This is a genomic window from Shewanella sp. SR43-8 (assembly GCF_014163775.1).
Lineage (GTDB): Bacteria > Pseudomonadota > Gammaproteobacteria > Enterobacterales > Shewanellaceae > Shewanella > Shewanella vesiculosa.
The window spans coordinates 230,686-288,356 of the sequence record NZ_JACJDX010000005.1; the positions used below are offsets into that span (position 1 = coordinate 230,686).

General features: G+C 41.7%; 51 protein-coding genes, 1 pseudogene and 1 riboswitch (1 of these 53 running past the window's edge). Of the genes and pseudogenes, 27 read left to right on the forward strand and 25 right to left on the reverse strand.

Features of this window, described 5'->3' with window-relative positions:
• Both hemG and H5114_RS08395 read left to right on the forward strand, forming a co-directional pair.
• Nucleotides 1-52: the 3' end of a menaquinone-dependent protoporphyrinogen IX dehydrogenase gene (hemG, locus tag H5114_RS08390; RefSeq protein ID WP_182722681.1), read on the forward strand. The gene continues 470 nt to the left of window position 1, outside the view; 52 of the gene's 522 nt are visible here — the last part of the coding sequence; its start codon lies beyond the left edge, outside the window; it ends in the stop codon at nucleotides 50-52.
• Between the two features lie 3 nt (nucleotides 53-55).
• Complete coding sequence (locus H5114_RS08395) at nucleotides 56-586, forward strand: cytochrome b/b6 domain-containing protein (RefSeq protein WP_182722682.1); 531 nt, start codon at nucleotides 56-58, stop codon at nucleotides 584-586.
• A 124-nt stretch (nucleotides 587-710) separates the two neighbouring features.
• On the opposite strand, the gene H5114_RS08400 is transcribed toward H5114_RS08395, so the two are convergent.
• Both H5114_RS08400 and H5114_RS08405 read right to left on the reverse strand, forming a co-directional pair.
• Nucleotides 711-1,367, reverse strand: a complete 657-nt coding sequence (locus H5114_RS08400) for a thiol:disulfide interchange protein DsbA/DsbL (RefSeq protein WP_182697499.1) — start codon at nucleotides 1,365-1,367, stop codon at nucleotides 711-713.
• 435 nt (nucleotides 1,368-1,802) lie between these two features.
• Nucleotides 1,803-2,468 (reverse strand): DNA-J related domain-containing protein, encoded by a 666-nt coding sequence (locus H5114_RS08405; protein WP_124015553.1) that lies wholly within the window; start codon nucleotides 2,466-2,468, stop codon nucleotides 1,803-1,805.
• A gap of 369 nt (nucleotides 2,469-2,837) precedes the next feature.
• Here H5114_RS08405 and H5114_RS08410 point away from each other — a divergent pair, with 369 nt between their 5' ends.
• The 6 genes from H5114_RS08410 (at nucleotide 2,838) to H5114_RS08435 (ending at nucleotide 10,399) form a co-directional block, all read left to right on the forward strand.
• Nucleotides 2,838-3,404 carry a phosphoribosyltransferase gene (locus H5114_RS08410; RefSeq protein ID WP_101085918.1) on the forward strand — a complete coding sequence of 189 codons (567 nt, stop codon included), beginning with the start codon at nucleotides 2,838-2,840 and terminating at the stop codon, nucleotides 3,402-3,404.
• 176 nt (nucleotides 3,405-3,580) lie between these two features.
• Nucleotides 3,581-5,494, forward strand: a complete 1,914-nt coding sequence (locus tag H5114_RS08415) for a U32 family peptidase (protein WP_124015554.1) — start codon at nucleotides 3,581-3,583, stop codon at nucleotides 5,492-5,494.
• A gap of 195 nt (nucleotides 5,495-5,689) precedes the next feature.
• Nucleotides 5,690-6,013 carry a DUF3622 domain-containing protein gene (locus H5114_RS08420; RefSeq protein ID WP_182722683.1) on the forward strand — a complete coding sequence of 108 codons (324 nt, stop codon included), beginning with the start codon at nucleotides 5,690-5,692 and terminating at the stop codon, nucleotides 6,011-6,013.
• Nucleotides 6,014-6,138: 125 nt separating this feature from the next.
• Nucleotides 6,139-6,804 carry a hypothetical protein gene (locus H5114_RS08425; RefSeq protein WP_182697497.1) on the forward strand — a complete coding sequence of 222 codons (666 nt, stop codon included), beginning with the start codon at nucleotides 6,139-6,141 and terminating at the stop codon, nucleotides 6,802-6,804.
• 374 nt (nucleotides 6,805-7,178) lie between these two features.
• Nucleotides 7,179-7,397, forward strand: a riboswitch (cobalamin riboswitch).
• A gap of 139 nt (nucleotides 7,398-7,536) precedes the next feature.
• Nucleotides 7,537-9,516 (forward strand): TonB-dependent receptor, encoded by a 1,980-nt coding sequence (locus H5114_RS08430; RefSeq protein WP_182722684.1) that lies wholly within the window; start codon nucleotides 7,537-7,539, stop codon nucleotides 9,514-9,516.
• A gap of 142 nt (nucleotides 9,517-9,658) precedes the next feature.
• Nucleotides 9,659-10,399, forward strand: coding sequence for an HDOD domain-containing protein (locus H5114_RS08435; RefSeq protein ID WP_182697495.1), 741 nt, complete (start codon nucleotides 9,659-9,661; stop codon nucleotides 10,397-10,399).
• On the opposite strand, the gene H5114_RS08440 is transcribed toward H5114_RS08435, so the two are convergent.
• Complete coding sequence (locus H5114_RS08440; protein WP_182722685.1) at nucleotides 10,382-11,284, reverse strand: LysR family transcriptional regulator; 903 nt, start codon at nucleotides 11,282-11,284, stop codon at nucleotides 10,382-10,384. The genes H5114_RS08435 and H5114_RS08440 overlap by 18 nt on opposite strands.
• 155 nt (nucleotides 11,285-11,439) lie before the next feature.
• Between H5114_RS08440 and metE the strand changes: the two genes are divergently transcribed.
• Both metE and H5114_RS08450 read left to right on the forward strand, forming a co-directional pair.
• Entirely contained in the window at nucleotides 11,440-13,731 is a 2,292-nt protein-coding gene (metE, locus tag H5114_RS08445) for a 5-methyltetrahydropteroyltriglutamate--homocysteine S-methyltransferase (protein WP_182722686.1), read from the forward strand.
• A gap of 211 nt (nucleotides 13,732-13,942) precedes the next feature.
• Nucleotides 13,943-14,155, forward strand: a complete 213-nt coding sequence (locus tag H5114_RS08450; protein ID WP_124015561.1) for a dodecin — start codon at nucleotides 13,943-13,945, stop codon at nucleotides 14,153-14,155.
• A gap of 14 nt (nucleotides 14,156-14,169) precedes the next feature.
• On the opposite strand, the gene queG is transcribed toward H5114_RS08450, so the two are convergent.
• Complete coding sequence (gene queG, locus H5114_RS08455) at nucleotides 14,170-15,399, reverse strand: tRNA epoxyqueuosine(34) reductase QueG (RefSeq protein WP_182697492.1); 1,230 nt, start codon at nucleotides 15,397-15,399, stop codon at nucleotides 14,170-14,172.
• A gap of 40 nt (nucleotides 15,400-15,439) precedes the next feature.
• Nucleotides 15,440-17,326, reverse strand: a complete 1,887-nt coding sequence (locus H5114_RS08460; protein WP_182722687.1) for a GGDEF domain-containing protein — start codon at nucleotides 17,324-17,326, stop codon at nucleotides 15,440-15,442.
• A gap of 234 nt (nucleotides 17,327-17,560) precedes the next feature.
• Here H5114_RS08460 and H5114_RS08465 point away from each other — a divergent pair, with 234 nt between their 5' ends.
• Together H5114_RS08465 and H5114_RS08470 are read left to right on the forward strand one after the other, a co-directional pair.
• Nucleotides 17,561-18,097, forward strand: a complete 537-nt coding sequence (locus tag H5114_RS08465; protein ID WP_124015564.1) for a phosphatase PAP2 family protein — start codon at nucleotides 17,561-17,563, stop codon at nucleotides 18,095-18,097.
• A gap of 10 nt (nucleotides 18,098-18,107) precedes the next feature.
• Nucleotides 18,108-18,542 (forward strand): DUF3069 domain-containing protein, encoded by a 435-nt coding sequence (locus H5114_RS08470; RefSeq protein ID WP_124015565.1) that lies wholly within the window; start codon nucleotides 18,108-18,110, stop codon nucleotides 18,540-18,542.
• 145 nt (nucleotides 18,543-18,687) lie between these two features.
• Here the strand turns inward: H5114_RS08470 and H5114_RS08475 are convergent, their stop codons facing one another.
• From H5114_RS08475 to H5114_RS08495, 5 genes are all read right to left on the reverse strand, one after another.
• On the reverse strand, nucleotides 18,688-20,376 hold the full coding sequence (locus tag H5114_RS08475) for an NAD-dependent malic enzyme (RefSeq protein WP_182697490.1): 1,689 nt from the start codon (nucleotides 20,374-20,376) through the stop codon (nucleotides 18,688-18,690).
• 239 nt (nucleotides 20,377-20,615) lie between these two features.
• A complete protein-coding gene (locus H5114_RS08480) occupies nucleotides 20,616-21,080 on the reverse strand; it encodes a DUF1456 family protein (protein WP_124015567.1) in 465 nt (154 codons plus the stop codon).
• 84 nt (nucleotides 21,081-21,164) lie between these two features.
• On the reverse strand, nucleotides 21,165-22,229 hold the full coding sequence (locus H5114_RS08485; protein ID WP_182722688.1) for a serine hydrolase: 1,065 nt from the start codon (nucleotides 22,227-22,229) through the stop codon (nucleotides 21,165-21,167).
• Complete coding sequence (locus H5114_RS08490; protein ID WP_182722689.1) at nucleotides 22,226-23,491, reverse strand: Nramp family divalent metal transporter; 1,266 nt, start codon at nucleotides 23,489-23,491, stop codon at nucleotides 22,226-22,228. The genes H5114_RS08485 and H5114_RS08490 overlap by 4 nt, the downstream gene beginning before the upstream one ends.
• A 10-nt stretch (nucleotides 23,492-23,501) precedes the next feature.
• Nucleotides 23,502-24,041, reverse strand: coding sequence for a PH domain-containing protein (locus H5114_RS08495; protein ID WP_182722690.1), 540 nt, complete (start codon nucleotides 24,039-24,041; stop codon nucleotides 23,502-23,504).
• Between the two features lie 215 nt (nucleotides 24,042-24,256).
• Here H5114_RS08495 and H5114_RS08500 point away from each other — a divergent pair, with 215 nt between their 5' ends.
• Nucleotides 24,257-26,824: a TonB-dependent receptor gene (locus H5114_RS08500; protein ID WP_124015571.1), complete on the forward strand. Its 2,568-nt coding sequence runs from the start codon at nucleotides 24,257-24,259 to the stop codon at nucleotides 26,822-26,824.
• A 90-nt stretch (nucleotides 26,825-26,914) separates the two neighbouring features.
• Complete coding sequence (locus H5114_RS08505; RefSeq protein ID WP_182722691.1) at nucleotides 26,915-27,547, forward strand: glutathione S-transferase family protein; 633 nt, start codon at nucleotides 26,915-26,917, stop codon at nucleotides 27,545-27,547.
• 61 nt (nucleotides 27,548-27,608) lie between these two features.
• Here the strand turns inward: H5114_RS08505 and H5114_RS08510 are convergent, their stop codons facing one another.
• The 4 genes from H5114_RS08510 to H5114_RS08525 form a co-directional block, all read right to left on the reverse strand.
• The gene (locus H5114_RS08510) at nucleotides 27,609-28,109 is read right to left on the reverse strand and encodes a DUF4447 family protein (RefSeq protein ID WP_124015573.1); all 501 of its coding nucleotides are present in this window, start codon (nucleotides 28,107-28,109) and stop codon (nucleotides 27,609-27,611) included.
• Between the two features lie 80 nt (nucleotides 28,110-28,189).
• Nucleotides 28,190-28,591, reverse strand: a complete 402-nt coding sequence (locus H5114_RS08515; protein ID WP_124015574.1) for an SMI1/KNR4 family protein — start codon at nucleotides 28,589-28,591, stop codon at nucleotides 28,190-28,192.
• Nucleotides 28,592-28,766: 175 nt separating this feature from the next.
• A complete protein-coding gene (locus tag H5114_RS08520) occupies nucleotides 28,767-29,546 on the reverse strand; it encodes a RelA/SpoT domain-containing protein (protein WP_182722692.1) in 780 nt (259 codons plus the stop codon).
• A 150-nt stretch (nucleotides 29,547-29,696) separates the two neighbouring features.
• Entirely contained in the window at nucleotides 29,697-31,784 is a 2,088-nt protein-coding gene (locus H5114_RS08525) for a M13 family metallopeptidase (protein WP_182722693.1), read from the reverse strand.
• 292 nt (nucleotides 31,785-32,076) lie between these two features.
• On the opposite strand from H5114_RS08525, the gene rsuA reads away from it, so the two are divergent.
• A complete protein-coding gene (rsuA, locus tag H5114_RS08530; RefSeq protein ID WP_273059301.1) occupies nucleotides 32,077-32,766 on the forward strand; it encodes a 16S rRNA pseudouridine(516) synthase RsuA in 690 nt (229 codons plus the stop codon).
• 162 nt (nucleotides 32,767-32,928) lie between these two features.
• On the opposite strand, the gene H5114_RS08535 is transcribed toward rsuA, so the two are convergent.
• Genes H5114_RS08535 through H5114_RS08545 form a run of 3 tightly spaced genes read right to left on the reverse strand, consistent with a single transcriptional unit; the run spans nucleotide 32,929 to nucleotide 35,047 of the window.
• A complete protein-coding gene (locus H5114_RS08535) occupies nucleotides 32,929-33,867 on the reverse strand; it encodes a DUF4097 family beta strand repeat-containing protein (protein WP_182722694.1) in 939 nt (312 codons plus the stop codon).
• The gene (locus tag H5114_RS08540; protein ID WP_182722695.1) at nucleotides 33,864-34,487 is read right to left on the reverse strand and encodes a hypothetical protein; all 624 of its coding nucleotides are present in this window, start codon (nucleotides 34,485-34,487) and stop codon (nucleotides 33,864-33,866) included. The genes H5114_RS08535 and H5114_RS08540 overlap by 4 nt, the downstream gene beginning before the upstream one ends.
• Nucleotides 34,484-35,047, reverse strand: coding sequence for an RNA polymerase sigma factor (locus tag H5114_RS08545; protein ID WP_124015580.1), 564 nt, complete (start codon nucleotides 35,045-35,047; stop codon nucleotides 34,484-34,486). Before H5114_RS08545 ends, H5114_RS08540 begins: the two co-directional genes overlap by 4 nt.
• 394 nt (nucleotides 35,048-35,441) lie before the next feature.
• Here H5114_RS08545 and H5114_RS08550 point away from each other — a divergent pair, with 394 nt between their 5' ends.
• Nucleotides 35,442-37,304 (forward strand): methyl-accepting chemotaxis protein, encoded by a 1,863-nt coding sequence (locus H5114_RS08550; RefSeq protein WP_182722696.1) that lies wholly within the window; start codon nucleotides 35,442-35,444, stop codon nucleotides 37,302-37,304.
• Between the two features lie 120 nt (nucleotides 37,305-37,424).
• On the opposite strand, the gene rpiA is transcribed toward H5114_RS08550, so the two are convergent.
• From rpiA to H5114_RS08565, 3 genes are all read right to left on the reverse strand, one after another.
• Nucleotides 37,425-38,084 (reverse strand): ribose-5-phosphate isomerase RpiA, encoded by a 660-nt coding sequence (rpiA, locus tag H5114_RS08555; protein ID WP_182722697.1) that lies wholly within the window; start codon nucleotides 38,082-38,084, stop codon nucleotides 37,425-37,427.
• Nucleotides 38,085-38,149: 65 nt separating this feature from the next.
• On the reverse strand, nucleotides 38,150-38,962 hold the full coding sequence (locus H5114_RS08560) for a mechanosensitive ion channel family protein (protein WP_182722698.1): 813 nt from the start codon (nucleotides 38,960-38,962) through the stop codon (nucleotides 38,150-38,152).
• A gap of 10 nt (nucleotides 38,963-38,972) precedes the next feature.
• Complete coding sequence (locus tag H5114_RS08565) at nucleotides 38,973-40,271, reverse strand: ATP-binding protein (protein ID WP_182722699.1); 1,299 nt, start codon at nucleotides 40,269-40,271, stop codon at nucleotides 38,973-38,975.
• A gap of 323 nt (nucleotides 40,272-40,594) precedes the next feature.
• Between H5114_RS08565 and pbpG the strand changes: the two genes are divergently transcribed.
• From pbpG to H5114_RS08595, 6 genes are all read left to right on the forward strand, one after another.
• Complete coding sequence (gene pbpG, locus H5114_RS08570; RefSeq protein WP_182722700.1) at nucleotides 40,595-41,506, forward strand: D-alanyl-D-alanine endopeptidase; 912 nt, start codon at nucleotides 40,595-40,597, stop codon at nucleotides 41,504-41,506.
• Between the two features lie 228 nt (nucleotides 41,507-41,734).
• Nucleotides 41,735-42,379, forward strand: a complete 645-nt coding sequence (locus H5114_RS08575; RefSeq protein ID WP_124015586.1) for a cupin domain-containing protein — start codon at nucleotides 41,735-41,737, stop codon at nucleotides 42,377-42,379.
• Nucleotides 42,380-42,466: 87 nt separating this feature from the next.
• Nucleotides 42,467-43,084, forward strand: coding sequence for an FMN-binding negative transcriptional regulator (locus H5114_RS08580; protein WP_182722701.1), 618 nt, complete (start codon nucleotides 42,467-42,469; stop codon nucleotides 43,082-43,084).
• Nucleotides 43,085-43,182: 98 nt separating this feature from the next.
• Nucleotides 43,183-44,481 carry an MFS transporter gene (locus tag H5114_RS08585; protein ID WP_182722702.1) on the forward strand — a complete coding sequence of 433 codons (1,299 nt, stop codon included), beginning with the start codon at nucleotides 43,183-43,185 and terminating at the stop codon, nucleotides 44,479-44,481.
• A gap of 132 nt (nucleotides 44,482-44,613) precedes the next feature.
• On the forward strand, nucleotides 44,614-44,967 hold the full coding sequence (locus H5114_RS08590) for a HopJ type III effector protein (protein ID WP_182697475.1): 354 nt from the start codon (nucleotides 44,614-44,616) through the stop codon (nucleotides 44,965-44,967).
• Nucleotides 44,968-45,132: 165 nt separating this feature from the next.
• A complete protein-coding gene (locus H5114_RS08595; RefSeq protein WP_182722703.1) occupies nucleotides 45,133-45,618 on the forward strand; it encodes a hypothetical protein in 486 nt (161 codons plus the stop codon).
• A 186-nt stretch (nucleotides 45,619-45,804) separates the two neighbouring features.
• Here H5114_RS08595 and H5114_RS08600 read toward each other — a convergent pair whose 3' ends face one another.
• The 3 genes from H5114_RS08600 to H5114_RS08610 are packed head-to-tail and all read right to left on the reverse strand — an operon-like array spanning nucleotide 45,805 to nucleotide 50,482.
• Nucleotides 45,805-47,079, reverse strand: a complete 1,275-nt coding sequence (locus H5114_RS08600) for a cytochrome c (protein WP_182722704.1) — start codon at nucleotides 47,077-47,079, stop codon at nucleotides 45,805-45,807.
• Nucleotides 47,076-47,612 carry a (2Fe-2S)-binding protein gene (locus tag H5114_RS08605; protein ID WP_124015592.1) on the reverse strand — a complete coding sequence of 179 codons (537 nt, stop codon included), beginning with the start codon at nucleotides 47,610-47,612 and terminating at the stop codon, nucleotides 47,076-47,078. Before H5114_RS08605 ends, H5114_RS08600 begins: the two co-directional genes overlap by 4 nt.
• Nucleotides 47,609-50,482: a xanthine dehydrogenase family protein molybdopterin-binding subunit gene (locus tag H5114_RS08610; RefSeq protein WP_182722705.1), complete on the reverse strand. Its 2,874-nt coding sequence runs from the start codon at nucleotides 50,480-50,482 to the stop codon at nucleotides 47,609-47,611. Before H5114_RS08610 ends, H5114_RS08605 begins: the two co-directional genes overlap by 4 nt.
• Nucleotides 50,483-51,108: 626 nt before the next feature.
• Between H5114_RS08610 and H5114_RS08615 the strand changes: the two genes are divergently transcribed.
• Complete coding sequence (locus H5114_RS08615; protein ID WP_182722706.1) at nucleotides 51,109-52,269, forward strand: diguanylate cyclase; 1,161 nt, start codon at nucleotides 51,109-51,111, stop codon at nucleotides 52,267-52,269.
• A gap of 204 nt (nucleotides 52,270-52,473) precedes the next feature.
• Here H5114_RS08615 and H5114_RS20715 read toward each other — a convergent pair whose 3' ends face one another.
• Both H5114_RS20715 and H5114_RS20720 read right to left on the reverse strand, forming a co-directional pair.
• Entirely contained in the window at nucleotides 52,474-52,917 is a 444-nt protein-coding gene (locus tag H5114_RS20715; RefSeq protein WP_404948346.1) for a methyl-accepting chemotaxis protein, read from the reverse strand.
• Between the two features lie 96 nt (nucleotides 52,918-53,013).
• Nucleotides 53,014-53,796 (reverse strand): annotated as a pseudogene (locus H5114_RS20720) (PAS domain-containing protein); the annotation flags it as partial.
• Nucleotides 53,797-54,354: 558 nt separating this feature from the next.
• Here H5114_RS20720 and H5114_RS08625 point away from each other — a divergent pair.
• The 4 genes from H5114_RS08625 to H5114_RS08640 all read left to right on the forward strand — a co-directional run bounded on the left by H5114_RS08625 (nucleotide 54,355) and on the right by H5114_RS08640 (nucleotide 57,603).
• Nucleotides 54,355-55,641, forward strand: a complete 1,287-nt coding sequence (locus tag H5114_RS08625; RefSeq protein WP_182722707.1) for an acetyl-CoA hydrolase/transferase family protein — start codon at nucleotides 54,355-54,357, stop codon at nucleotides 55,639-55,641.
• A 281-nt stretch (nucleotides 55,642-55,922) separates the two neighbouring features.
• Nucleotides 55,923-56,462 (forward strand): type II secretion system protein, encoded by a 540-nt coding sequence (locus H5114_RS08630; protein ID WP_182697468.1) that lies wholly within the window; start codon nucleotides 55,923-55,925, stop codon nucleotides 56,460-56,462.
• 177 nt (nucleotides 56,463-56,639) lie between these two features.
• The gene (gene trxC / locus H5114_RS08635) at nucleotides 56,640-57,062 is read left to right on the forward strand and encodes a thioredoxin TrxC (RefSeq protein WP_182722708.1); all 423 of its coding nucleotides are present in this window, start codon (nucleotides 56,640-56,642) and stop codon (nucleotides 57,060-57,062) included.
• 94 nt (nucleotides 57,063-57,156) lie between these two features.
• Nucleotides 57,157-57,603 (forward strand): DUF3465 domain-containing protein, encoded by a 447-nt coding sequence (locus H5114_RS08640; RefSeq protein ID WP_182722709.1) that lies wholly within the window; start codon nucleotides 57,157-57,159, stop codon nucleotides 57,601-57,603.
• Nucleotides 57,604-57,671 lie beyond the last annotated feature (68 nt).

The following is a 57,671-nucleotide window of genomic DNA, read 5'->3' on the forward strand; positions in this document are numbered from 1 at the left end:
TACTGATTGGCAAAAAGTGGATCAATTCGCGCAGCAGATCATTAAGGAATAATGGATGAAGCGAGCGACAAGGCTATCGCAATTATTCGATTCTATCGCGACTAAACTGCATGTGATAACCGGCGGATTAAGCGTATTACTTATTGCTACTAGTCCTTGGATATTAATCGGGCGTCGTTTAGCCCCTAATAGCAGCGGGTGGAATCACTGGCATGTTTATGGCGGCCTGTGTTGTGCTTTATTAGCGGTGGCGCTGAGCTTTCATGTTTGTCGTCAGGGTCAATGGCGGCAGTTTTTTCCTTGGCTTGTTGGCGAATGGCGTCAGTGCTGGCAAGACATAAGCGGTTTGGCTCAAGGCCAGTTGCCTCATTCTGGTGGCAAAGGCTTATTGAGCGTGATTGCTGGCATAGGTTTATTATTATTGTTGTTGGTGTCTGTGACAGGTGTTGGCTGGTGGTTGACCCAAGGTGGTGAGTACGCCCTGAGTTTACGTTATTATCACAGTTTGTTTGCCGACTTCTTTGTGGCGGTATTACTGCTGCATGCATTACTTGGACTACTGCATTTACGTGACTTTTTTGATTAGGTTTTCAGTCTGAGTTTGGCACTGTGAGTTTAGTGAGTAAATAAAATGGCTATCAATTGATAGCCATTTTTATTGCAAGTGTTAGGTCTAATCTGTATTTCGACTAAGGATTAGCAGTAAGTTTTTATTTCGATAGAGCTAAAAAATTCATTAATTCAATTAGTTGGTCTAAGCTATTCATCTCATTCATATTAATGGCGTATTTATCATTAACGATAAAGGTGGGGACGCTATTCACTTTATATAGTGCTTGTTGCTGGCGCCACAAGGCTAATTGTTTCTCGGTATTACTGCTGTCGGCGATGTTGTCATAGGTTGCGGCATCGATGCCAAATTGGCTGAAGACTTTTCGAATGTCTTCACGGCTATTGATTTGTGATTGATGCTGGTGACCTTGAGCATTGTGATCATGGCCATTAGCACCTGCATCGCCTTGAATAGCGCTAAACATTGCATGGTTAAGTTTGTCTGCTTGACCAACCTGATGAATAACAGCCAGTGAACGCATTACTTCAGTGCCTAAGTCACTGTTCATAAAGTCTACATGCTTAGTGTCAAAGCTGATCTGTTTATCTAATCCCGCTTTAATTTCAGGAAGATACTGAGTTTCCATGTTGAAGCAGTTATGGCAGTAAAATGAAAAAAACTCAGTAATTTTAGGTGAACTTGTCACCATGTTATTCGATATTTGAGTGTAATGTTTACCGGCAATAAACGGTGTGGCGAGTGTGCTAAATGAGGCTGTTATTAGCATCAGTGTAATGGCAAAATATTTAATCATGTAAACCTCAAATCAATGTGTATGGCAAGTCATCGCGAGCAATAGACTTATCTGCTTTAGTTAAATAGGGTAAGTTTTTAAGCTGAATTATGACTTAAATCATCACTTAAAAAGGCGCTAATTTCGTGACCGATGCGTGCTTTATGAGGTTAACTGCGGATATTGAAGTGAGCCAATTGAATCATGTGGCGAGATGATGTGATGAAGTGCCAATAAAAGATGTGTTTCTGCTGCCGTGATCATTCCGCTCTGTTGATGTTATTGAGTGCTGTAAGCGTTGGCGATTAACAGTCAATGCGCCGCTCAACATGTTAATGTGGACTCGTTATACACAGTACTATGAGTGATAGGGACAAATACTGTCGACGTTGTCGTTATGCTAATGGTTTATACAAAGGTGCAGTTAAGCCATTAGCTGGTAATTATGTTTGCAGACTAGAGTGACTCTTTTAGAGTTTGCCATGCTTCGCACACTTCACGGAAACGTTCAGCATTGCCTTGATCGCGGTCTGGATGCCATTTAAGCGCCAGCTTACGCCATTGTTTACGGATGTCTCTATCGGTAGCAGTTTCATCCAGTTCAAACACTTTTAAGGCTTGGCCCACATGCATTAACTTGATATTAACGCCAATATACTCTTTATAAGTTGACCAGAACGACTCGAGCATTTCTCGCACTACGTTAACGCTGGCATCGTAATTAGCCCAGTCGAGATAGTAATCGCGTAATGCACCATCGCGAATATGTTGGACATCTGCACTGGCCGGAATAATCCTAAATATTTGGATTTCCATTGCCTTAACTTGTAACCACTGTTTGGGCATTAATATATCTTGTAATTCATACAAGGCATTCATCAATAAAAAGTTACGTTTAAAAAGATCTTTCTCCGGTAACGGATCAAGGTTATGCATTAGCCCTTTGGCTTGCAACTCGCTGGCTAAATGATGCACTTTCCAACTTTGATTAGTTGACTGCAATAAACTCAGCACAGGCCATATAAGCGGATTATCACTTTTATTTGCATTGATTTGATTGCTTTTATTTGTATCGTCCCATTCAGGAGCATGGGCCGAGTGTAAGGTTTTATTGAGTAACATGGTGGTGTATTCATCCTGAATTGGCGATAAATTCTACTTATCATGAAACCACACTATGCCATAGCCGTTGTTAATCACAAGTAGATTTATACTCGCAGAGATGTCGATTTGAGCCTGCATAAGCAGCTTTATTTGGCGATCTGGACCTCGACCTGAATGTAATGCTTAAGGGCTTGGTAATCTGGCGCCGAGCAAATGATTCAATCAAGCGAGGATGGACAGCATCAGCTGGCTGATTACAGGGGATTGCGATTTCATGAAGCGGTTAAATTTTTTATTTACCTTGATCAATTAATTACTATTCTTACAGGCAAGAAAGCTTTATTTGGTATAAAATTCCCCGCAATAAAATAATCGGGGGCTTAACCAATGACAGATAAACACTTTATTAGTGCGCAACAACTACTGGAAGATTCATTTAGACTCGCTGCACAAGTGTATGACAGTGGCTTTCGACCACAGTTTATTGTGGGTATTTGGCGCGGCGGTGCTCCAATCGGTATTGCAGTACAAGAATATTTCGATTTTAAGAAAGTTGAAACTGACCACATCGCGGTGAGAACCTCTTCTTATTATGGCATTGGAACCGATAAGCAAGATAAAAATATTAAAGTACATGGTCTGCATTATATTATTGAAAACGCTAACGCCAGTGATGGTTTGTTGATTGTTGATGACGTCTTTGACTCAGGGCGCAGCATTGATGCGCTTATTGGTAAGTTAAGAAAGTTTATGCGCTTGAACATGCCAACGGATATCCGTATTGCCTGCCCTTACTACAAACCGAAAAATACCAAAGTGGACCTAAAACCAGAATATTTCATTCATTCATCTGAAGATTGGTTAGTGTTCCCACATGAAGTGTCTGGTTTAAACCCACAAGAAATTGCTGAAGGCAAAGCTGACTTTAAGAACATCCAAGAGTTGTTTTTATAAGCTTAATGCTTCACAGCTTATCGCGGTTATTAGCAACGAATTTACTTAGAACTTTGGGTAAAGTTTGCTAAAATACAAGCACTATGCGAGTGCGCCAACATACTTATGTCAATGCGATAATATTAGTATGTTGGCGCACTTTTTTATCCGAATTGATGCGAAATTTAGTTAACATTATGGTTTCTGTAGAATTGTTCACCCCAGAGGCTCCTGTAAAGCGCCAGTTAGAACTCTTAGCCCCCGCTAAAAATGCCGATTATGGCATTGAAGCTATTCGTCATGGTGCTGATGCGGTTTATATTGGTGGCCCAGCGTTTGGTGCCCGTCACAATGCTGGCAACAGTATTGAAGACATTGCTCGCTTAGCAGAATTTGCTCATCGTTATCATGCCCAAGTGTTTGTGGCCTTAAACACTATTTTAATGGATGACGAACTTGATAAAGCCCAAAAGCTAATTTGGCAGCTTTATGAAGCGGGTGTCGATGCCTTGATTGTGCAAGACATGGGGGTGTTACAATTTGATCTTCCGCCTATTGCGTTACATGCCAGCACCCAAACCGATAACCGCAGCCCAGAAAAAACGGTATTTTTTGAGCAAGTTGGTTTTTCTCAGGTGGTGTTAGCCCGCGAGCTGAATATTCCCCAAATTCGTGATATCGCAGCCAGCACAAAAATGAAGTTAGAGTTCTTTATTCATGGCGCTCTGTGCGTCAGCTACAGTGGTTTATGTAATTTAAGTCACGCTTACTCTAATCGCAGTGCTAATCGCGGTGAATGTTCACAAATGTGTCGATTACCCTGTAATTTGACCACGCGTGAAGGCGAGGTCTTAGCCGAAAATAAGCACTTATTGTCATTAAAAGATAATAATCAAACGGATAATTTAGAGGCATTAATTGATGCGGGTATTAGCTCGTTTAAAATTGAAGGCCGTTTAAAAGACATTACTTACCTTAAGAATGTTACCGCACATTATCGCCAGCAGCTTGATGCGATTATTGCCAAGCGTGCCGATCTAGAATCTATCTCTCATGGTCGTTGCGAATTTAATTTTACTCCCGATCCTGATAAAAGCTTTAACCGCGGTAAAACCGATTATTTTGTTAATGAACGGACCGAGGCGATTGAGCATTTTAGTTCGCCTAAGTTTATTGGTGAAAAAGTGGGCCGAATTACTCATGTCGGTAAAGACTTTATTAAAATCGATACCAGTGAAAGTGGTAAAGACATTCACTTTAACAATGGTGATGGTCTGTGTTTCTTTGTTGAGCATTATGAAACTCAGCGTTTGTCTGACGATAAACTCTCTGGTGTACGCATCAACCGCGCTGAGGGCAACACTTTATATTTAACTGAAGTGCCCAAAGATCTTAAAATTGGGGTGATGATGTTCCGAAACTTTGATCATAAGTTCGAAGCTATCCTCAACAAAGATTCAGCTAGCCGTAAAATTGCTGTCGATATGCAATTCTTTGATACTGATGACGGCGTAGGCTTAACGATTACCGATGTGCATAATATTAGTGCCACCGTCACCTTAGTGTGCGATAAAGCTCCTGCTAATGATCAAGCTAAAACCGCTGAAAATTTGAAAAAACAACTTAGTAAACTTGGCAGTAGCGACTTTGTGCTGAATAAGATTAATTTGCTGACACAAACCATGTGGTTTTTACCTGCCTCTGTGGTTAATGAGTTACGCCGCGATGCCGTAAGTGCATTAATGGCGGCAAGGGTTGCCAGTTACCAACGACCTGAGCGTTGGGTGCATGATAAAACGGCGCGTTTTCCACAAAAAGCATTGAGCTTTTTATCCAATGTGGCCAACGAAAAAGCCAAATCGTTTTATCATCAACATGGGGTGATTCAAATTGAAGACACCTATGAAAAAAATAATGTGTTACATGATGCACCGTTAATGGTGACCAAACATTGTCTCCGCTACAGCTTTAATCTATGCCCGAAAGAAGTTGAAGGTATTAAAGCTGATCCGATGTTTTTAGATGTTGGCAAAGATAAATTGAAGTTAGTATTCGACTGCCATAAATGCGAAATGATGATTGTTGGCTCCAACCAATTAGTCAAACAATAATGGTGTAGCAGCAATATTTTATTCATCATTGCTTTTCCAGTGGCAATATTCTCCTTGTCACTGGATAAGTTTTTTGAATAAGCTGAAAAAACAGCCATTAAATAGCTGCCCAAACTCGTGCGTTTCGAGTACACTGCGCGGCTGAAATTTCACGGGTTTAAGCCTGTGATACCTTAAGTTAGGAAAGAATAGATTATGAGCGATAGCAAAAAGTATGCTTTACGTGTTATTCAAATTGAAAACACGTGGAAAACTGAAATTACTCGTCGTATGACAGCGACTAAAACCATAGTATCAAAAAGCCAAGATGGTTTTGCCACAGAAGCTGAAGCCATTGCATGGGGCGAGCAATCACTGCAAGGTTTTTTAGCTAAGCAAGCTGATCGTAACAAGCGTAAAACTGAGAAACACCTTAAAGCTAAAAGCGTAGCCGCGGCCATTGCTGCTGAATCAGCTATCGACGAAGAAGAACTTTTCGACGCCGAAGATGATGCTGAAGATGACGAAGCGTTTAATTAATATGTTATCCAAGATGTAAATGTTATAGATAAGTTTCAATTTTTGTATGTTCAGGATAGGATATGCTCAATTAGAATGGTTTCGATCAACTTATCTTTATCTTGACCAAATAAGGATTCATTTGGATGAACAAGATTGCTGCAATTATTGGCTGCTCGGGGTGCATAGGGATATTGTTCCTGTTCCCGAGTAGTGCATCTGCTACCTCTCAAATCCCCATGACATTTGGTGAAGTTGGTCATTCATCAGCTACTGCGGTGATGTCTGATGATGTTCAGCAACTGACAAAGCTGTCTGCGAAGTTTGGTTTTTTACCACCATTGGATTGGAAGCTTGCCTTTAATGAAAAACGTGGTGATATGACCATGGCTGAGTTTGTTCCTAGTGATGAGTCGTTAAATAATTGGTCTCGTTTAGTCTGTATGCAAGGCTTTAAGGGCTTAGCCGATGACGTTGAACCAGAACAATTTTTAAATTCAATGGCTGACACTTATCGACAACATTGCCAAGGGCAGGTTATTTATCAACAGCTCGGCAGTTCTAAGGTGGATGGCCTCGAGGCTGTGCATGGTTTATTAGGCTGTACCAGTATGCCTAATATTCATAGCGCTTCAGCTGTGATTGAAACGTCTTTTATATCCCCTTTACAAGGTGAAATGGGCTATTTTACGGTAATAAGTGACGACGATGATGTCTACCTTATTCATAAATCTATTCGTACCGACATATTTACTCCTGATACTGCACCTATCACTATCGATAATTATCGTCAGTTTATGACCCAGCCCTAATCATTTTTTCTCGGTGTTGAACATTAACCCGAAGATCTCATTTACACTTATTTGTATCCAAGTTTCAACTTTACATCTTGATGTTTACGAATGTAAATGTGTGCTCACCAGTTCGCTTAGCCTTTAAGACCATAGCAATCTATGAGTTTATTTATCATTAAGTTGAATTATCTGTGAGATTACCTTTTGTAAGTATGAAGTACACCTTAGGATCCGTTATAATCGCCGCGTTATTATTTTGCTGCGCAGACGGTTACGTTTAGCACGCAGTGACTTAATACAAGCTTGTCATAACCAAAGACATATTTTTTAATGTTGAGCTGAGCCTCATGTTATTTTAATCGCTCACCTAAAGGCTAAATCAGCGTTGAGGTGAGTGAGTCAATCTTTATGGTGCTTGCCGTGGGTCAATATCCCACAGCAGGATAATCGGGAAACCAGTGCAAGTCTGGTACTGCCCCCGCAACGGTGATTGGTGAGAGTCAGGTGCGCAACTCGATTGCGTTAATCATCTAGACTCGCGCGTGCTATGCCATTGAGGTCTTAGCACCACAGCCTTAGTCCGGAGACCGGCCTTAAAGGTGATTTCGATGATTTCGGTGGGCAGATCTCGAAATGTAATATAATACCGCTTGTTGGCATACGCTAAGAATTGATCTGTAGATTTGCCAACAGTCGTCATCTATATTGCGGCACTTTTGCCCCATTTTTCCTTTCAGGAGTTAAAGGTAAATGGGTACTAAACCAACAAAAATTGCATTGCTATTAAGTGCATTCTTCAGTGTAGTCAGTGTGAATGCTATGGCAGCAGACTCAGCGGCTTCATCTTCTTCATCTTCAGCAATCAGCATGGATGAAACCCTAGTGGTTATTGGTCGTAATGCTGCTAAGCCATTAAATATTGCTGCCAACGTCAATGTGATTGATGCTGCTGACATTCAAATGAGCGGCGCGACTAACTTAACCGATTTATTACGTGGACAATCTGGTATTCAGGTGTCGGATAATAATTCGGGAACAGTATTTTCTATGCGCGGATTTTCAGCTTCGCAAGCGGCGAATAACACCCTGATTTTAGTCGATGGACGCAGACTGAATAACATTGATATTGCAGCACCGAGTATTGAATCTATTCCAATTAACTTAATTGAGCGAGTTGAGATTCTATCTGGTAGTGCTGGTGTGTTATATGGCGATCAAGCTGTTGGCGGCGTTATCAATATTATTACTAAAGCACCAACAGAAACCAGTGGTGGCATACAAATCAGCGGTGGCAGTTTTGACACTTATGAAGCTAAAGGTGATATTTCGGGTGCTATCAATGATGCATGGCGTTACTTTTTAGCGGCGAGTTATAACAAAAGTGATAATTACCGCGACAATAACGACAATGACACCAGTTCTATTTTAGGTCGCATTCAGTATCAAACTGACGTAGAAGACTTTTTTGTCGAAGTTAATTATTTTGATAATGATCGTCAAGTACCAGGTGCACTAACGTTAGCGCAATATGAAGCCAATCCTCGCCAAGTGGCTCCTTTTTCTGAGGGTGAATTCACTCATGAAATGACCACCGCATTACGCAGTGGCTATCAGTACCAGTTAAATAATATTTGGGCATTGAGTGCCGATTTAACCTATTCTGACACGTTAATCACCAGTCTGTTATATGGCAGTGAAGGGCGAATTGAGCGTGACTTATTAAGCTTTTCGCCTAAAGCGACCGCCAATTATCACTTAGATCATGGCGACTTGAATTTGGTCACCGGCATTGATGTGAGTACAGGTGAAGCAGATTTTGATACGGCTTCTATTCAACGCAATAATAAACAGACTCAACGTAGTGCTTATGTTCAAGCATCAGTGCCTATTACCAAGACATTATCTTATGTAGTAGGTGGCCGTTACTCGGAAGTGACTGACGATTTGTATGATCAGTTACTTTATCCTAACCGTATTGAAATTGATAATGACGCCCATGCACTTGAGTTTGGTGTTAATTATCGTCCGAGCAGCGAACATCGTTTTTATGTTCGTGCTAATGATAACTTCCGCTTTGCCAAAGTCGATGAACAAGCTTATACACCGCTGACAACTCAAGGGTTAGATCCACAAACGGGTCGCTCTTATGAAGCGGGTTGGGATTATACCACTACCACTCAAACATTGAAGATCAATGCTTATCAACTTGAATTAGAAGATGAGATTGTTTACGAAGGTGGTCGAACTGATGGGCCTTATGGTGGCGGTGCTAACGTTAACGCTGATAAATCACGTCGTTTTGGTATAAGCACGGCTTATGATGTGCAGCTTTCAACGAATTGGTTATTAGGTGCGTCGTACGACTATATTGATGCAGAATTCACTCAAGGCGAGAACGATGGTAAAGCATTATCTTGGGTGGCCAAGCACTCTGGTAAAGCTTATATGAGTTACGATATATCTGCTCATTGGCAAGCGTTTGTTGAAGGTGTTTACACTGGCGAGCGTTACATGGAAGGCGACAACAGCAATACTGGCGATAAGTTAGACAGTTATGTATTAACCAACCTTGCGTTGAATTACAGCTATGTAGGGTGGAATGCCAGTTTACGTGTTGATAATTTACTTGATGAAGACTATGTCGGCACAGGGTATTACTCTGCTTATGGCAGTGGCTATTATTCAGGTACTGGTCGTTCAATTAGACTTACAGCGGGTTATCGTTTCTAGATAATTTAGTTGATCAAGTCTTAGTCACAACAGCCAGTAAATTATTACTTATGAAAGCCAGTGAACTATCGCTGGCTTTCGTTTTAATATACCGTTAAATTGATTAATAGTGTGTTAATTTTAAAAAAGGTAATCGATAGATATGACGAGTCTTGAGCAACAAGTTTTTACTCAAGTTAAAGCTATTATTAGCAATGAAGAGCAAGTCATTGGTCGTCGTGGCATATTAATTCCATTAAAAAAAGCCCTGATTAACGAAGCTGATATTAGAATCGTAATCGACATAGTCTCTGCTGATCCGGCATTGGCTGCACACTTGTTATTGCGCAGTAATAGCGCCCATTCAGCTGGAATGATATCGACTAAAAGTCGCAGTGTTAAAGATTGCTTAATTCGTTTAGGCCAAGTGAATATCTATCGATATGCATTTTCATTTTATCTTAAAGAACGCCTTGATGAACTTTCTGAACCTTACAAAAAATTAGTTCAAGGTTATTGGGCCTTAAATGAAACGATTGCAGATGATTGTTTAGAACAGTTACGTGAGCAGATTGAAACCGGTGATAACATCAAAATTGATGCGGATGAAATGCAAACCTTAGCATTATTTAGTGTTTTTGGTCAGGTGATTGTATTAACGGCTTTTGCCTATTTAAATGCAGAGCTGTCTCGCCCCGTGTCACTAAAAGTATTAAAATCACTGATTGATAACCAGCAACAACAATTATCCCTTGATGCATTTGATGCATTAGGATTGGATGACGATTTACGCGAAGAATTTTTAATTGCCCATAACTTACGCCAAACACAAAACCCTGATTCACCTGGACTTGTGCTTCGACGCGTGTTATCTAAAAGAGGTTTATTAATCAACCCGCTGTAAATTTATACCTTCACTTGCTACCAGCTCGAGCCACTGTTGGATTAAATTTGCATTAGTGGCATCGCGGCGATACGCGCCAAACAATGGACGTTTTAGTCCTTCTGCGCCTAATTTTACCGCCGTAAGACTCAGCCCCTGACTTTCTCGGATAGACCAAGTTGGTAGGGTGGCTACGCCATCATTACAGGCAACTCGCTGCAATAACATTGAGGTTAAGTCGCATTGTTTTTGCTCGCCAGGTTCAATACCAGCGGGCTCTAAAAAGTGTTTGTATATGTCTAAACGCGCGAGAGGCACTGGGTAACTGATTAAAGTTTGCTTTGCCAATTGAGCTGGTGTTACAAAGGCTTGTGCCGCTAATGCGTGATCACTGGCAACGACTAACTTTACTTCAAAATCAAATAGATGTTGATAAGCTACGCTATGTCCAGGCACTGGGTCAGAGGTGAGCACTATGTCTAAACTCCCTGTTTCCAGCGCATTGAGTGAATCAAATAAATGACGACTTGAAATATCAATTTGAGCTGCTGGCGCATATTGTTTAAATTGTTCAATAACCGGCATTAACCAACGAAAACAACTGTGGCATTCAATGCCGAGCTTAAGTTGGTGGCTTTCACCCTCTAAACCGCGCTTAAGATCAGATTCGGTTGCAATCACTTTCGGTAAGATTTCTTCCGCTAAATTCAGCAGACGTGAACCTTCGTGAGTAAACGTTAACGGTTTACTTTTACGAACAAAAATAGTTGAGTTAATCCGTGTTTCTAACTCTTTTATTTGATGAGAAAGCGCCGACTGGGTTACAAATCGTTTTTTAGCTGCACCCGCTAAACTGCCACTTTCCTTTAACGCCATCAAGGTGCGAAGGTGTCTAAGCTCTATCATTTTCTCTCCACATGAATCTTGCTCAACTAGCCGATGAAATCAATTCGATTGCTTGACAGCAGAGTAGCACAATAAACTTCTAGACGTCCAGACGCCTATGCGGGTTTTTCTGCATAAATGGCTATAAATTTTGCTTCAACGAAAAGGAAAGCAGCATGAAAATTTCAAGTTTAGGATTTCCCCGCATTGGACGTCAGCGTGAATTGAAGTTTGCACTTGAGCGTTATTGGCGCGCAGAAATCTCATTATTTGAACTGAAACAGGTCGCCAGTGAATTAAAAAAAACGCATTGGCAGTGGCAAGCAGATGCCGGCGTTGAGTTAGTTCCAGTAGGCGACTTTGCTTATTACGACCAAGTATTAACCCTAAGTGCCACCTTAAATGTGATCCCAGATCGCCACCGAGCTACTCAAGCCGATGGCAGCCAAGCGCCTATCGATATAGACACCTTATTTCGTGTTGCCCGTGGCCGATCGCAAACTGGCCAACATGCTTGTGCGGCAGAAATGACCAAGTTTTTTAACACTAACTATCATTATCAAGTGCCTGAATTAAGCGCTGATCAAAGCTTCGAGATTGCCTTTGAACAGTTGTTTGATGACGTCAGTGAAGCGCAGCAACTCGGTCATCAAGTAAAGCCGGTATTGCTTGGCCCAGTGACGTATTTGTATTTATCGAAAAGCCTGACTGAGTTTAACAAGCTATCGTTATTACCGCAGCTACTGACGGTTTATCAGCAGATTTTGCAACGTTTTGCAGACCAAGGTGTGAGTTGGGTACAACTTGATGAGCCAGTATTAGCCGCAGACTTAACCGAGGAGTGGCAGCAAGCCATTCGCCACAGTTATCAATTTTTAGCGCAACAAAAACCGGCATCATTGAAGATATTACTTGCCAGTTATTATGGCTCTATTGGCCATCATCGAGCATTGGTGAGTGCATTACCAGTTGATGGTTTGCATCTTGATTTAGTCACAGCACCACAACAAGTTGAGGCGTTTATCAAAGCGCTCGGAAGCCAACAAGTTTTATCGGTTGGAGTGATTAATGGTCGCAACGTGTGGGCTGGCGATGTTGATGTTATTGCTGATCAGCTGGCAGAATTAGCGACCACGTTGGGCGATCGTTTGTGGATTGCACCTTCATGTTCATTGTTACATTGTCCGGTTGATGTTGACGTCGAGACGCAATTGATCAGTCCGTTACAGGGACAATTAGCATTTGCCAAACAGAAACTGTTTGAACTTAGTGACATTCAGCAGTTAATTAACGATCAAGATTCACAAAGCAGCCAAGTGATTATTGATCGTTGCCAGCAAAGACGTTTAGCCACAGCTGCTGCAGCTAATCAAGAGGTTGTTCAACGTGTGTTACAGCTTACTGCGAGTGATTTTGAACGTCATAGCCCTTTTGCTCGGCGTATTATTACTCAGCAACAGAAGCTAGCACTGCCATTACTTCCCACAACCACCATAGGCTCATTTCCGCAAACGCCTGCGATTCGTGGTTTACGCAAACGCTGGCGTAAAGGCGAAATCAATGACACTGATTACCGATTACAGCTTGAGCAAGTCACTCAGGACACCATTTGTCGTCAACTTAAACTCGGTATTGACGTATTAGTGCACGGTGAAGCTGAACGAAATGACATGGTGGAGTATTTTGGTGAACAGCTCGACGGTGTTGGCTTTACTCAATTTGGTTGGGTGCAAAGTTATGGCTCTCGTTGTGTAAAACCACCGCTAATTTATGGTGATGTATCACGTCCTAAGCCGATGACGGTTGATTGGGCTACCTATGCGCAAAGTTTAACCGACAAGCCTGTCAAAGGCATGCTAACAGGCCCAGTGACCATATTGCATTGGTCGTTTGCTCGAGAAGATATCCCTCGTCAAGATATTGCCAATCAACTTGCGTTAGCGGTGCGCGATGAAGTGATCGATTTAGAAAAAGCCGGCATTGGTATTATTCAAATTGACGAGCCAGCATTTCGTGAAGGTTTACCGATTAAACAGAGCCAGTGGGCAGATTATTTAACTTGGGCAGTAGATGCCTTTAAGTTGTCGGCGGCTGGTGTTGACGATGCAACTCAAATCCATACTCACATGTGTTACAGCGAATTTAATGACACCATTAATGCCATAGCGGCTATGGATGCTGATGTGATCACCATTGAAACATCGCGCTCACGGATGGAATTATTGAATGCGTTTGAAGATTTTTGTTACCCGAACGAAATAGGTCCTGGGGTGTATGACATTCACTCGCCCAATATTCCAACGGTAGCCGAAATGGTTGACCTTATTACTAAAGCTTCGCAGAAAGTGCCGGTGAAACAATTATGGGTTAACCCTGATTGTGGTTTAAAAACCCGTACTTGGGATGAAGTAGAGCCAGCGCTGCGCAATATGATTGCAGCGACAAAAGTGCTTCGACGCCAGTTTTAATTAGCATGATGCTGCTCACAATGGGTCATTGTGCTCCACCAGCTGATCGCTGGAGCTGCGGCTTTGTTGCAGAACTCTGTGATTAACTTCTCAACCTTGCGATACTGGCTGATGGGGTATTCACTGCGGACTCATTGAGCCTATTTGCTGTGAACTGAGCCATTATTGACTACACTCAAAATACGTCTTTCAGTTAACAAAAGGAGCGATTATGAGTCACACTTATAAAGTCATTGAGCTAGTGGGTTCATCACCGATCAGTTCAGATGAGGCGATCAAAAATGCGATTGCAGAAGCCAATAAAAGTTTATTACATTTGCGCTGGTTTCAAGTTATCGAAACCCGTGGTCACTTGGAAGAAGGTTTAGTGGCTCACTGGCAAGTAACCGTTAAAGTGGGTTTTACCTTAGACCCTAATGCTTAGTTGTCGCATGTTGTTTATGCATCTCTGGGTAGACCCTTTTGGATTGATCTGATCACTCGTTGAGTTTTACGTGAAAGCGCCGACTGTGGCGCTTTTTGTATTTGTTGCACTAATGCCCATTCAATATGTTCAAGCACTATGCCATCTACTTCATCACTGTGTTTACGTTGCTCTAATGCGCTAATAATGGCCGGATTAGCCGGAGCATTACCTAATGCTATCGCGATATTACGTAACCAACGTTTATGGCCAATTCGGCGAATCGCGCTGCCTTCTGTTTGGCTTAAAAATTGGCTTTCAGACCACGCAAATAGAGTCAGTAAATCGGGTTGAATAAGCGCACTGCGAGTATGAAAATCTGTCTCTTGGGTCAGTGGTGCTTTAGCATTAACTGGGCACACGAGTTGGCAATCATCACAGCCATAAATACGATTGCCGATGAGTGGACGAAACTCTTCTGGAATAGCGCCCTGCAATTCAATGGTTAAGTAAGATATACATCGCCTTGCATCGACCACATAGGGTTCGACAATCGCATCTGTTGGGCATGACTTTATGCAGGCTACGCAAGTGTTGCAGCCTTCTTCGATTGGGATATCTAACGGCAAAGGTAAGTTAATTAATAACTCGCCGAGGAAAAACCAACTCCCGGCATCAGGGTGTAAAATGAGTGAGTGCTTGCCCGTCCAGCCTAGTCCAGCTTTATCGGCTAATGGACGTTCTAAAATCGGTGCAGAGTCAACAAACGGTCTAAAATCTGTGTTGTGAAAGTCGAATTGTTGGCAATATTGATGAATTTTATCACCGAGTTTTTTAAGCCGTTGGCGGATTAATTTATGATAATCACGTCCACCGGCATAGCGAGAAATATAACCAAGATTGGGGTCGGTTAAATTACTGGCAAAGCCAGCGTCAGGCGGTAGATAATCCATCCGGGCACAAATGACTCTAATGGTTCCTGGATGTAATTCAGCGGGTCTAGCCCGCATCATTCCATGATTAGCCATGTAAGCCATCTCACCGTGGTAACCTTTATCTAACCAATCTTGTAATACTGCCTCATGTTGGCTTAAGTCGACATCAGCAACACCAATATGAGCAAAACCAAGTTCTTTACCCCAAAGCTTGATCTGTCTATTGAGCACATCAAGCTGAGCTGCGGTCAATGGGCAGGGCTCGGGGATTGAATTGATCTCAGGATCGGTAATTGGATCAGGCGTTAATACTGGGGTCGTTGTTGTCATAACACTATCATTAAGTAAACACATGGAAATTATACGCGTTTTACTCGGCTTTGACACAATTTCGGCCGGCAGCTTTGGCAGAATAGAGCGCTTTGTCGGCTTTTAGCAATAATGGCGACAACTCTGTTTCATTGGTGTAACTGGCGACTCCGGCACTGATTGTTTGATGCAAATTAGGCGAGATTTGTGACCAATCATATTTTGCTATGGTCTCGACTAAGCGATTAGCAATCTCAATGGCTTTTGCTTTGTCGATATTAGGTAATAAAATCAAAAACTCTTCACCACCAACTCGACCAATCACATCAGTGTCACGCATCATGCTTGTACTAATTGCCGCTAGTTTTACCAGTACTTTATCGCCCATATCGTGGCCTAATGTATCGTTAACGGCTTTAAAGTTATCAGCGTCAAATGAAATCAATGATAATGGCGTGGATGATTGCTGAGCGATTTTTAAAAAGTAATTACCTTGAGAATGTGAATCACGTCTATTGGCTACTTTGGTCAGTTCATCGGTGAGCGCTAAACGCCTAAACAGACGTTTTCTGAGCAGTTGTTTGTAGGCGAAGATAGATACAATCACTAAAATGATCGCGACTAAGCTGATAATAATGATCTGCATGTCTTCATTGCGCTTCATGATGTCCAATTGCAGCTGTTTTTCTTTATCCCTTTGAATAAGCATTGTATTTTCAGTTTGAATCTTGTTGTTATCAAATCGAGCTTGCATCTCCGCATTGCGCTCTGAAAGTACTTTTTTGTCATATGATAGATGTGACTCGACAAACAATTTTAGGGTTTCATACGCCAGTTGCCATTGTTGTGAGGCTTGATATATTTCGCTTTTTAGCTGCAACACTTGATTGAGGCCACGGATATTATTACTGAAATTAAATGCTTTTTCAGCCTGGTCAATATCGATTAATGCTTGCTGATAAAGCTCTTGCTGGTAATGCACCTTGGCCATAAATAAATTCATGTAGCTATAACTGTTATCATTTTTGGATGTAATCACCTTTTGAGCATCATGCAGAATCACCTCAGCGTCTTTAAGTCTATTTAAGCTGATTAAGTTACCGGCAATACTAATCGATGCATCCGCAGCAGCAATGGGGTTATTTTCTGTTAACCAAAAATCGCGCGTTTTTTGGAAGCGTTCAATGGCTTCTTCATAACGTTCAAGCTTCTCTAATGACAGCGCAATTTGATTATTGGTGAGATTGGCTTCATAAATCTGTTTATTTTTGAGATAACTATTTTCGAGTTTTATTTGATATGTTAATGCGGTCCGGGCATCGCCAAAACGGCGATAACTATTGGCCAGCTCACCTAAATTAACATTTGCCCAATAAGTTAAATTAAGAGACTCATATAAGTTTTGCGCTGTAATAAGATCTTCGAGTGCTTCAGAAAAATTACCTAAATAAGATAGGATTGCACCTCTAGTGCTTCGGCCATCCGCAATCAAGCGCGGGTCTTCAAGTTTATAAGCATTAAGTATCGCTGTATTTAGGTCGGCAAATAAGCTGTCACTTTCTCCCTGCGCATACAAAAACCAAGCCTTACAATACTGCAGATCAATCTGGATTAAAGAGGGGGCTGGCTGACGATATATTTGCAGGTATTTATCGGCATATTTAACCGCGGCTTGCATTTCTTCCGTTGTATTCGCCGGCAAACTCCAGCAATTAAGACGTATATAGAGTTCTTGGCGAATAATATCGTCATCCGACAAGATACTTTTATACTCGCTGAGTAACTTACGATTATCTTCATCGGATATAAAGTTACCACTGTCTAACAGTGTATAAATTTCATCGGCGCGTAAATTCTTCACTGGATTAGCATAAGCAATGCTGCTAAATCCAATGGCACAGACAAGCATAATGATATGAATAATGCTGCTTAGCTTTAAAGTGGGCAAGGATGCATTTTCTCAAGTTGTTATTGTTAATTCTATGTGACAAAGACTAACAGACTTCGACTTGAAAAGTCTTGTGATTAAATTATAGCCTTGCGTTATTGTTCAATAATCTTATTTTTATCAATATGTTAACCTTATTCACTGTTAAGGGTATTTTTCTGGCGACTCAGGGCTATTTGCATTCAGTTATCTAGACGAGTATAAAGACGCCTTTGGAAATAAACAGAGATAGAAATGTTGCAGAGAATTGTGCAATTTATCGGATTAAGTTTGCTGATAGCATTATCGCCTTGTCATGCTGAAGGAAGCCTGGAAACATCGGGTGACGCTTTGCACATATTACTTCCGGCCACTGCATTGGCAGGAAGTTTAATTGTCGAAGATGATTATCAAGGTGCTTGGCAATTAGTTAAAACCGGTGTATCAAGTCGATTGTTAGTTGAAGCACTGAAATACGGTATAGAAAAAGATCGCCCAGATGGCAGTGGTAATGATTCATTTCCATCTGGTCACAGTGCCGATACCTTTGCTGCAGCGACATTTATCAACCAGCGTTACGGCTGGAAATATGGCATTCCATCATATGCGGTAGCTTCTTATGTAGCATATACGCGTGTTGCCAGTGATCAACATCATGTGGAAGATGTATTGGCTGGCGCTGCCATTGGTATCGTGGCGGGGTGGTATTTCACCGACCCTTATAAAGGGATTAGTATTGTTCCAATTGCCTCATCAGACACTTACGGCGTGTACATTAGTGGCAGATTTTAGAGAGAAAAACATGACAAAAGTTGACCCGCAGTATCAAGAAGTCGCAAAACAAATTTCGTATAACGTAGCCAATAAAGTGTTGCCGATGGATAAGTTACCTGAAACCTTGCTTGAGGCTTATGAAGGTTTGTTTAGCGAACTTATTGACGACAAAGCCAATACGTTTGCCAATGCATGGAATGGTTTGCCAGCGAGTGCGCAAAAGTTAATGACTAAAGCGGAGTTCCATGGCTTTTACATTGCCAATGCGTGGATGCAGTTAAGCCGTGTTGCGCAAGAAATTGCCGATAGTGCCGACTCTGAAGAAGAAATGAATAATAATGAATATGATGGTGTATTTGGCCGTTTAGCCGAGCAATCATTGAGAGAGTGTATACGTAAGCTTAAAAAAGCGCGTACTGACAGACCATTATTGAATAGCTTTAAATTAGTCATGTCTGCCTAATTTTGTGCACTTAAGTTTGGCGTTGCCAGATATATAAGCCAAAGTTTATGGGCAGATAAATTAATTGTTTGCTAGAAACAAAAAATCCCAACTCAGGTTGGGATTTTTTATGGCTAAAGATAACTTAAGCTAGCTTATCAATAATTTAGAATGACGTACGTTTGTAACGACGGTATTCAGGTTCCCAGAAGTTAGCTTCAATTGATTGCAGCAGTAATTCATCAGTGCAGGGCAGTGCCAAACCTTGATCAATGGCGGCTCTAGCAACAGCAAAAGCAATATATTTACTGACAGATTGAATATCTTCTAAGCGTGGCAATAGCGACCCAGTTCCCTCTTTACCTAGAGGTGAACACTCTGCTAATGCACGGCTAGATGCCATGAGCATTTCGTCAGACACACGCTTCGCGCCGCAAGATAATACTCCTAAGCCAATGCCTGGGAAGATAAAGCTATTATTACATTGCGCTATCTCAAAGGTCTCGTCATTCACAACGACAGGTTCAAATGGACTGCCTGTTGCCACTAATGCTTGGCCTGATGTCCAATGTAAAATATCTTTAGGAGTCGCTTCAACGCGGCTCGTTGGATTTGATAATGGGAATACAATTGGACGTTTACAATGCTTGTGCATTGCTCTAATGATTTCTTCAGTGAATAAACCTGGCGAACCAGATACCCCGATGAGTACAGTAGGCTTAGCGTTGTTCACGACATCAAGTAACGAAATATTGTCGCTGTAATTTTCCCATGCTTCAATCGTAGAGCAAGGTTGAGCTAACTTTTGTTGGAATGGTAATAAGTTAGGCATGTTATCAAGTAATAACCCCCAACGATCAACCATAAAGACTTGTGAACGAGCTTGTTGTTCACTAATGCCCTCTGAGACCATTTGTGCCACAATCGCTTCAGCAATACCGCAACCCGCACTGCCCGCACCTAAGAAGGTAATCCGTTGTTCGCTAAGCTTACTCTTCGCCGCTTTAGATGCCGCAAGTAGTGACCCAACAGTAACTGCTGCTGTACCTTGAATATCATCGTTAAAACTACAGTATTGATCTTTATAACGCTCAAGCAATGGCATGGCATTTTTTTGCGCAAAATCTTCAAATTGAATTAACGCATCTGGCCAACGACGGCTCACAGCCTGCATGAAAGCTTCAACAAATTCAGTATATTCTTCGCCGCCAATACGTTGATGACGCCAGCCCATGTACATAGGGTCTTCGATTAAATGTGGATTATCGGTACCTACATCTAATGTTACTGCCAAGCAATAGGCCGGGCTAATTCCGCCGCAGCTGGTGTAAAGTGATAACTTACCAATTGGGATCCCCATACCGCCAATACCTTGGTCACCTAAACCGAGAATACGTTCTCCATCGGTAACCACAATGACTTTCACTTTTTGGCGCGTTGAGTTATTTAAAATATCATCAATGCGATCTTTATTCGGATATGAAATAAATAAGCCACGGTTACGACGATAGTTTTTAGAAAAGCGTTCACAGGCTAATCCTACCGTAGGCGTGTAGATAATCGGCATCATTTCGCTAATGTTATTACGTACTAAACGATAAAATAGGGTTTCGTTAGTATCTTGAATATTGCGTAAATAGATGTGTTTATCGAGATCATTGGTGAAGTTTTTAAATTGTTCGTACGCACGAGAAGCTTGTTCATCAATGGTTTCAATAACCCAAGGAATGAGGCCTTCAAGATTAAAAAATACCCGCTCTTCTTCACTAAATGCGCTGCCTTTATTAAGCAGTGGTGATTCAAGAATGGCCGGGCCAGCAAAAGGAAGATAGAGGGGGCGTTTGTTATCGTCCATGGGGAACCTTAATGTGTTAGATCCAGTTAGATCATTATTAGAATAGGGCTGGTTTTCTTACGATTATAGATTATCACGTCTGATCTTTTTTGTGGTCTGTTAAGTGAGTCAAATCACATTATTCTTAAGTATTTTTATTCATCTCTCATTTTTGGTTGTTTATATGTAAACGCTAAAAACAAAAATGCGTAGCCTAAGCTACGCATTCATAAAGCATTATCTCAATATCTAGGCGAATATTACTTGCCGCGATGTTTGACTGATAAACCTTTGACGAAGTTTCTTAACACTTGGTCACCACATGGCTTATAGTTTTTATGATCTGGGTTACGGAATAACGCACCTAACTCAGATTTAGTCATCGAAAAATCGGCTAACAGTAACGTGGCAATAATATCTTCTTCACGCATTTCAAGTGCAACGCGTAATTTTTTGAATATTAGATTGTTGGTCAATTGCTTCAAAGGCGCTGGCACTTCTGCTCCAGGCTTTAAGCCACGATTTTGAATGATCAAACCATCTAAGAATTGACACATTAATGTGTCATTACATGCTTGATAACCTTCTTCTTCCTCTTTTTTCAACAGCGCAATAATCTGCTCTGAAGACATGTCTACATTGGCTTGGCTGAAAATGTTAATCATTTTGGCATTTGAATAGTCAAACACAAAGCGAATACGGCGAAGAATATCGTTGTTAATCATAAGGCTCTCTGGCGCGGCGGCGCATAAATGGTTTAGGTCAATTGACGAAACACTATTATAGCGAGAAATCATTGATCCGTCAGATTATTCGTATGTGGTTAATTGTTTTCTTACTGCTTGGCGTATCTTGTCGTGTAGACCAAAAACACGCTCGATATTATCCAGATCCCACGAGGTGTTTTCTAATATCACAACGGTTAATTGCGATTGCGGGTAATAGAGCATTAAGCTGATGTATCCCGGAATATAGCCTGAATGACTGTATTCAACTAAGCCTGCTTGTTGGCTGATTTGCAAACCATAGCCATAGCCTACCTCTCCCCAACGATGCTGCCTGATAGTACTTGCATGGGTCATGGCGTGATAGCTTGTGGCAGATAAAAATTGGCCTTGATGTAAACCATTTACAAACTTAACCACAGCAGCACTACTGGCTTGCATGCCGCCAAATGTAATGAAGTCAGGGTCTACCGTAAAATCAGTTAATTGTGTCCGCTGCTGCTGTTGCTCGGTATAGCCATCAACCAAGCGTGTTTGCTTAGCCTGACGCTGCGCAATTGAACCGGTATTAGCTTGGAGATCAAGCTGATTGGTTAGGGCAAATTGATTAACCAATTGCCCATAAGGTTGTTGGTAAACCTGAGTTAATAAATCGCCAAGCAATTTATAGCCATAGTTTGAGTAACTAAACTGGCTGGCAGGTATAAATTGAGACCCGGCATTAAGACTCGGTGATTTAGGCGGTGTTATTCCTGAAGTATGATTTAATAGCTGACTAATCGTGATTGGGTGTTCGGTGATGATCTCAAGGTAATCTGTGATGTTATCGCTCAATGCTAACTTTTTCTGATCCACCGCCTGTAATACAAGCGTGGCGGTGATCGTTTTAGAAATAGATCCAAGCATAAATATGCTGTCTGGTGTTATGCCGTTACCTGCTTGATAATTAACATAACGGTTATGATTGTCGCTAATGACAATGCTACCGCTAAACGGTCTTGAATCCTTATCTATGATGGTTTGCACATCCGCTGCAGTTAATGCAAATGCACTGAGTTGAAATGACACTGAGGTTACTGTTAATGCCAGTAACAAACGGGTGATTTTTTGTAAGCCAGTTAAGTATTTACACCATTGTGATGTGATCATTTTGTGAGATACCAATAAACAAATAAGATTGCGAAGCCAACTAAATACCATAAACCAATCCACGACAGCCCCACCATAACACGACCATAACGATGCTTTTCCGCTAAGGTGTTACTGGTCATTAACCGGAAGTTAAGCCAAGCAAAAATAACTGTGGTCATAAAAGCAAGGATCATCACAAATTCTAGCAGCGGTAATAAGGCCCCTTTAAAGAATAGAATAAGTAATAAACCAAGCGCACTGATCCCGAGCATAATGGGGGTTAAATAATTGCGTGTTGATGTGGTGTTAGACAACAATTTCCAGCCCATCTCGAGTGTGCGGCTGTAGCCATCTATCACAGTCACTGTGGTGCTAAAAATACATAAAAACGCCACAATGCCAATTAAGTAACGGCTTTGATTACCCATAACTTGGCTATAGAGGGTGATCAATTGTGAGGCAAATGCCGCGCCTGAATCAGAAAAACGCTCACCACTGCCGTGCATGACTAATGCGCCTAGCGCTAAAAATACAATTGCCAACACAGCCGTGGTGACATAGCCTAAATTAAAATCAAAAATAGCCTGCTTGGCGGTCACCGTTTGGTTTTTACGTTTTTCTATTAACCATAACGAGTTCCAAGTGCTGACTTCTATTGGCGCGGGCATCCAACCCATCATCGCCACTAAAAAACCGACATACGCCCATTGCCAGGGAGATTCGCTGATCACTGGAGTGCCGAATCCGCTATGACGATTAAAGGCCAATGCCACGGCGACTAGGGTGGTGAGTGTAAGAGCTAGCATGATAATTTTGGTCATTTTATCAAGCAGTTTGTAGTGGCCTAAAATCAATAGTGCTAACGAGCTGGCCAATACAATTAGCGCTAATAGGTCAATTGATAGCGGAATAAACTGAGTTAACATTGCCGCCGTTAACATGCATACCCCAGCGGTACTGGCAATGGCAGCAATCACATTGAGCCCGGTAAACAGCATCAAATATCCACGGCCTTGCTTATGATAGCCATGCAATAAACTTTCATCAGTGGCTGCAGTGTAGCGAGCTCCAGCAGCGAAGAAAGGGTACTTAACGATATTGACTAATAAAATGAGCCATGCCAGTTGCCAACCAAATTCGGCACCGGCTCGAGTTGAGGCGACTAAATGAGAAGCGCCAATCGCGGCGGCGGCCATTAAGATTCCAGGTCCAGTGGCTTTAAAAAGTGTGCTTGCGCGAGATATCCACGGTAAGTCTGATGCAGTTTGTTGCTTAAGCATAATAAAAAACCTAGTTTGATGGTTTAGCGTTTAATGACTGTTCTATGCGCAATAAAGTGGCATTCATTTGTTGTAGGTGGTCGAGGATTAGTACATCGGTATTTTCATCGGCAGGGGCATTACCTTTTTGTACCATGATTTTTGACTTTTGTGCCAATACCTGGGATCTAAAGTGAGTAACATCTACAACGCCCGTTAAGCTAATCAATGCGCCTGCAGAAGATTGGCCCGCGGTTTCTATGGTCAGTTTATGAAGGTCAAACATACGCATAATAGGACCTTGAATAAGTGCCATGTCGGTGATTTTATCCAATGGAACGGTATTTTCAGTCCGTGTGAATAAGCCTTTACGCACAATCAGTTTCTGCTCGGTTAGTTCAGCACTCATATTATTAATGTAATGCCTAGTCGCTAATAGTCCCAATGGAAACCATAGTAATAACAATGGAATACCAATAAAGCTAAGGATAAATACTAGGCTGCCAGACAACAACCAATACAGGCCTAGGTTTGCGTGGAAGTGGGCACTAACTAGTGTTTTATCGCTCATATGACCTCCTTGTTAAATAGATTTAAATTCACTTTTTTTAACTATTTATTCTTGATTAAGTGATTGGTTGCATTTACATTAAGCCATTGTATTGACTTTGTTAAATTTTAACCTAAGTTGGTTGTGTCAATCCAACAAAGTTGTCAGCGGTATGCTCATACCGCAGTTTGCAGTAGTCATGGATATAAAACAATAATTTAACGTTAAGGATGATCATGAAAAAAAGTAACCTTTTACGCAGCGCTTGCGCTATCGCTGTCTCTCTATCTCTAGCTCCTATTGCCTTTGTTGCACAAGCTGCTGATGCTGGTGCCGATTCAAAAGTGGAACGAATTGAAGTGACGGGTTCTCGTATCAAACGGACTGATATTGAAGGACCATCACCAGTACAATCGTTGAATAAAGACGATATTGCTAATATGGGTTTTGACAACCTACAACAATTATTAGAACGTATGCCTGCCAACGGTTCAGGTGCATTCTCTACTCGTGGAAACAGTCAAGATTCTACCGCTAACGGTGGTGCATCAATCAGTTTACGTGGCTTGGGCCCTGATGCGACTTTGGTTCTTATCAATGGTCGCCGTGTTGGAGCAAGTGCATTTGCTGAAGGAATTTCAAATTCGTTTGTTGATATCAACAATATCCCGGTATCGGCGATTGAACGTATCGATATTCTTAAAGACGGTGCTTCAGCCATTTATGGTTCTGATGCAATTGCAGGTGTGGTCAATATTGTCTTAAGAAAAGATATTGAAGGTATTGAACTTAACTTGGGTTATGGCGATGACAATGGCACTGGTTATGATGAAACTACAGCCAGCCTAGTATGGGGCATAAAAGCTGACAAAGGCAGTGCATCAATAATCCTTGATTACTTTACCAATGGTACCTTGTCTGCAGAAGACATGGGCCGCTTTGGCACTGCAAACCAGTCACCTTATGGCGGTGAAGATTACCGTTCATCACGCGGCTTCCCTGGTTATTTCTATGTCAATGGCGTGAAAACCATTGACCCAGATTGTCCTGCTGATAGCGCAACATCGAGTGGGAGTTGTCTATTTGATTACGGTCCATATAACTTAACCATTCCAGCAGCTGAACGTGTTGGTGCTATTGGCCAGTTTGATTATATGTTAGGTGAAGACTTAACTGCATTTTTAGAGTTATCTGTACAGCACAACACTTCTGAGGCAGGCGGTGCACCAACGCCATTGGATGAAGATGCAGGCTTGACAGTTCCTGGTACTCATCCAAATAATCCTTTTGGACAAGATATTGAGATTGGTCGCTATCGTACAGTTGATGCTGGTGCACGTCGTTGGGATATCGAGTCAGATACCATGCGTATTGTTGCTGGTCTTCGTGGCGTTATCAATGATTGGGACTGGGAAGTATCAGCGCAACGTGGCCGCAGTGAATCGACTCAAACAGGTGACCGCTCACAAGGTTGGGTAAGAACCGATTATTTACAAGCCGAAATTGATGCGGGTAACTACAACCCGTTTGGCGGCACGATGAACTCGCCAGATGTGATTGATCGCATCACCACTAGTCTAGTAAGACAAGGTAAGTCGAGTATTACTGCTTATGACGCCAGCATTTCAGGTCAAGCCTTTACTATCGCCGATCGCGATATCATGATGGCAGCTGGTGCTGAGTATCGTGAAGAAAGTGTCAGTGACGTGCCAGATGAGCAGTTCCAGCGCGGTCTGATTTTTGGTACTGAAGCCGTCTCTGCGTTTGGCTCACGTGATCAACATGCTGTCTATGTTGAGTTTTCTATCCCTGTTGCTGATAACTTTGAGTTACAACTTGCAGGCCGTTACGACAGTTACAGTGATTTTGGTTCAACCACTAACCCAAAAGTTGCTTTCCAATGGGGCATTAGTGACGAAGTCACTGCACGTGGTTCTTGGTCTACAGGTTTCCGTGCACCATCGCTTGCGCAAATTGGCTTAGGTCCTTCTGAAAAGAGTGACTTTTTAACCGATAGCTACCGTTGTGCTGCTGATAACGTTGATTGTGAACTACTTGACTACAACTTTGTGTTTGCTGGTAACCCTGATCTTGAGGCAGAAGAGTCTGAGACTTGGAACTTGGGTATGATTTGGGCTCCAAGTCAGCAGTTTGATATTGGTTTTGATTTATTCAATATCGTCCAAGACAACAAAATTGACTCACTGCAAAATCTAGATGTTTACAACGAACACTGTGGTGATCAAAACAGCACTATTTGTTTACGAAATGCGCCTAAAGCGGGTGAAACCTTTGGTACGATTGACGTAATCAAATCAGCATTTGTCAATATTGGTTCACAAGAAGTACAAGGTGTAGATTTATCTAGCCATTATGGTCTTGAGCTAAACAGCTATGGTGATATCAAGTTTGGTTTAGAATACAGCTATTTAATCAGCTTTGAAAAAGAAGTTGATGGCAATACTGTTGATTACACTGGTGAGTACGAGTACCCACAACACCGTTGGTTAGCAACAACTAACTGGATGATGGATGACTTTGCCGCTAACGTTAACTTAAGCTACATCGGTGAGTTTGAAGACTACAACAAAACTCGTACAGTTGATGCGCAGTTGTTAGTCGATATGTCTGGCTCATATCGTTTCAATGACACGGTTAAGCTATCTGTAGGTGTTAATAACGTGTTTGATGAAGAGCCATCATTTGCGATTGGCGATGGCGATGCTGATCTATATGGTTATGCAATGGGTGTACATAACCCATTAGGCCGTTATATTTATACTAAAGTCACAATGAACTTCTAATGACAACGTCATAAGATAACAAAAGCCACATTCACTTAAGGTGCAATGTGGCTTTTTTATTGTCATTATTCTCACGCTATAGGAGCTTAAATGATTACCTTATACGGAACCCAAAAAAGTCGTGCGCTGCGCGTATCTTGGCTTTTAGAAGAGTTAGGTGTTGAGTGGCAGTTTCATGCTATCGATTTTGCTAAAGGTGAAAATAAAGCAGAAGCATTTTTAGCCCTTAACCCTAGTGGTAAAATGCCTGTGATCACCGAGGGTAAGTTCGTGCTAAGCGAATCCGCGGCCATTATGCGTTATTTAGCCGAAAAATACGGACAAGGTAACTGGTTGCCAAAACCAGGTACGCAAGCGTCAGGTATTCATGAACGCTGGGTGAGTTTTGTGATTAGTGAGCTTGAACAACCACTGTGGAGTATGGGTAAACATCGCTTTGCCTTACCACAACCACTTAGATTAGAGGCCATGTTTGCTGTGGCTAAGTGGGAGTTTGATCAAGCCGCTGCTATTGCTGAAGCTTGGGTGCCAGATACTGGCTTTGTCTGTGGAGATTCACCCACCATAGCCGATATTTTATTAGCGCAAACCTTAGGCTGGGCGATGGGATTTGAGCAAATGCTTCCGCCAAAGCTGATGGCATTTCGTGATCGCTTAAAGCAACGTCCAGCTTTAGCCAATGCATTAGCTAAAACTGAAGCTCTTGCCGATGTTACTCAATAACGGTTATTAAAAAGGAAGCTCGAGGCTTCCTTTTAGTTATTAACGCTCAACATAGAGACATTTATAATTGAGTTGCAGCCCATTTTGCACGGCTTTCACGGCTTTCGCTCATGCCGTTATCTGCACGATAAGCTTTATAAGCTTCAGCATCTAGTGCGACTAAGCTTACATCCACTTCAAGCACAAGTTTACATTCTTTTTTTATACGCCACGCAGCGGCATTGTACAATTCAGTTAATGGCAAAGAGCTTAAAAATTCTGGATTGTATTGGGTGTAGAGCGCTTGTGTCGGATACACCACAAACGCTAACCGACGCTTAGGTTCTTTTTTAAATAACTCTTCAATACCATCAGAAGTGTTAAGCACCTGCATTTCGATAATATCATCGATTTCTAACAGCTTTTTCTGCGCTGGAATTGGTGCTTCTTTCTCGCCTGATTCCCACAACAACACATCTTCATTACTGGCGTTAGTGATGCTAGCAACTTGTTCTGTTGTTAAGCCGAAAGATTGACGTAAACATTGGATTTCAATTGCATTTAAACCGCTATTTTTAGACATGGACGTTCTCGTATTAAAGATTTATTTAGGTATTTATATTTCGACGTAAATTAGCCGCAATTTGACTTAATTAATGCGTTTTATCGATTAAGCCACACATCTTCGGCCCAATGCCAAAACGATTCCCAAACCTTATCGCTAAATCGGCCTTTTTTCCAAAACAACACTTGGCTTTCTTCATCAATACAATAAAAGCTATCACCGATTTGGCAAATGGCAATTTGCTCTCTGGGTAGCCCAATAGACCAAGCATAGCAGGCTACTTCAGGTAAGTAGGTATGTGAGGATGGATCGGCAGCGGTAACGGGTTCAAGCGTGCCATAAATAACATCACTACCATAAAGTAAGTATTCTTTTAGATCCTTGGGTAAACCAATTAAGATCTGTTCTTCAACCTCTACAAGTTGCTCAAACGTCGGTAGTTCTAGCGGTACCGGTACGGTTTCACTTAATTCTTGTAGTTGTTCAATAATGTCATTCATCGCATCGTCCAGCAGATCGTATTGTAATGGGCGCGAGTATAGCAGATGTGATTGTTGCGGATCTTGTTTGGCCAAAAAAAAGCGCTCATATGAGCGCTAAAAGGGTGGAAACTTGGATGATGAGAAAAGGCTTCGGGCGGTGTAAGTTGTTCATCAAAAGGATCGTTATCAGTGTTTATGCAACTTGTCGTTGTGAACTATATAAACTTTGACGTTTATAACTTAACCAGGCTTTATGGTATTGCTTGTGCGAGTCTTGACGAAGCTTGGCTATCATTGCTTGTTCTATGTCATTTAAGTGTCTAGATGTGGCTTTAGCTTGGGATTCTATTTGTTGGATTTGCTCATAAACATAATGCTCTGGGCCACTTTTGATTTGGGCAATATCATTTAAGTGAAACTGTACTTCAACTACCATTTGGCTCTCGGGCAATTTCACCAATACATTTAAGTCACGATAGCCCGACACTTTTGGATGTGCAAACCGGTTTTTTAATTGCACTATTTCGGTATGTTGACGCAGTTGCTGGTAGCTTAATAGCAAGCTTTTAACGTCATCGGCCACCACACTTGCCCTTGCTATATCTGTCAGTTGACTGGCGTCGCCATTGAACTTTGCTTGTACTTTTTGAGCCGCACGCTGATAACTTTTAGTGGCAGGAGTAATGATGTCGGTGTTGCTTGATTGACTGATCATCTTGAGTAGACTGATAAGTTCTTGTTGCGCCACTGGTGCTCGACTCATTAAAGCGTGCAAGTTATCAGTGTCTTGTAAAACAAGCTCATTATTGTACTCATGGAGCGCCATTAGCTGCTCAATATCGTTAGCTGATTTTTGACTAAAATCGGAAGGCGGAGCTAACTTGTTATATTTAACCTCGTTAGGCTGAGCAATAGCACCACGAGTAGACAATAAAATTAAGAATATAAAAAAGGTACGAAACAACTTATTCATTGAATAGCTTCCCACATAGTGTCTGTTAATCCAATGTACCGCTTTTTCACTGAATAGGGGCTGAATGAACAAGGTTTAATAAAAAAGGGCATCGAATGATGCCCTTTTGAGAGGAATTGTGACCTTAGTCAATGTTCACAGCGACTTAAATTACCAAATTTTTACGCGACTTTCTGGCGCGATATACATCTTGTCGCCTTGTTTCACGTCATAAGTGCTGTAGAACTCAGGCATGTTAGATAACGCACCTAATGCACGGAAATGGCCAGGTGAATGCGGATCAGTTGCAACGCGGTTACGCATTGCTTCTTCTTTCATTTTTACCCGCCAAATTTGGGTGAAGCCCATGAAGAAACGTTGATCGCCTGTTAAGCCATCAATAACTGGTGCTTCTTTACCGTCAAGTGACATTTTGTAAGCTTTATAGGCGATAGTCACACCTGATAAGTCACCAATGTTCTCGCCTAATGTTAGGCTGCCATTGACGTGTAGGTCGTCAAACACTTGATAACCATTGTACTGAGCGATTAATGCATTGCCTTTTGACTCGAATGCTTTTAAGTCTGCTTCGGTCCACCAGTCACGCATGTTGCCTTCGCCATCAAATTTAGCACCTTGGTCATCAAAACCATGGCCCATTTCGTGGCCAATCACCGCACCAATGCCGCCGTAGTTAACCGCATCATCGGCTTCTAAGTTGAAGAATGGCGGTTGTAAAATCGCAGCAGGGAACACGATTTCGTTCATGGTTGGGTTGTAGTAGGCGTTAACCGTTTGTGGGGTCATGTGCCATTCGTCTTTATCAATTGGCTGACCTAATTTAGCGATATCTTTGTTGTGTTGAACTATCGCAGCACGTTTAGCGTTACCGACTAAATCATCTGCTTTGATGGTTAATTTGCTGTAATCATCCCATTTGTTTGGGTAGCCAATTTTAGGATTAAACTTAGCTAATTTGTCTTTTGCTGCAACCTTAGTATCAGCGCTCATCCAATCTAATGAATCAATGCTTGAACTGTAAGCGCCACGAAGATTTTCAACTAGTTGCTCCATGCGGGTTTTAGCTTCTGGTGCAAAGTGACGTTTTACATACACTTTACCAACCACTTCGCCCAGTGTGTCACTCACAGTGCTGACGCCACGCTTCCAACGAGGTTCTTGTTCTTCTTGACCGTTTAAGGTTTTAGAGAAAAAGGCAAAGTTCTCGTTATCTAATGCTTGAGATAAATTGCTGGCATTATGCGTTAATGCCACCCAAGTCATGTAGTTTTTCCAAGTATCAAGGTCGTTATTTTTAATTACCTCGTTTAAGCCTTGGATATAACTTGGTTGGTTGATAATGATATCAGTTTGCTTGTCGCCGCCAAGCGCAGCTAAATAACCATCCCAGTTAATTTCTGAGGCCAATTCTGGCAGATTCTTAACTTGGTATAGATTGTATGTTTTAGTGCTGTCGCGCGTTTCAACAACGTCCCAATGCTTTTCTGCAATTTGAGTTTCCAGTGCAAGAATGGCTTCAGCGTTGGCTTTTGCATTTGGTAAGCCAGCAAGGTTGTACATTTTTTCAATGTGCTCAACGTAGGCTTTACGGATATTGACGAAGCGTTCTTCTTGATTAAAGTAGTAATCTTTTTCTGGCAGGCTTAAACCATATTGCCAAATATGTGTGGCATAACGGCTTGAGTCTTTAGCATCAATTTCAATATAGAATGCTAAAGGTGTACCACCACCGTTTGCTTGGTTTTCACCAAAAAAGGCGGTTAATTCTTTTTTATCTTTCAGGGCTGCAATTTTATCTAAATCAGCTTGGATTGGTGCAATACCTAATTTATCAAGCGTTTCAACATCCATGAATGAGCGATATAAATCAGCCACTTTCTGTTCATCTGTGCCATCGGCTAGATTTGGGGTCGCGCTTAAATCTTCAATGATGGCTTTAACATCATCACGTGCGTTCTCACGTAAGTCGTAAAAAGCACCAATACTAGTTCGGTCGCCAGGGATTTCTGCTTTGTTCATCCATGCGCCGTTAACATACATGTAGAAATCGTCTTGGGGGCGCACTGACTTGTCGATGTTATCAAACGTGATACCAGACGTAAGTGCTTTTTCTACTGCAGCAGCAGTCGCCGTTTTTGCTACATCTGCAGCAGGCGTAACGACTGTCTTGTCATTACTACAAGCACTTAAGCCCGCAATTAACGAGGCGCATAGACCGCCAATAACCAATTTTCTCATGTTGTTTCCTTTGCTTTATTTGTAGAGCCCTTCATTGGGGCATTGCAATCAGTGTCACTTAATCCAGCAATAACCCCTTTATCCAAAGGGAAAAGCTATTACTTTTACTATAAATTGTATGTTACGGCCTTATCCGCCTATAAAACAAGCCGCATAGGTGCATTTTTAAGGGGTTTTTTGTGACTATATGTAACTAAAAATGACTGTTGTAGTGAAAAATATCGGTGATTGATTTCTATTTATGTGTGTAAGCAGCATAATAGTGCCAATATTTTTTGATTGAGTAATCATTGTGCGTTTAGACAAATTTATCTGTGAAAGTACCGAATTGACCCGGTCATTAGCCAAGAGAGCCTTGCATCGTGGTGATGTTACCTGTGATGGTGTCGTGGTCAAAAACTCAGGTTTTAAAGTACTACCACAAATGGCAGTGCATTTAGATGGCACGTTAATTAGCATCATTGGTGAACGTTACATCATGTTAAACAAACCGGTAGACACCATTTGTTCAACCATTGATGAGGAATATCCATCGGTATTAAGTTTAATTGATATTGAAAAAATGGACACCTTACATATTGCCGGTAGATTAGATGTCGACACCACTGGATTAGTGTTAATCACCAGTGATGGACAATGGTCGCACAAAATCACTTCACCGAAGAAAGATTGTGGTAAACGCTACTTAGTTGAATTGGCCGAACCTATTGATGCCAGCTTGATCCAAGTCTTTGCTGATGGGGTTGAACTGCGTAATGAAGATGGACTGACTAAGCCTGCTTTGCTCGATATTATTGACCCAACTCATGTGCGATTGACGATTAGCGAAGGTAAGTACCATCAAGTGAAACGCATGTTTGCTGCCGTCGGTAATAGAGTGGTTAATTTACATCGTGAAGCGGTTGGTGCTATCGAGTTAAATACTGACTTAGCTGCAGGTGAATGGCGCTTTTTAACCGCTGCAGAAGTCAAGTCTGTGTAGTTATCATTTGAATATATAAAAATGCCCGGTTGTCACCATATGATGATTACCGGGCTTTTTTTATCTGCTCATGGCAGAGCACTTTCTACTCAAATACAAAATCAATTGCGAGGAAATCGTCTTTTATAAGCATCGCTTACCTCGAGCTAATGTTATTTACACTTATTGAGTTAGACTGATTTTGCCACTAATGGTATTGATGTTCACTTGGCCTGCACCTGCTAGAGTTTTGAATTGCAAGGTTTTGCTCGGTGAGTACTTTTGTTTTAGCGGTTTGTCATCGGTTAATTGATTATTAATTTTGCCACCAGGGCCGCCATCAATCATAAAACTGCTGTTAGGCATAGCCGTAAAGGTTAGTGCCATATCTCCACTTATGGTTTCGAGTTGGGCTTTGTTTAACTCTCCCCCGAGAGTCAATTGTGCATCACCACTGATCGTAACAACATTCAACTCAGTGACTTGATTAACTGTGACGCTGATGTCACCAGAGACTTGATCGACAGTTAACTGTGTAAAAGCACTTTGACTTTTTAGTTCGCCACTGACTAAGCGCAGTTCAGCTTCGCCCTGACTATTGTTGTCTGTGATATCGCCTGAAACGGTTTCGAGGTTAATTTTTCCGGCTAACTCAGAGGTATTAATATTGCCTGACACTGTGGTGAGTTTAGTATTACCGCTAAGTTGTTTAGCGGTAATACTTCCGCTAACAACGGCTAATGATATCTGGCCATCAAGTTGCGCTAATTGATAACTTGCAGACACTCCCTCTGCATCTAAGCCAAGCTGTTTCGGAAGGTAAATGGTCAGTTGTGATCCTTGTTGATTACTGCCCTGATAACTACGAGGTAATTTATCTTCGACAATCACGCTATTGCCGTTAACCTCAAATAATAAGCCTTGGCTTAATTCATCAAGTTCACCTTTGATCTGAATGCTATTTTTGTCCCAACTGACCAGCTCAACATTACCTCGTTGTATTTTAACGCTGACCGAAGGGGTATCAGTGACAGTTAATTGTTGGTCAACGGTTTCTTTGGCCATTGACATAAAACTGATACCGATTAACGGCACGATTAACACGTATTTAGCCATGTTCATATTGTATTTCCTTGTGATGCTTGCTTGGAGATAAATGGCAGTTTTTGACCTTGCTGTAATAGGTTGATTTGGCGTTGCATGATCCAGCGCCATAGTTGCCACATTTGTTGATTCGTAGGTTGTTGTTTCAATGCCGCTTGCACTTGTTTGGAGGCGTTATCGAGCTCGGCTAGTGCTTGGCTAATATCAGCTTGTAGTTGTTGTGGTGCATCAGTTGATGATAGTTGCCAACTCACTGTGTATTGATTTTGATTAAAAGCTTGTAATTGGCTTTGATGAGTTAAGGCTATTTGATCAACCAACTCAGCTAATGTTGCTTCTGTTTGGGTTGAGGGTGTTGCTAGGCTGACCTCGGTATTCGCAGTGGATTGTGGCATGGTTGCCGTTAGTGCAGCCGTTTGTGGCAATAATGAACTCTCATCCGGGCGTTGCCACATCAGCAAGGCCAATAAAGAAAAAATCGTAACACTCGCGGCAATAAGCCAGTAGCGCTGCAGATTTTTTTGTGGATATTGAGGACCTAACTGCGATGCTATCGCTGGCCACAAATCGCTTGTCGACTCTATTTCTAAAGGTAATGACTTGACTAGGTTATCGAGGTCTTGCGCTGACTTATTCATGCAAGCATCTCCTGTAATAATTGTTTGGCATTATGGAACTGGGCTTTGCTGGTTCCTTCGGCAATATTGAGCAGGGCAGCGATTTCTTTATGTTGGTAGCCTTCAACAGCACACAATACAAACACGATTCGAGTACGTTGCGGTAACTTAGCGATGCATTTATCTAATAGATGATAATCATCAAACGTCACCGAGGGGATATTGGATGGGTCAAGTTGTTCTGTCGGTAAATAACGTCGCCACCATGATTGTTGTGCCTTTAATTCGTTAATGGCTTGGTGGACACATAAGCGATGTAACCAGGTAGTAAATTGGCTATCGCCTCTAAATTGATCCAATTTATGCCACAAACGAATAAAACAAATCTGAGTGATATCATCAGCTAAGCTTGTTTGGCCACTGAGACGAAAACAGATGGCGTAAACACGTTGATGGTGTCGCCGATACAGTTGTTCGAATGCTTGTTGACAACCCAAAGTCGCAATGGCAACTAATTGATTATCGTCAAGTGCCTCTAGATGGTTCAAGGGCTCTGAAATTGGCTGATTAATATTGTGCATCCTTAATGTTGCAATGTTTTCATTATCATTGTGTGGTTATTTGACAGACGCAAGTAGGTAAAAGGTTTAGAGAGGAAAAAAATAAATCATCTGAGCATCATATTAAGGCGGTTTTGTTGAAGGGGATGTCTCGGATGTTTAATCCGTTTGTCATCATTAAAAAAGTTAATTTTTTTAAAGGCTTATATGTATGCATTGAAGTTTAGTCACACATAGCATTGATTGTTAATTGAGTCAGGACGTAATGCATATTAGATAACACTACAGTTGATGTTCCTGATGCCGATAAATAGACGCCAGCAAATAATATCTAACTTTATTAGCATCTGATCTTTTATCCACTATATTTATTAAGCACTTTAATAACAATAATTATCCTCTAGGTGGTCAATATATGTTTATCCGTTCAAAACTTATTATCAGTGCAATGGTGTCGTTGACTGCAATAGTGTCCATGTTTGGCTTACAGCGTTACACCGCTTCTGTTCAAACCGATTTATCGATGGCGTCGAAAAATATTATTGAGGTCGAAAAGCAAATCCTAGAACTTCGTAAAGACGAAAAAGATTTCTTTGCTCGCTTAGATATGAAATATGTGGCCAACCACAAAAAAATCATCTCAAATGTATTCGCATTAATTAAACAAGTTGATGACTCATTACAATCACGAAGTATAGACACTCAACATTTAGATAATTTAGAGCAAAGCTTAACCCAATACCAAAATGTATTTAGTAACATTGTAGAGTTACAAACAGAAATAGGCCTAACCCCAACGTCGGGACTGTATGGACAGTTACGAGAAGCCGTTCATAACGTAGAGCAAGAACTTGCTTTAAATAGCCAAGATTCGATTACGGTTATCATGCTGCAGTTACGTCGAAATGAAAAAGATTTTATGCTGCGTCGTGATATGAAGTATGTCAAAACCTTTGATGAAAATATTGATAAATTTGTGCAGACACTTTCAAGTTCTAGTTTGAGCAGTGAACTCGTTCAACAGCTGGAACAGAAAATTAAACAGTACCAAGGTGACTTTAAACTTCTAGTGGCCAAAGAGCAGCAATTTGGCTTAAAGGAAACCGAAGGAAAAATGGAGGATCTGCGTCAAATTATTCAAACAACAGAAGATAATACTCGTCAACTTAATCAGCAAGCCAATGCATATATTGCCGATGCCGAATATCAAAGTATGGTGTTATCTATTATTATCTTTTTAATTATCACCGTAGTACTCGTCGTTGTTACCTTAATGATTATCCGCAGTATTATGGTGCCAGTAGATAATATTACTGCTGTGATTTCGACCATTGAAAAAAATAAAGATTTATCTCTGCGCTGTGATGAATCTGGTCAAGATGAGTTAGCACGGGTGTCGCATCATTTTAACCGTATGTTGCTTTCTTTTCAGGAACTGATTGAGCAAGTTAATGAGTCTGTTGATGCGATGAACGTGTCATGCCATGAATTATCTGACAATGCTTCTTTGGCGTCAGAGGGGGTGTTACGCCAACTAAATGAGACCGATATGGTTGCGACGGCGATTACTGAAATGGGCGCGACCATTGACGAAATTGCTAAAAATACTGAATTGGCGGCCACTAAAGCCAGTCAAACTCATGATAATGCTCAATCGGGCCAACAGGGCGTGGAGCTCACCGTACAAAAAATTACCCTGTTAGCGAAACAACTGGTGGATTCTGCCGCGGTGGTTACCGAACTTGAAAAAGACAGTGTAACAATTGGCAGTGTGCTTGATGTGATCCGTGGGATTGCCGATCAAACTAACTTATTGGCATTAAACGCGGCAATCGAAGCGGCAAGAGCGGGTGAACAAGGCCGAGGTTTTGCTGTTGTCGCAGATGAGGTTCGCTCTTTAGCGATGCGGACACAATCTTCAACTGAAGAAATCAGCAGTATTATTTCAATTTTGCAATCTCGTACCCACTCCATTGTTAGCCTTATGCAAGAGAGTCAACAGCAAGGGCGTGAGAGTGCCGAACAGGCTGAAATTGCTGGCCAAGTGTTACGTCAAATTACCGATGACGTAACTAATATCATGGACATGAGTACTCAAATTGCTGCCGCGATTGAGGAGCAAAGTATGGTCGCTGCTGAAGTCGGTAAAAACGTGGTGATTATTCGCGATATTGCAGATGAATCTTCACATGCTGCAGAAGAAAATGCCGCAGCATCGGAAGATGTAAGAATCCGCGCTAAAGCCTTAAAAGAAGCGGTAAGCCAATTTAGCGTATAGTGTCGCTATGATCATTAACAGATAAGATGATCGATAAATAAAAATGGCCTAGCATTTCTGCTAGGCCATTTTTTATGCTCTTGCTAAACATTCAAGTTAATCAAGCGAATGGTTTAGTTTTTACATTGTAATGGTATTAACACCATCTGGGGTGCCAACCAGCAATACATCGGCGCCGCGATTAGCAAATAATCCATTGGTGACGACACCAACGATGGCATTGATTTTAGTTTCCATCACTTTAGGATCGAGAATTTGCATGTTGTACACATCTAAAATCACGTTGCCATTATCGGTTACAACACCTTGACGGTAGACCGGATCGCCGCCTAATTTAACTAATTCACGCGCCACATAAGATCGCGCCATAGGGATCACTTCTACTGGCAACGGAAAATCGCCGAGTATAGGCACTTGCTTGGTATTATCCACAATACAAATAAACTTTTTTGCTACAGCAGCGACAATTTTTTCGCGAGTTAAGGCTGCACCGCCACCTTTAATCATGTCCATGCGGTCATTAATTTCATCAGCGCCATCAACATAGACATCAATCAAATCAACACTGTTTAAATCAAATACTTCAATGCCCAGTTCGATGAGTTTTTTTGTCGACGCTTCTGAACTCGATACCGCCCCTTCAATATCATCTTTCATCGTTGCCAGTGCATCAATAAAGTGGTTGACGGTAGATCCGGTACCCACACCAACGATAGTGCCTTGTTTGACATACTGTAGTGCTGCCCAACCTGCTGCTTTTTTCATTTCATCTTGTGTCATAGCAATATTCTCCATTGTAACAATCAAAAAGTGGGATTTAACAATTGAGGCGATTATAACGCAAATTACTCAAGCACCGTTTGTTGCGCATCATAAAAATCAGCATTTTTAAATGCTGAAAGCACTCGTATGTTAATGTCACTCATAAACTTTTTCTCTAACCTTACGTCCATCACATACGCTTTGACTGTGATGGTTTGTAGAAAGTGGCCAAACTCGTGCTCGTTACCTAAGATGACAATAATAGGTTTATTTAAAAAGGTATAAGGTGAGCATTGAGTCGCTTCTCTGGCAAGGGCAATAGCTTTTTGGTGATCAGCATTCATTGGAATTGTAAATTTCACCACCACCATTTCATCTAAGGCGCCGCTATTTGAATTGGGTATCGCTGTTCTCAATGCTTCGGCATTGGGGATCATGACAGTGTCATCATTAAAGGTGCGTATCCAAGTCACGCTCCATTCCAGTTTAATGACTTCACCATAATGGCCCGATAAGGTCACCATATCGCCAACCCTATAGGGTGGATTGATCATCATAATCAATCCGGCAATCATATTTTTAGCCGGTTCTTGCGTGGCTAAACCGATCACGATACTAATCGAACCCACTACTGCGAGGATTAAATTTTCGTGCGGTTCGATAATGCCAACAATCGAATAAACGATAACGCATAGCCACACAAATAAACGCATAAAAGGATATGAGCGATTCCATATTAAGCGGTATTTAGGCAAGGCTTTATTGAGTTGCTTTAAGCAAAATTGCAGTAACACCAGTAGCAGCCATGCCATGATGCAAAGCACTAAAATACTAATGATTCGATCAAAGGAAATAATGTCTAAAAATGCTTTTAATGCTTTACGTGAATCGTCCATTTTCACCTCTTTAATTAAACAGCTTATTGTTGTTGACCAAGTGGGTGGCGATAATTTTGCTTAATGTTGGAGTGATAAAGTAGAAATGCTGAGCAAAATCCTGTTGCGAATATTGGGCAATAATCAGCCCTTGGCGAGCTAGGTACTCTAATTGCAAGCTGCTTTGTTCAATACTAAGAGTAAAAATATGCGCATGGGTATTGACTCGTAATCCGCCATGAATATAAATTTCCGCCAATGAAAATAGGTCACTATCATGGCATTGCTGTAATGCTGATGCGTTAATACAACAAATCTCAATACCGCTATTTGAGCTTTTATCTGAGCTAATATCAACCTGATGAGCGAGTGAATACTGCAATAATAGTGTGGCTAATTGAGGGTGTCCTTGGCTGACAGTGAATAGCTGTTTGAGTTGTTCTTTGTAAGGGTTGGTAATATCAACTTGATCTTTTTTGCTGTCTTTATAGGCCTCTTTTGTCGGCATAACATCCTTGCTGATTAAGCCTAAATCAAGCAGGTGTTTTGTTTGAATCGCGGCTAATTCAGTTTCACTGAAATAATCAAGCTCAATAATATGCTTAACAACATGATGAATTTGGTACTGTGCGCTTAATCGTTGCCATGCAAATTTTTCACAGCTTATGATCCAACAGTGATGTTTACGAGTTTGCATTATGATAGTGGCAAAGGTGACTAAAGCTTGATTGTTGCCTATCATTCGTAACATCAGTTTGTGCATAGCATCAATCAGAATCAGCTGAGGTGGCTGCTTGTTTATAGTAGCTATGGTCTCGGTGATTGTGTCCGGTGGCACAATGCCAAAACAATAACATATATCAGCAATGGCATCATTTTCATTCATTGGCGCTTGGTAAAAACTCATTAGTAGCCATTGAGATGGAAGTGGTTTTGCCTTAGTTTTCGGGACATCTTTTGCGTCTTGAGCAGCAATAGTTTGCAGTAAAGGCAGCAGCTGAGCTAAAAAAGAAGAACCTCCGGCACCACCAGGAGAGACAATGGCACTGATTTCACCATGGTGATTACGCCATTGATCAATTACATCAGATATTTGCCTAAGTTGTTTTTCCCGACCGACAAAATCGTCACAGGTATGATGCTGTTGGTCTAACATCACTTGAGTGATTGGGCCTCTATGAGCTTGAAGCGGACATTGGTTCGCTATCGTCTTCAGCGATATTCGTCCTTTCTCAGCATCATCATTCTCTGTTTTAACTGTGTCTTTAGAGGTGAATAAGCTATTAAGCCATGGGTTTAAGCGGCTAAAAAAATGCAAGTTAATGTCCATTTATACTCTCTTTTTGAACGACTTTTTAATCTTAGCATGAAGCCAACAAAAGCGGTATTTGTGCTGAAGTTGATCTTGTTATACACCTCAAGACTGCATCTCTCTTTGGCTATTTTTGGGGGCGAGGGCTCCATTTTGTTATCGATTTACCGTGCCAGATTTAGCTCGCCAGATGTTATATATTGCTTAATGGATATCTTTGGGACTTGAACTACAAAAAATCCACTAAAATCTTACTAAAAGTGATTATTTATCTATTGTAGGCCTAATTCTTTATCGTATACTCAATGAACATCGTTACGTTTATTTTTCAAGTGAGAGTTATGAAACTCCGTCATTTTTTTGCCTGCATTTTATTGTGTTCAAATACCGTAATTAGCCAGTCGGTAGTTGCTGAACCTGTGTCTCAAAAACAATTATTACAAGAACTAGCATCTAACAGCGCCATGTTAGTCGACTTAAAAACCAATGAAGTGCTGTACTCCAGTAATCCGCACCAAGCATTACCTATAGCGTCGGTTACTAAATTGATGACAGCCATGGTGACCCTAGATGCAAAATTACCTTTAGATGAAAAAATTTCAGTGAAAATTAGCGACTCGCCTGTGATGCGTAATGTCTACTCTCGGGTGCGTTTAGGCAGTGAAGTGAGCCGTGAAACTATGTTGTTAATGACACTAATGTCATCTGAAAATCGAGCTGCAACCTCGCTTGCTCATCATTATCCTGGTGGGTATAAGGCGTTTATTCGTGCTATGAACGATAAAGCAACGGCATTAGGGATGACGCAAACCCATTACGTTGAACCTACCGGGTTATCGGCAGAGAACGTATCGAGTGCTAACGATCTTATTTTACTACTCAAAGCCAGCCAGCAATATCCGTTATTAGGTAAGCTAAGTTCAACTAATAAAAAGCATATTATTTTTCAACATCCGCGTTATGCTCTGGATTTTCAAAATACCAATAAATTAGTTTTTAAAGATAACTGGAATATTGCCCTAACTAAAACCGGTTACACTAATAAAGCGGGCCATTGCTTGGTCATGTTAACCGAAATGGATAAGCGTAAAGTGGCATTTGTTGTATTAGATTCGTTTGGTAAATACACCCATATGGCCGATGCTAATCGCCTTAAAAAATGGCTAGAAACAGGCCGGACAACGCCGATCCCGGCTTCGGCTAAAGCCTATAAAAAGCAACGTCAAATGGCCTTAACTGCTTCAGACAGCTAATTAGGCCCATTTTTATGCCTTACCTTTTCATCGGTAGAGGTTATTAAATTTGCTTTGCGCAAGCTTAAACCTGTAAATATTATTTACAGGTTTTTTTATTTATAAAAATAATAATCATATTAATCAATAAAAAGTACCTTAAAGTACCTATTAAACCATTTTGTACTCGCTGTTCATTACGCTGATTTCGCTCTAAGATACTGGCAATCGTAGTTGTGAGGTATCAAGATGTTAAATATGGATTTTAGTCAGCGAGTGGTGATTAACACTGCCGATCTTGAATGGCAAAATAGTCCCGCAGTGGGCGTATTGCGTAAGCGCTTAGCGCGTGAAGAGGCTGAACGTGGCCATGCAACCAGCATAGTGAAATATCAAGCCGGTGCTAAATTCAACTCACATCCTCATCCGTTAGGGGAAGAGATTTTAGTACTCGACGGAGTATTTTCTGATGAAACCGGAGATTATCCAGCAGGCTCGTATTTGCGTAACCCTGAAGGTTTTGTCCACGCGCCATTTAGCCAGCAAGGTTGTACGCTATTGGTTAAGCTACATCAGTTTCAAACCACTGATTCACAGCAAGTGGCTATCAATACCAAGCAAGCTGAGTGGCTGCCTGGCCATGGCAAATTACGAGTGATGCCGTTACACCAACATGGCACAGAATCGACTGCATTGGTCATGTGGCCCGCGGGGACACATTTTCAACCGCACCGTCATTTTGGTGGCGAAGAAATCTACGTGATTAGCGGAGAGTTTATCGATGAACTTGGGCGTTATCCTGCAGGGACGTGGATCCGCAGTCCGCATCTTAGTCAGCATAATCCGTATGTGGAACAAGATACGGTGATTTTGGTTAAAGTAGGCCACTTGTAATAATCGCTATAAACCCATAAAACGATGGCATTTAGTCGTTACATTCATTATAAAGACTTTACTGATTATTTTAGTAAAGAGTGAATTATGCATGTACCTGATAAGTGGGATATGGGTTCTAGAGAGTTAATACACCAGTTCATTAACCAATATGGTTTTGCGACTCTTGTGTCTACTGATTTAGAGGGCTCACACTTACCTTTACTACTCAAGGCCTCTGAGGGCGAAAATGGTACCTTGTATGGCCATTTTGCTCGTAGTAACTCCCATTGGAAACACATAGTAAACACCAAAGTTCTGTGCATTTTCAATGGTCCGCACGGTTATATCTCACCCACTTGGTATGACTCATATCCAGCTGTTCCGACTTGGAATTACAGCGTAGTACATGCAAAAGGCATTATTGAATTAACTGATGATACCACCACCGCACACGTACTCGAATCGACCATCCAACAATATGAACCTTCATTGCTCGAAAGTGGTGGTTTTATTGCAGATGATTACCAACAAAAATTAGCCAAGGGCATTGTTGGTTTTAAGATCGTCATCGATGAGTTACAAGGCAAACAAAAATTAGGCCAGCACCGTAACCAAAGCGATCAACAAGGTGTGGTTAAAGGATTATCACGGTCAAATAGAGCTGATGAAAAACAGCTATTAACTTATATGATGAACAATAACATAGGATTAGGTAATAAATAGGTGGTTCAATGGCGAAAATGTCGTTAGGATTAGCCTAAACAATCCTACCAATTCAGTCTGTTACATTCAATTACAGCATCACTCTTTAAGGACAAAAAGTGCATAGCGATGTTTCTTTAGCGCGGTTTAAGCAATTTCCAAGGTTAATGTGGATATTGCTATTTGGCTCGTTTATTACCCGTGGCAGTTATTTCATGGTGTGGCCATTTTTGGCTGTTATCTTGTATGAAAAATTTGCCTTAACTGCCACTGAAGTCGGTTTAGTGCTGTCGAGTGCGGCGATTATTTCGGTATTCACTAGCTTTATTGGTAGTGCATTGTCTGACCGAATTGGTCGCCAAATGCTCATGTACCTCACGGGTGTGCTCTATATCATCTCGTTTTCATTACTGGCACAAGTTGATTCAGTTAAAGGCTATGTAGTGGTGATGACATTGTGCTCTATTGCTACCTCGTTATGGCGACCTCTTACCTCTGCCACCATTGGTGATATTATTGATGATCCCCAAACCCGTGAATTGGCAATGCAATCACTGTATTTTGTCGTCAATGTGGGTTGTGCTGTCGGGCCTATGTTAGGTATTTGGTTAGGCTTAACCGGTAAACAATCGAGCTTTTATATTACTGCAGCGGCTTTTGCTGCTTTATTAGGGTTACTGTTTTGGGGATTTAGACATCAAACACGGCAAACTAGTCCATCAATAACCGAACAGGTGCCTGATGGGCTTATTCCCACCATGGGCGATGCAACATCAGCGGTTAAGCGAAAGCCTGCGGTGATGAGCCGCAAGCAAATAGTGGCGATTTTATTGCAAGACAAATTGCTTCAATGTCTTATTGTGGCGAATATTTTGTGTATGTTCATTTATGCTCAAATGGACAGTTCGCTTATTCAATATCTTACCCGAGCGAATGCGCCTAATTTACTGACGCTAATTTCTGCAATGATTTTTACCAATGCCTTGGTGATCATATCAACTCAATTTTTACTATTAAAATTAATGGCCGGCTCCAGTTTAATTCATCGGATCCAGTTCGGATTGATCCTGTTGATGTGCTCACAAGTGTGGTTAGCCTATAACCCGATTGATTTATTTTGGGGCTGGATTGGCGCCATTATTATCATGAGTTTAGCCGAAACCATTTTGTTCCCTACGATGAATGTGCATATTGATCGACTTGCGCCTAAACATTTGCGAGGAGCCTACTTTGGTGCGGCATCATTTTATGAAATTGGTTTCGCGTTTGCGCCATTGGGCGGCGGGATTATTCTGGATCATCTTGGAGGATATTGGTTATTTATTATCGGTGCCATCTTGTCGCTAGTAGTGATTTATTTATACAGTATTTTGGATAAGCTACCGAGACCTAATTTTGCTGCAATAGAGTTGAGCTAAAGGTCAAGCTCTTTGATGGTCAGTTACCATTAAGGCTTTTTCACTATAGTAAGTGGCGCTATTTTGCTATTGTTTTGCGTAATCTGATGTGGATGAGTTAACTTTTATTGTATTGAGGGAAGGGCGTATTTTATGGCTGTAACACAGATTAGTGAATTTATATCCTCTTTAACTGAGCGAGCGGAGACCGTGAGCTTTGAAGAGTCTATGGCATTGATCGATAGCCATTATGATTTTAGTCCAAGTGCATTTAAAAATGGTGATCTGCTCAATGAGGCAGGGCAGAATTCAGGTTCTTGTAAGATCTTGGCATTTGGACAAATTCATCAATTATCTAAGCCGCAAACCTTGGCAATGTTCGGCCAACATTATCGAGATGTTTTGGCCACGCCACAGGGCTCTGATCATCAAAATATCCGTCAGTTTTTACAACATGGTTGGCAAGGAGTGTTGTTTTCACAGTTGGCATTGGAACTGAAGTCATAGCCGTATAGAAACATGCTATCGATTAATGTCGACAACAGCGTGCAATAGCACTACATTTGCAGCCACATCAACCGTATCATTAAAAGTATTTGGTTTTAACGGTAAGGCATATCGTTGGTTAAGCATGTTTACTAGCGCCTATTTGATCGCAAAGGAATCAATTTTATGAATCGTTATATATTACCTCTTATTGTGTTAAGTACCTTAACGGTGCTTTCAGTCATCCACAGTGTTGCTAAAGATCATGATTCGCATGAGCATAGCCATAAGCAAAAATCTGAAAAACACGACAAAAAACATCATAAGAAACATGATAATGATAGCAATAATTACCAGACTTATTTTAGTAATGACCGTCAGGTAATTATTAATAATTACTATTATACCAGCCGTGATGCCAAGCATTGTCCACCAGGGTTAGCCAAGAAACACAATCGCTGCGAACCACCGGGCAGTGTTAAACAATGGCGTAAAGGCCAAGCGCTGCCTGCGGATGTTGTTTACTATGATGTGCCTTCTGCACTAACCGTCCAGCTAGGACGGACACCTGAAGGACAGAAAATTGTTCGTGTGGGGACTGATTTACTATTGATCAGTGTTGGTACTGGTATGGTGATAGATGCAATACAAGATCTTAATGATGTGTTGTAGGGAGTTGCTATAACACTTGATTAGGATAAAGCTATTACAAGGCTTTTAGTGCCTTGCTTAATACACGGGTTTATCCCAAAAAATGTTAATGTTTATCGCCTCCCCGCTCAAGCCAACTGTTATCTGCATTGCAATAAAAAGCCGACCCCAGGTCGGCTTTTGTTTAAGCTGATATGTTACACATGTTTAATCATGTTCGAATATCACTTCCTTTAAATCACTGATCGTATTCAAGGTTAAATCGCCTGGTTGAGGACTCCAAGTCACTCGCAGGTAGTTAGCTAAGTCTCTTAGCTGCTCATCGGTAAATTTATCAGCATAGCCTGGCATGGCATAAAAGCTGGTGGTAGTGTTGTAATGTTGGCTTTTAATTCCCTTTAACATCACCGCGACTATGTTGTGGGGGCTGGCTTTATCTAAAGTGGCATTTCCTGCCATGGCAGGGGCCACATTAGGTCGACCTTCACCACTTTGACCATGACAACCGGCGCAATATCCCATGTAGAGATCATACCCTGGTAATTTACGCTGATGGCCGTTAAAGGTGAGCGCTTTCGCGGCTATCTTCTTATCGGTATCGAGTAAGTAACTGCTTACTGCGAACATATCATCGTCAGTTAAGTGGCTAAAGCTGTGGTACACCACAGGATACATGCCACCAAATACTGTACCTTTTCGAGAATACCCCTCAGTAAACAGCGACTTTAAATCATCATGAGTCCAGTTTTGGCGATTCAGTTCGGCTGGAGTAATATTCGATGCTTCAAGCCCTTCGATAATTGCACCTTGAAAGTGTTTGTCTTGCTCAATGGCAAATAAGCTGTCTCTTGGAGTATGACATTCAGCACAATGGCCCAAAGCATTGACTAAATAGTTACCGCGGTTCCAACGTTCACTCTTATCTTTTTTAGGGGTAAACTTTTTTGCATCATGGGCGACTAAATTCCATGCCTTAAGGCCAAAGCGGACGTTAAAAGGGAAGTAGACATCATTGTCGAGATTAGCTTGTTTAATGGGTTTGGTGCCCATCAAATAAGCATAAATCGCTTGGGTATCTTCATCGGTTAACAGGCTGTAAGACGTATAAGGCATCGCAGGATATAGATTACCGTTTATGCCGACACCATGATGCATAGCATCAAAAAAATCTTCGTAGCTGTATTTACCTATACCTGTTTCTTTGTCTGAGGTGATATTGGTTGAGTACACAGCGCCAAATGGCGTTTCGAACGGTAAACCACCGGCTAATTCGCGGCCACCCACTGCGGTATGGCAAGCCACACAGTCACCTATCTTCATCAGATAAGCACCGCGTTCGATGTCACCACTATTATTGACACGCTCATCGGCCGCGCTACAAGAACTGGCGAACACGCTTAGACCTATGGTCAATAATAAATTTTGACCTAGTTTACCAACCTTTATAAGGCGGGCAGTATATTGTTGGTCGCATGGTTTCATGAGAGTGTTAACCCCTTTGTTTTGAGGATTAAATCTTTCATCGCCGCATAGTATTTAACGTAGCCAGTACAGCGACATACGTGCTCAGCTAAGGCCTCTTCTATCACTTGCTCCACTTTATCTTTGGCGATAGGTTTACGTTCCAGTCGTTCTATCAGTGCCGTCGATTCATTAACAAATCCTGATGTACACCAACCGCATTGAAACGAGAAATGTTCCAAGAAAGTTTGTTGTACTGGGCTCAGTGTAGTGATTTCGCCTTGAGCATTTTGCTTGGCATGGCCTTCAATGGTACGAATACGTTTGCCATTAAACCGCTCGACGCCGTTGATACAAGTGCGGACAACTTCACTCATGCCTTGGTCGTCATCGACGATGACAGTGCAGGCATGACAGACGCCAACGCCGCAACCAAACTTAGTGCCAGTGAGATTTAAATACTCATGTAAAAATTCAATCATCATGGTGCCATCGCCGACATCAATCGGGCCAACAGCTTGGTTATTTATGGTTAACTTTATTGACTGGCTCATGCCATGGCCTCCTTGATTTTTTTCGCTGTCATAGGCAGATCGTAAAAGCGCACTTGAGTCGCCTGATAAACAGCTTCAACCAGTGCGGAAACGACAGGTATCATCACCACTTCGGCAATACCACGGCTTGGATCTGTTTCAGACAATTGCGGTAAAATAGTATGTCGCTGACTCCAAACGCCAACATGTCTTGCTAGCGGTACCTTATAGCGATTGAGGTTCCACGTACCGTTACCAGCCCCTGCTTCAAATGGCGGTAATTCTTCATGTAGAGCATGGCCAATTCCCATAGCAAGACCGCCTTGAATTTGCCCCTCAACTAATTCGTTCACAATCACTTTACCGGCTTCTAACCAAGTGTGAGAACTCAGTAATGTGACTTCACCATTGCCTTCATTTACTGCCACTTCGACTAAGGTTGCGCACGGAGCATAATAAGTCACCATGGCATTATTTAGCTCAGCTTTGGGGTAGCGCATAGCTTGGCGATCGATTAAGTGATAACCGTTAGAGTTCATGCGAGCGATACGAGCAGCGCTGCCATGATATTTATCACCTTTTCCGTATTGCAATGCTAAGGCATCTAGCGCGATACGCTCCTTGGTACCGAAAATCTCAAAATCCGCTTCGGCCCACGCCCAGCGGTTAAAGGCATGACCCATTACGCCAACCACTAAGCCCAAATCATGGGCGCGTTTAGCCAAGATATCGATTGAAAGCGGAGGGAAGCCCAATGCAGTTAGCTTGCCGCCAGTCCAACGGCCATCGCGGGGGTCATTGAGATTGGTTGCGCCCATTGGCGTATTGAAATACAACTCGTTCCAAATAGACACGGCTGCGGGCCACAGTCCGTGACGATAAATAATATCGGCGGCAATACGGGTAACATGGCTTTGATAATACGCCGACATCGATGCCGATGATGCCATGGCTTTAACCGGTGTCCAGCGAGGGTTAGCGGCCATTTCATCTTGGCGTTGTTGTGAAATAATATAAGGATTGTCGGTTTGTACTAATTGCATCGCATCCCAAATATCGATTTCGGCCAGTTTCACTTCGTCGGCAAAATTCCCTAGTGATTCACTCACCACTACAGCTTGAGAGGTTTGCGTGCCAGTACCCATTTCGATAAAGCCAATATCCAAGCTTATTTTACCGTCTTTAGACAATTGAATCGCAGCGCTGGGAGCCGCGGCGCCTGTACCATAGTCTTTAGTGGCAATACCAAAACCAACGCCATAGCGCATGCCAGGGTGTTTCGCTTCATAGTCTTTTTTATTGATTACGCGTTGTTGCCACACGGTATCTTGTTCGGCCATGTCGAGCATTTCACGATAGCGCAGGGTGCCGTTAGGTATTGCACCTTGGGTATTACGTTGCCCCGAAACCATCACATTAGCCGCTCGTAACTTAAACGGATCGACCTCTAGCTCAGCTGATATCTCATGGATCATACTTTCCATTGCGGTCATCGATTGCAATGTGCCATAACCCCGCATCGAACCCGCATCAGGATTACGCGATGCATAAGCGGTGGCGACAATGTCATTACGCGGGGTGTAGTAAATGCTTTGCATTGCTGTCGCGCCAACCGAGGTTACTGATGGGCTGAAGTTTTCACGTCCACCGCCATCAACCGTCATCTGTGAAGTTAATGCTTGAATTTTTAGGGTCGCTTTATCGACAGCTAAGCGGCTTTTCATGGTAAATGGATGGCGCTTTAGACCTGATTGAAATTGCTCAAATCTGTCGTTGGCTATACTTACTGGCCCCTTGGCATAAATGGTTGCCAGTACACCATAGTAAGGAAATATCGAATGATCTTTCGCGCCAAAACCGCCACCAATATAAGGCGAGTGCACCACGAGATTATTCACTTTACCCGCTAATGGCCCCGACGACAGCATGTGCACGGCCATCTCTTGGAAGTCTTGTGGCGATTGTGCAGTAATCACGGTATGGAATGTTTGGCTATTGGCATCAAACCAACCATTGAAGGCCTCAGGTTCCATCATCATAGGATCAATGATTTGAGTGCGATATTCTCGTTCTAATACTTGCCATTGCTGACTCGTTTTAGCACTTTCAATTTGTTTATCTATTTCGCCAGCATAAAAAAGACCGCGCTCAGACACTGAGCCTTGGGCATTTGCATCACCTGACCATTCGGGTTTGTAGTTTTTAATATTGGGAAAAAACAACCCATCGTGCAGTGGACTGTATGTATCCTCACTGGCACCATCTTCACCTTCTACCCGAATAATACGCCAATTGGCATAAGGGTTTTTAGTCTCGGATACAAAAGGCGTTTCTTCACCATAGCGCAACAAAGCCTTGTCAAATTGCAGTAAAGATTTAGCTTGTTTAAAGGCATGAAAACTGTCGAATAATAAAATCGCTACTGCATGCCCCAGATAATCTGCGGTCTGTCCCTCGGCCAGCAACATATTATCACCGTAAAAGTCAGGCAACTTAACCTTGTCGCGGGCAAGATCTGCCGCAGTGATCACCTTGTAGGGTTTAGCCGAAGCGGGGAGATGGTCGAGCGAGAAGCCTTGATAAACATGGGCTGCATCAGTGGCTCGCAGGATAAAAGCATAGCCTTGCTGTTTTGGCCATCCTGCCATATCCATTGCGCGGTAGTCGCGGCCATAGACTTTTTGGCCAGTAACTTTGGCAATACCGTCGTTACGAAATTTGGGAGTAGATTGCCCGTTAGTCTGAGTTTGCCATTGTGCTGCTAGTTCTGGAGAAATAATCGACGCATTGGCTCGACTCATTTCCCACAGTAAAGGCGCTGAATAAACAGCGACGCCACCAATCACGCATTGTTTGATAAAGGTCCGTCTCGACGCATTAGATACATCCATATCTCACCTCTGAAATTTTAATAGTAAAATCAGGCTCTAATGTAATATGCGCCTGATAAGCTTTTTCCTTGATGGTAATTTTCACTGTTAAATAATGTTGATTATCAACATAACGTATAACCAAGTTAGCACGATAAAATTGCAAATAACAATTGCAAACCGCTTTGCTAATGGGCAGTACATCAGCCATCTTTTAGGTTAAGTGATAATACTAAATAGAACATAATCATATAGTTGTAGACATATACTATGTGCAGCGCTATCTTAAGCCTACTACAAGGATCAACCTTAAGCGCTTAATCTTGGCGATTAATGGCAAATGGCATCAGGATGATGTGTCACGTAGCGCTTACGACACCACAATGACTTTCTTGGCAATCCATTTTCAACTTGTTGATAATTAATATATCTTTAGCCTAATTCACCTAGATAATCTCTGTGTTTTTAAGTGAGTTAGCCGGTTATTGTAGCTTGCTAAGCGGTGCTGAGATTAACAACAGAATGATAAACTTGATGGCATTGAGTGAAATACAAGTCGATAAGCTTACCACAGAGTTGCTTTATGGTTAATTACTACCATTAATTGATAGATTCAAAAGGGGATCTATTTAGTTGCTAGGAATGAAATGCATTTACCCACGCTGATTGTCATTACTTTACTCACCAATTTGTTGATTGGTTTTTACCTGTCGATACTTTATCGACGCAGACCTAAAGACAAGTGTTTTAAATATTGGGCGCTATCATGTGGCTGCTTTGTTTTTGGCATTTCAGCCTCGGTCTCTAGAGGATATGACGTTCCGGCATTTTTTAGTTTTTTTGTCGCCGATTTCTTCCTCATTGTCACAGCTGTATTAGTCTTACTTGGGTTAATACGCTTTTCACGATTTCGTTTCACTAAAGCTAAACGCCAGCGTAGTGTCGCCATTCTCTGTTTAATGACTTTGGCACTATTCTTTAGCTATCATAATCCGGCGTTAGTTACCCTAGTTGGTTCCTTGAGTGTTGCAATGCTATTTATTGCCGGAGCCTGGCTTATTAGGCGTTCAGTATTTAATGAACCTATCTACACAGGAACACTGCAGTTCATTTTTATTTTGCACAGTGTCGTTTTGATAGTTCAAGCCGCACTCGTTTGTTTTCATTGGGATAACATCAATTACAGTGGTTTGCCTGAACAGGCCATATACACTCTGCTTAGCCACGTTACATTGACAACACTTACAGCTTTATTATTGCCTTGGTTGTCATTTTTAAAACTGGAACGGAGTCTTACTATCAAGTCACAACGGGATGGTTTGACTAAGCTGGCTAATCGCACATTCTTTTTCAGCCAGGTTGAACGTCATTGGCTGCAATACCCGCAGGTAAAGGTCGTGTTGATGATGATTGATATTGATCATTTTAAGGAGATCAACGATAAATTCGGCCATCACGTTGGCGATATAGCCCTTAAAGCGGTAGCTGACATTATGTCTAAAGGACTCAGAAGCCACGATCTTATCGGTCGTATTGGTGGTGAAGAGTTTGCTGTTATCTTATATAACATTGAGTTAGATGTAGCGCAGCAAATTGCTAACCGTCTGTGTAATCAAGTTATGAAGCAAATGGCTGTTATCGATGGCCATAATATTAATCTGACCATCAGTATCGGTATGGTGCAAGTTTTGCCAGCCCGTAATCAGATCTATGGCGCTTTTAAAGTTGCCGATGAGGCGTTATATCACAGTAAAAACAGTGGCCGAAATACGGTTACCTTAGGTCAACTTAATGAGGTATCAAGCTAATAGAGGCCCGATGCTTACGCTGTCCTCAACCTAATCATGGCGCTTAATTAACGTTTAACAGCAAATGACATGATTGATGGGTACCCTGTTGCAAAGCCATTGTTAAACTAACAAAGAGATTGAGATATTAACCAATGCCTCAATCTCTTTGTGTATAAAACGTAGAAATAGAATTAACTAACATTAAGCATTAAGCATTAAGCATTAAGTATTAAGTTGATTGGCAAACTGACCAACCGCATTAACAACCTTTTGTGCCCCATCTTGAATTTCTGACATTACCTCTCCAGATTGGGTAGACAGAGTTAATCCTTGTAGTGCTTGTTTTTTCCCCGCCTCAATCATGCTAACGGCATTTTCAGTGAGTTTTTTGTTTTTAGACACTACCTCAACGATTTCTTCGGTGGCCTTGCTGGTGCGGGATGCCAGCTGTCTAACTTCATCGGCAACCACTGCAAAACCTCGGCCTTGTTCGCCAGCGCGAGCCGCCTCAATCGCGGCATTTAATGCCAGTAGATTCGTTTGGTCGGCGATACCACTGATACTTTGCACCAGTGCCCCAATCATTTGCGACTGTTTGTCTAAATCTTCAATTCCTTGGGCTGCGGCGTTCATTTGTAACGCCAACTTGTTCATGACCTCAACCATCTCTAACAACACTTTATTACCTCTTTGTGCTGTAATATCGGTTTGTTGAGAGGTGCTGTAAGCGATATCGGCCGCTTCTGATATCGCCTGTTCACGGTTGACTTGGTCTGTAATGACAGTCGCAAATTTCACCACTTTGTACAGCTTATTATAGCTGTCGAAAATCGGGTTGTAGGAGGCTTCTAACCAAACAACTCTGCCATAGCTATCAACACGTTTAAAGCGATCAGCAACAAAATTTCCGTTACGAAGTTTTTCCCAAAAATGTTGATATTCGGTGGAGTTATGCTCCTGCGGTTCACAGAAAATTTTGTGATGCTTACCGACAAGTTGGTTTTTTTTGTAGCCCATGGCATTTAAAAAATTATCATTTGCTGTTAACACAGTGCCATCTAAATCAAACTCAATAACCGCAGTAGAGCGTTGTAAAGCTTGGATTAAATCCTCATGCTCTTTTGAGGTTTCAATCGTGCGGGTAAGATCATTGGCGTATATCGAAAAATATTTTACTTCTCCGCTGCTCTTTTTTACCGGCTGTAAAATTGCCCTTAGCCAAGCCTCTTCACCATTACCTTTAATTATTTGCAGTGCGCCAGCCCAATGTTGCGACTGTTTTATCGCAGTACACATTGACTTGTAATGAGCTGTTCCTCTGGCGCGTTGAGGCACCATATCAATTAACTGTTGTCCAATGGGAGAGTGTTGTTGAAACAACATGTCATTAGTAAAATGTTGATTTACTTCAGTCACTTTGCCATCAGCAGCCAGTGTCATTGATATCATCTCACTATCGAGACTTTTTCTGACTTGCTGCATGGAGAACAATTCTTCTTTCAATTGTTCATTTTCTTGCTTTAAGCGACCATTAAACATCAACATATAGAATTCCAATAAGAGTTATTAATTAAGTTATTGAGATGAATTAGCTTAATAGGCAGGTTTTATTTGTACTGATACGTAATAATTAACGCAATAGATCAGTTTTGTATCAAAACTGTAGACCAGATATATTAATATTTCCTCAAGTAAAAGTCAGTATTTTAATGATTATTTAGCTTAGTGGCGATAAATCATCTTATTACTGTTAATTCACCTTGCTGGTTTTTTTGAGCCGTAATTCCGTTTTGTCTTTGGGGAAGGTATCAACAGTTTACGATCGCAAGCTTGGCCTTGTATTGCCAGAAGAGGCTGCATTTAACCCCCTGAATAGACGTGGTTTAATCGCTGCACATGCTGGTTCTGTAGCTTGTTCGAGACTGTCCTCAATGTTACTTTCAGGCTCAATTCTCCCATTAGGAATGATTTGATCATTCCTAATGTCTCTATGTCTCATTTACTTAACTCTATGCTTGAGCTAAACCTTAGCTTCGTTAACACTATGTAAAGCGTTAGCTTTGCCCTGACATCACAATAGCGTCATTATGTTGAGTAATATTAATGAAACCAATAATTTGTAGCAGTGCATTAGAGGCCGTTTCATTTATTGAAAATGGTGAAACCTTATGGACTCACTCTATGGGGGCAACCCCCATATTACTGCTCGATGCGTTAGCCAAACATGCGTTAACAAAGCATGGTTTAACATTATTGCAGTTACATACCGAGGGGGCCGAGTCGCTAAGTGATCCCCGTTTAAAGGATCATATTCGCCATCGTTGCTTCTTTGCCGGATCACCCACGCGGTCGTTGCTACAAGGAGGTGATGCCGATTATGTGCCCATTTTTCTTTCTGAAGTGCCTAAATTGTTTCGTTCTGGCGAGCAGCACATCGATACTGCCATTATCCAAGTGTCTCCACCGGATAAGCACGGTATCTGTTCTTTAGGCATATCGGTCGAGGCCACGCTAGCGGCTTGCCAAATGGCGGGTAAAATCATTGCTCATATTAATCCTATGATGCCTCGTACTCATGGTGATGGCTTTATTCATTATAATAAGTTGGCCGCAGTGTATGAGCAGAGCATGCCGTTACCACAACATTTATTCGCTCCAAGCGATGCAATCAGCCTGGCCATCGGCCAACATGTGGCAAAACTGGTAGGTGATGGTGCTTGCTTACAGATGGGCATAGGTGCGATCCCTGATGCTGTGCTGGCATGTTTAACCGCACATAAAGATTTGGGCGTACACACAGAGCTTTTCTCTGATGGGGTGCTTAATCTGATTGAACTTGGAGTGATAAACAATAGTCTTAAGAAAGTTCATCCCGGCAAGACTGTGACAGGCTTTGCATTGGGTAGCCAACGACTTTATGATTTTGTAGATGACAACCCTTCGGTAATATTCATGGATATTGAGCAGGTTAATGACACGGCTATTATCCGTAAAAACCCCAATGTGATGGCAATAAACTCAGCGTTACAGGTCGATATTTCAGGGCAGGTGTGTGCTGATTCACTGGGCACTCAAATATACTCAGGTGTAGGTGGTCAGATGGACTTTATACGCGGCGCAGGCCTTTCTGAAGGCGGCCGTTCTGTCATCGCATTGCCCAGTACTGCGGCTAATGGCACAGTCTCACGGATTGCCACAGTACTATCGCCAGGGGCTGGCGTAGTAACCACTCGTGCGCATGTGCATTATATTGTCACCGAGTATGGAACCGCTTATTTACGCGGTAAATCGTTACGCGAGAGAGCCCGAGCACTGATTGATATTGCCCACCCTAAGTTTAGAGAGCAGCTTTGCCGAGAAACCTTTGATACTTGGCGACTTAAGGTTTAGCGTTACCCTAGATTACTCTAGTCATTACGCCAATGTTATTGAGTCTGTACTTAGTTTGTTGTATCTACAGGTTATATTAGATTGATGAATTAAACGACTCACGCTGCTTGCAACGATTAACCTCGGAGTAAAAATCACTATAATGACGGTGAATATTGGGGGAGGTTAATCGGCAATAATTCACTAAAAAATAGTGACTTAATTATAATCATTTAACTATTATTAGCTTACTGAATTGATATAAACTTTGGCCATTAACTGTATCAGAGGGTATTCGTCGTATGAGTACATTAACAAAAGGTTCACGCCAATCAGGTTTTACTCTGATAGAGCTAGTGGTTGTTATTATTATTTTAGGCATTTTGGCAGTTGTTGCTGCGCCTAAATTTATCAATTTAAAAACTGACGCCCATATAGCCGCTATTGAGGGGGCGACAGGGTCGATCAAAACAGCGGTCACTTTATTTAAAACCAAAACACTGACATCGGGTAATACATTAACTGATACTGTTGAGTTTTCTGGTATAAAAGGCAGTAATTACCAGCCTTGGGCTGCTGCGGCCAATCCTACCGGAACTGGTTTTAACGCTGGTTATACTTCTGCACCAGAGATATTCAAAGCAGCAGGTTTGGACGTTAATGACTGGGCTTATCGCATTTACACATTGAGTGGGAGTTATATTCTTGCTGCAGCACCCAAAGGTGTTTTGGCTGTAGCTGAGCCAACGTCGGCTGAGGTTATCGCGACGAGTTGTTACTTCCAATATCATTGGAAGACTGCTGGTGAACCAGAGATTACCAAGGTAATTACAGGGTGTTAATAACTCAGTGGTCATCCACTGAGTTGCTGTTTCGCTTATGGCCTGCGGCCACTAACGGCTAACACTTTAGTGCCGCAGGCGATAATATGATAAAGAAGATTAAACGATTATTCGTTTAACACACCATCTAGGTTTATGATTTAATAGTCTCAATAATGAAGTTGATGAGGTCTAATCATGATAATAGCCTGTCCCCATTGCGATACCTTAAATCGCGTCCCTGAAGAACGTCTTGAACAACAACCCACTTGTGGAAAGTGCAAACAGAGCCTATTTGTGGGTGAGCCGATAACACTAACTGCCGCAAATTTTAGTCACCATGCTAATAAATCAGAACTGCCACTGGTGGTCGACTTTTGGGCTAGCTGGTGTGGTCCGTGTAAAAACTTTGCCCCAGTATTTACTCAAGCAGCTAAAAAATGGGAACCCAAATTTCGTTTCGGCAAACTCAACACAGAAGAACAACAAGCTCTCGCTGCCCAATTCAATATTCGCTCTATTCCAACCTTGATGGTATTCAAACAAGGCAAAGTTGTTGCACAGCAATCGGGCGCTATGCCTGCATCATCATTTGACCAATGGCTAGAGTCGATTAAATAGATTGTGGACGTTAGATTACTCATTAAAAACGCGATAAACTATCGCGTTTTTGCTTAGCTTTATTTTGATTGTTGTTTAAAAGGATTTGATAAACATGAAAAAAATATTAGTTATCTGCTTATTTGGCCTCGCATTATTTAGCTTTTTAGACCGAAAGGTTTCAACCACTCAAATTGTACAAAACGTTTATGCTGGTTATACCGCTGACAGTGATAGTGTGTTGCAAAATGCTATTGATAATAAGCTAAGTAACCTTCAAGTTGGTGGTTCAGGGGATGTGGTAAAAATACTTGCTGACGATCTGAAAGGCAGTCGCCACCAACGATTTATTCTGAAAATTGCCGGCGGTAACACGCTATTAGTTGCCCATAATATTGATTTAGCCCCACGGATAGAAAACTTAAATGTCGGCGATACGGTCGAGTTTTACGGCGTTTATGAATTTAACAACAAAGGCGGCGTTATTCATTGGACTCACCACGACCCACGTGGACAACATCAAAGTGGCTGGTTAAAGCACAATGACAGTATTTATAAATAAACAGTCGCTTGACTCAGGTTCAGTAAACTTAATAATTCGCTCAATTTACTATCCGTTTATTTCTACCT

Bases quoted from the DNA above. Each gene is read 5' to 3' on its own strand.
- H5114_RS08395 (WP_182722682.1), top strand. From the start codon at position 56: ATGAAGCGAGCGACAAGGCTATCGCAATTATTCGATTCTATCGCGACT.
- H5114_RS08400 (WP_182697499.1), bottom strand. From the start codon at position 1,367: ATGATTAAATATTTTGCCATTACACTGATGCTAATAACAGCCTCATTT.
- H5114_RS08405 (WP_124015553.1), bottom strand. From the start codon at position 2,468: ATGTTACTCAATAAAACCTTACACTCGGCCCATGCTCCTGAATGGGAC.
- H5114_RS08410 (WP_101085918.1), top strand. From the start codon at position 2,838: ATGACAGATAAACACTTTATTAGTGCGCAACAACTACTGGAAGATTCA.
- H5114_RS08415 (WP_124015554.1), top strand. From the start codon at position 3,581: ATGGTTTCTGTAGAATTGTTCACCCCAGAGGCTCCTGTAAAGCGCCAG.
- H5114_RS08420 (WP_182722683.1), top strand. From the start codon at position 5,690: ATGAGCGATAGCAAAAAGTATGCTTTACGTGTTATTCAAATTGAAAAC.
- H5114_RS08425 (WP_182697497.1), top strand. From the start codon at position 6,139: ATGAACAAGATTGCTGCAATTATTGGCTGCTCGGGGTGCATAGGGATA.
- H5114_RS08430 (WP_182722684.1), top strand. From the start codon at position 7,537: ATGGGTACTAAACCAACAAAAATTGCATTGCTATTAAGTGCATTCTTC.
- H5114_RS08435 (WP_182697495.1), top strand. From the start codon at position 9,659: ATGACGAGTCTTGAGCAACAAGTTTTTACTCAAGTTAAAGCTATTATT.
- H5114_RS08440 (WP_182722685.1), bottom strand. From the start codon at position 11,284: ATGATAGAGCTTAGACACCTTCGCACCTTGATGGCGTTAAAGGAAAGT.
- metE (WP_182722686.1), top strand. From the start codon at position 11,440: ATGAAAATTTCAAGTTTAGGATTTCCCCGCATTGGACGTCAGCGTGAA.
- H5114_RS08450 (WP_124015561.1), top strand. From the start codon at position 13,943: ATGAGTCACACTTATAAAGTCATTGAGCTAGTGGGTTCATCACCGATC.
- queG (WP_182697492.1), bottom strand. From the start codon at position 15,399: ATGACAACAACGACCCCAGTATTAACGCCTGATCCAATTACCGATCCT.
- H5114_RS08465 (WP_124015564.1), top strand. From the start codon at position 17,561: ATGTTGCAGAGAATTGTGCAATTTATCGGATTAAGTTTGCTGATAGCA.
- H5114_RS08470 (WP_124015565.1), top strand. From the start codon at position 18,108: ATGACAAAAGTTGACCCGCAGTATCAAGAAGTCGCAAAACAAATTTCG.
- H5114_RS08475 (WP_182697490.1), bottom strand. From the start codon at position 20,376: ATGGACGATAACAAACGCCCCCTCTATCTTCCTTTTGCTGGCCCGGCC.
- H5114_RS08480 (WP_124015567.1), bottom strand. From the start codon at position 21,080: ATGATTAACAACGATATTCTTCGCCGTATTCGCTTTGTGTTTGACTAT.
- H5114_RS08485 (WP_182722688.1), bottom strand. From the start codon at position 22,229: ATGATCACATCACAATGGTGTAAATACTTAACTGGCTTACAAAAAATC.
- H5114_RS08490 (WP_182722689.1), bottom strand. From the start codon at position 23,491: ATGCTTAAGCAACAAACTGCATCAGACTTACCGTGGATATCTCGCGCA.
- H5114_RS08495 (WP_182722690.1), bottom strand. From the start codon at position 24,041: ATGAGCGATAAAACACTAGTTAGTGCCCACTTCCACGCAAACCTAGGC.
- H5114_RS08500 (WP_124015571.1), top strand. From the start codon at position 24,257: ATGAAAAAAAGTAACCTTTTACGCAGCGCTTGCGCTATCGCTGTCTCT.
- H5114_RS08505 (WP_182722691.1), top strand. From the start codon at position 26,915: ATGATTACCTTATACGGAACCCAAAAAAGTCGTGCGCTGCGCGTATCT.
- H5114_RS08510 (WP_124015573.1), bottom strand. From the start codon at position 28,109: ATGTCTAAAAATAGCGGTTTAAATGCAATTGAAATCCAATGTTTACGT.
- H5114_RS08515 (WP_124015574.1), bottom strand. From the start codon at position 28,591: ATGAATGACATTATTGAACAACTACAAGAATTAAGTGAAACCGTACCG.
- H5114_RS08520 (WP_182722692.1), bottom strand. From the start codon at position 29,546: ATGAATAAGTTGTTTCGTACCTTTTTTATATTCTTAATTTTATTGTCT.
- H5114_RS08525 (WP_182722693.1), bottom strand. From the start codon at position 31,784: ATGAGAAAATTGGTTATTGGCGGTCTATGCGCCTCGTTAATTGCGGGC.
- H5114_RS08535 (WP_182722694.1), bottom strand. From the start codon at position 33,867: ATGAACATGGCTAAATACGTGTTAATCGTGCCGTTAATCGGTATCAGT.
- H5114_RS08540 (WP_182722695.1), bottom strand. From the start codon at position 34,487: ATGAATAAGTCAGCGCAAGACCTCGATAACCTAGTCAAGTCATTACCT.
- H5114_RS08545 (WP_124015580.1), bottom strand. From the start codon at position 35,047: ATGCACAATATTAATCAGCCAATTTCAGAGCCCTTGAACCATCTAGAG.
- H5114_RS08550 (WP_182722696.1), top strand. From the start codon at position 35,442: ATGTTTATCCGTTCAAAACTTATTATCAGTGCAATGGTGTCGTTGACT.
- rpiA (WP_182722697.1), bottom strand. From the start codon at position 38,084: ATGACACAAGATGAAATGAAAAAAGCAGCAGGTTGGGCAGCACTACAG.
- H5114_RS08560 (WP_182722698.1), bottom strand. From the start codon at position 38,962: ATGGACGATTCACGTAAAGCATTAAAAGCATTTTTAGACATTATTTCC.
- H5114_RS08565 (WP_182722699.1), bottom strand. From the start codon at position 40,271: ATGGACATTAACTTGCATTTTTTTAGCCGCTTAAACCCATGGCTTAAT.
- pbpG (WP_182722700.1), top strand. From the start codon at position 40,595: ATGAAACTCCGTCATTTTTTTGCCTGCATTTTATTGTGTTCAAATACC.
- H5114_RS08575 (WP_124015586.1), top strand. From the start codon at position 41,735: ATGTTAAATATGGATTTTAGTCAGCGAGTGGTGATTAACACTGCCGAT.
- H5114_RS08580 (WP_182722701.1), top strand. From the start codon at position 42,467: ATGCATGTACCTGATAAGTGGGATATGGGTTCTAGAGAGTTAATACAC.
- H5114_RS08590 (WP_182697475.1), top strand. From the start codon at position 44,614: ATGGCTGTAACACAGATTAGTGAATTTATATCCTCTTTAACTGAGCGA.
- H5114_RS08595 (WP_182722703.1), top strand. From the start codon at position 45,133: ATGAATCGTTATATATTACCTCTTATTGTGTTAAGTACCTTAACGGTG.
- H5114_RS08600 (WP_182722704.1), bottom strand. From the start codon at position 47,079: ATGAAACCATGCGACCAACAATATACTGCCCGCCTTATAAAGGTTGGT.
- H5114_RS08605 (WP_124015592.1), bottom strand. From the start codon at position 47,612: ATGAGCCAGTCAATAAAGTTAACCATAAATAACCAAGCTGTTGGCCCG.
- H5114_RS08610 (WP_182722705.1), bottom strand. From the start codon at position 50,482: ATGGATGTATCTAATGCGTCGAGACGGACCTTTATCAAACAATGCGTG.
- H5114_RS08615 (WP_182722706.1), top strand. From the start codon at position 51,109: ATGCATTTACCCACGCTGATTGTCATTACTTTACTCACCAATTTGTTG.
- H5114_RS20715 (WP_404948346.1), bottom strand. From the start codon at position 52,917: ATGGTTGAGGTCATGAACAAGTTGGCGTTACAAATGAACGCCGCAGCC.
- H5114_RS08625 (WP_182722707.1), top strand. From the start codon at position 54,355: ATGAAACCAATAATTTGTAGCAGTGCATTAGAGGCCGTTTCATTTATT.
- H5114_RS08630 (WP_182697468.1), top strand. From the start codon at position 55,923: ATGAGTACATTAACAAAAGGTTCACGCCAATCAGGTTTTACTCTGATA.
- trxC (WP_182722708.1), top strand. From the start codon at position 56,640: ATGATAATAGCCTGTCCCCATTGCGATACCTTAAATCGCGTCCCTGAA.
- H5114_RS08640 (WP_182722709.1), top strand. From the start codon at position 57,157: ATGAAAAAAATATTAGTTATCTGCTTATTTGGCCTCGCATTATTTAGC.